At 73.6% G+C, this 53,451-nt stretch carries 58 protein-coding genes (2 of these 58 only partly in view); 33 read left to right on the top strand and 25 right to left on the bottom strand.

The window, feature by feature from the left end; all coding sequences use genetic code 11:
• On the top strand, positions 1-707 hold the 3' portion of the coding sequence (locus ACZ6Z8_RS03475; RefSeq protein ID WP_465605888.1) for an alpha/beta fold hydrolase. 28 nt of this gene lie to the left of the window's left edge; only the last 707 of its 735 coding nucleotides appear in the window; the start codon falls outside the window, past its left edge; it ends in the stop codon at positions 705-707.
• A gap of 67 nt (positions 708-774) precedes the next feature.
• Here the strand turns inward: ACZ6Z8_RS03475 and ACZ6Z8_RS03470 are convergent, their stop codons facing one another.
• Positions 775-1,293 carry a GNAT family N-acetyltransferase gene (locus ACZ6Z8_RS03470; protein WP_465605887.1) on the bottom strand — a complete coding sequence of 173 codons (519 nt, stop codon included), beginning with the start codon at positions 1,291-1,293 and terminating at the stop codon, positions 775-777.
• Between the two features lie 51 nt (positions 1,294-1,344).
• On the opposite strand from ACZ6Z8_RS03470, the gene ACZ6Z8_RS03465 reads away from it, so the two are divergent.
• The 6 genes from ACZ6Z8_RS03465 to ACZ6Z8_RS03440 all read left to right on the top strand — a co-directional run bounded on the left by ACZ6Z8_RS03465 (position 1,345) and on the right by ACZ6Z8_RS03440 (position 7,261).
• Positions 1,345-1,926 (top strand): TetR/AcrR family transcriptional regulator, encoded by a 582-nt coding sequence (locus tag ACZ6Z8_RS03465; protein WP_465605885.1) that lies wholly within the window; start codon positions 1,345-1,347, stop codon positions 1,924-1,926.
• Between the two features lie 356 nt (positions 1,927-2,282).
• A complete protein-coding gene (locus ACZ6Z8_RS03460) occupies positions 2,283-2,414 on the top strand; it encodes a hypothetical protein (RefSeq protein ID WP_465605883.1) in 132 nt (43 codons plus the stop codon).
• A 108-nt stretch (positions 2,415-2,522) separates the two neighbouring features.
• On the top strand, positions 2,523-3,221 hold the full coding sequence (locus tag ACZ6Z8_RS03455) for a type III effector protein (RefSeq protein ID WP_465605881.1): 699 nt from the start codon (positions 2,523-2,525) through the stop codon (positions 3,219-3,221).
• Positions 3,222-3,235: 14 nt separating this feature from the next.
• Positions 3,236-5,212, top strand: a complete 1,977-nt coding sequence (gene htpG, locus ACZ6Z8_RS03450; RefSeq protein ID WP_465605879.1) for a molecular chaperone HtpG — start codon at positions 3,236-3,238, stop codon at positions 5,210-5,212.
• Between the two features lie 130 nt (positions 5,213-5,342).
• Positions 5,343-6,926 (top strand): PP2C family protein-serine/threonine phosphatase, encoded by a 1,584-nt coding sequence (locus ACZ6Z8_RS03445; protein WP_465605878.1) that lies wholly within the window; start codon positions 5,343-5,345, stop codon positions 6,924-6,926.
• Between the two features lie 113 nt (positions 6,927-7,039).
• The gene (locus ACZ6Z8_RS03440) at positions 7,040-7,261 is read left to right on the top strand and encodes a DUF6458 family protein (RefSeq protein WP_465605876.1); all 222 of its coding nucleotides are present in this window, start codon (positions 7,040-7,042) and stop codon (positions 7,259-7,261) included.
• On the opposite strand, the gene ACZ6Z8_RS03435 is transcribed toward ACZ6Z8_RS03440, so the two are convergent.
• From ACZ6Z8_RS03435 to ACZ6Z8_RS03425, 3 genes are all read right to left on the bottom strand, one after another.
• Positions 7,258-7,902, bottom strand: a complete 645-nt coding sequence (locus tag ACZ6Z8_RS03435) for an L-threonylcarbamoyladenylate synthase (protein WP_465605874.1) — start codon at positions 7,900-7,902, stop codon at positions 7,258-7,260. The two genes, ACZ6Z8_RS03440 and ACZ6Z8_RS03435, sit on opposite strands and share 4 nt — an antisense overlap.
• A 163-nt stretch (positions 7,903-8,065) precedes the next feature.
• Positions 8,066-10,609 (bottom strand): SpoIIE family protein phosphatase, encoded by a 2,544-nt coding sequence (locus ACZ6Z8_RS03430; protein WP_465605872.1) that lies wholly within the window; start codon positions 10,607-10,609, stop codon positions 8,066-8,068.
• 43 nt (positions 10,610-10,652) lie between these two features.
• Positions 10,653-14,108: a HAMP domain-containing protein gene (locus ACZ6Z8_RS03425; RefSeq protein WP_465605870.1), complete on the bottom strand. Its 3,456-nt coding sequence runs from the start codon at positions 14,106-14,108 to the stop codon at positions 10,653-10,655.
• Between the two features lie 288 nt (positions 14,109-14,396).
• Between ACZ6Z8_RS03425 and ACZ6Z8_RS03420 the strand changes: the two genes are divergently transcribed.
• From ACZ6Z8_RS03420 to ACZ6Z8_RS03395, 6 genes are all read left to right on the top strand, one after another.
• Positions 14,397-15,344 carry an RNA polymerase sigma factor SigF gene (locus ACZ6Z8_RS03420; protein WP_465605868.1) on the top strand — a complete coding sequence of 316 codons (948 nt, stop codon included), beginning with the start codon at positions 14,397-14,399 and terminating at the stop codon, positions 15,342-15,344.
• A gap of 80 nt (positions 15,345-15,424) precedes the next feature.
• Positions 15,425-15,814 carry an STAS domain-containing protein gene (locus ACZ6Z8_RS03415; protein WP_465605866.1) on the top strand — a complete coding sequence of 130 codons (390 nt, stop codon included), beginning with the start codon at positions 15,425-15,427 and terminating at the stop codon, positions 15,812-15,814.
• Between the two features lie 153 nt (positions 15,815-15,967).
• A complete protein-coding gene (locus ACZ6Z8_RS03410; RefSeq protein ID WP_465605864.1) occupies positions 15,968-16,447 on the top strand; it encodes an ATP-binding protein in 480 nt (159 codons plus the stop codon).
• 410 nt (positions 16,448-16,857) lie between these two features.
• Positions 16,858-17,682: a 2,3,4,5-tetrahydropyridine-2,6-dicarboxylate N-succinyltransferase gene (locus ACZ6Z8_RS03405; protein ID WP_465605862.1), complete on the top strand. Its 825-nt coding sequence runs from the start codon at positions 16,858-16,860 to the stop codon at positions 17,680-17,682.
• A gap of 51 nt (positions 17,683-17,733) precedes the next feature.
• Positions 17,734-18,996: an acyl-CoA dehydrogenase family protein gene (locus ACZ6Z8_RS03400; protein WP_465605860.1), complete on the top strand. Its 1,263-nt coding sequence runs from the start codon at positions 17,734-17,736 to the stop codon at positions 18,994-18,996.
• Positions 18,997-19,044: 48 nt separating this feature from the next.
• The gene (locus ACZ6Z8_RS03395; protein WP_465605858.1) at positions 19,045-20,577 is read left to right on the top strand and encodes an AMP-binding protein; all 1,533 of its coding nucleotides are present in this window, start codon (positions 19,045-19,047) and stop codon (positions 20,575-20,577) included.
• 21 nt (positions 20,578-20,598) lie between these two features.
• Here the strand turns inward: ACZ6Z8_RS03395 and ACZ6Z8_RS03390 are convergent, their stop codons facing one another.
• Both ACZ6Z8_RS03390 and ACZ6Z8_RS03385 read right to left on the bottom strand, forming a co-directional pair.
• Entirely contained in the window at positions 20,599-23,379 is a 2,781-nt protein-coding gene (locus ACZ6Z8_RS03390) for a molybdopterin-dependent oxidoreductase (protein ID WP_465605857.1), read from the bottom strand.
• The gene (locus ACZ6Z8_RS03385) at positions 23,376-24,203 is read right to left on the bottom strand and encodes an FAD binding domain-containing protein (RefSeq protein ID WP_465605855.1); all 828 of its coding nucleotides are present in this window, start codon (positions 24,201-24,203) and stop codon (positions 23,376-23,378) included. Before ACZ6Z8_RS03385 ends, ACZ6Z8_RS03390 begins: the two co-directional genes overlap by 4 nt.
• Before the next feature lie 447 nt (positions 24,204-24,650).
• Here ACZ6Z8_RS03385 and ACZ6Z8_RS03380 point away from each other — a divergent pair, with 447 nt between their 5' ends.
• Complete coding sequence (locus tag ACZ6Z8_RS03380) at positions 24,651-25,076, top strand: hypothetical protein (protein ID WP_465605854.1); 426 nt, start codon at positions 24,651-24,653, stop codon at positions 25,074-25,076.
• A 106-nt stretch (positions 25,077-25,182) separates the two neighbouring features.
• Here ACZ6Z8_RS03380 and ACZ6Z8_RS03375 read toward each other — a convergent pair whose 3' ends face one another.
• Positions 25,183-25,410 (bottom strand): hypothetical protein, encoded by a 228-nt coding sequence (locus ACZ6Z8_RS03375; protein ID WP_465605852.1) that lies wholly within the window; start codon positions 25,408-25,410, stop codon positions 25,183-25,185.
• Between ACZ6Z8_RS03375 and ACZ6Z8_RS03370 the strand changes: the two genes are divergently transcribed.
• Entirely contained in the window at positions 25,409-26,158 is a 750-nt protein-coding gene (locus ACZ6Z8_RS03370) for a hypothetical protein (protein WP_465605851.1), read from the top strand. The genes ACZ6Z8_RS03375 and ACZ6Z8_RS03370 overlap by 2 nt on opposite strands.
• A 149-nt stretch (positions 26,159-26,307) precedes the next feature.
• Here ACZ6Z8_RS03370 and ACZ6Z8_RS03365 read toward each other — a convergent pair whose 3' ends face one another.
• The 3 genes from ACZ6Z8_RS03365 to ACZ6Z8_RS03355 all read right to left on the bottom strand — a co-directional run bounded on the left by ACZ6Z8_RS03365 (position 26,308) and on the right by ACZ6Z8_RS03355 (position 27,911).
• Positions 26,308-26,478 (bottom strand): hydrophobic protein, encoded by a 171-nt coding sequence (locus tag ACZ6Z8_RS03365; protein ID WP_465605850.1) that lies wholly within the window; start codon positions 26,476-26,478, stop codon positions 26,308-26,310.
• Between the two features lie 102 nt (positions 26,479-26,580).
• Entirely contained in the window at positions 26,581-27,549 is a 969-nt protein-coding gene (locus ACZ6Z8_RS03360; protein ID WP_465605848.1) for an LLM class F420-dependent oxidoreductase, read from the bottom strand.
• Positions 27,550-27,653: 104 nt separating this feature from the next.
• Entirely contained in the window at positions 27,654-27,911 is a 258-nt protein-coding gene (locus tag ACZ6Z8_RS03355; RefSeq protein ID WP_465605846.1) for a DUF6479 family protein, read from the bottom strand.
• Positions 27,912-28,279: 368 nt separating this feature from the next.
• On the opposite strand from ACZ6Z8_RS03355, the gene ACZ6Z8_RS03350 reads away from it, so the two are divergent.
• Positions 28,280-28,756, top strand: a complete 477-nt coding sequence (locus ACZ6Z8_RS03350; protein WP_465605844.1) for a Dps family protein — start codon at positions 28,280-28,282, stop codon at positions 28,754-28,756.
• A gap of 54 nt (positions 28,757-28,810) precedes the next feature.
• Here the strand turns inward: ACZ6Z8_RS03350 and ACZ6Z8_RS03345 are convergent, their stop codons facing one another.
• Complete coding sequence (locus ACZ6Z8_RS03345) at positions 28,811-29,293, bottom strand: flavin reductase family protein (protein ID WP_465605842.1); 483 nt, start codon at positions 29,291-29,293, stop codon at positions 28,811-28,813.
• A gap of 3 nt (positions 29,294-29,296) precedes the next feature.
• On the bottom strand, positions 29,297-30,784 hold the full coding sequence (locus tag ACZ6Z8_RS03340) for an MFS transporter (RefSeq protein WP_465605840.1): 1,488 nt from the start codon (positions 30,782-30,784) through the stop codon (positions 29,297-29,299).
• On the opposite strand from ACZ6Z8_RS03340, the gene ACZ6Z8_RS03335 reads away from it, so the two are divergent.
• Positions 30,783-30,986 (top strand): hypothetical protein, encoded by a 204-nt coding sequence (locus tag ACZ6Z8_RS03335; RefSeq protein WP_465605838.1) that lies wholly within the window; start codon positions 30,783-30,785, stop codon positions 30,984-30,986. The two genes, ACZ6Z8_RS03340 and ACZ6Z8_RS03335, sit on opposite strands and share 2 nt — an antisense overlap.
• A 121-nt stretch (positions 30,987-31,107) precedes the next feature.
• Here the strand turns inward: ACZ6Z8_RS03335 and ACZ6Z8_RS03330 are convergent, their stop codons facing one another.
• On the bottom strand, positions 31,108-31,581 hold the full coding sequence (locus ACZ6Z8_RS03330) for a hypothetical protein (protein WP_465605836.1): 474 nt from the start codon (positions 31,579-31,581) through the stop codon (positions 31,108-31,110).
• A gap of 350 nt (positions 31,582-31,931) precedes the next feature.
• Between ACZ6Z8_RS03330 and ACZ6Z8_RS03325 the strand changes: the two genes are divergently transcribed.
• The 5 genes from ACZ6Z8_RS03325 (at position 31,932) to ACZ6Z8_RS03305 (ending at position 37,431) form a co-directional block, all read left to right on the top strand.
• The gene (locus tag ACZ6Z8_RS03325; RefSeq protein WP_465605834.1) at positions 31,932-32,420 is read left to right on the top strand and encodes a hypothetical protein; all 489 of its coding nucleotides are present in this window, start codon (positions 31,932-31,934) and stop codon (positions 32,418-32,420) included.
• A gap of 248 nt (positions 32,421-32,668) precedes the next feature.
• Complete coding sequence (locus ACZ6Z8_RS03320) at positions 32,669-33,610, top strand: MerR family transcriptional regulator (RefSeq protein WP_465605832.1); 942 nt, start codon at positions 32,669-32,671, stop codon at positions 33,608-33,610.
• A 52-nt stretch (positions 33,611-33,662) separates the two neighbouring features.
• Positions 33,663-35,210, top strand: a complete 1,548-nt coding sequence (locus ACZ6Z8_RS03315) for an SDR family oxidoreductase (RefSeq protein WP_465605830.1) — start codon at positions 33,663-33,665, stop codon at positions 35,208-35,210.
• Entirely contained in the window at positions 35,207-36,526 is a 1,320-nt protein-coding gene (locus tag ACZ6Z8_RS03310; protein WP_465605828.1) for a cryptochrome/photolyase family protein, read from the top strand. The genes ACZ6Z8_RS03315 and ACZ6Z8_RS03310 overlap by 4 nt, the downstream gene beginning before the upstream one ends.
• A gap of 119 nt (positions 36,527-36,645) precedes the next feature.
• Entirely contained in the window at positions 36,646-37,431 is a 786-nt protein-coding gene (locus ACZ6Z8_RS03305) for a HalD/BesD family halogenase (protein ID WP_465605826.1), read from the top strand.
• 348 nt (positions 37,432-37,779) lie between these two features.
• On the opposite strand, the gene ACZ6Z8_RS03300 is transcribed toward ACZ6Z8_RS03305, so the two are convergent.
• Positions 37,780-38,181 carry a hypothetical protein gene (locus tag ACZ6Z8_RS03300; RefSeq protein WP_465605824.1) on the bottom strand — a complete coding sequence of 134 codons (402 nt, stop codon included), beginning with the start codon at positions 38,179-38,181 and terminating at the stop codon, positions 37,780-37,782.
• 205 nt (positions 38,182-38,386) lie between these two features.
• On the opposite strand from ACZ6Z8_RS03300, the gene ACZ6Z8_RS03295 reads away from it, so the two are divergent.
• Positions 38,387-38,680 (top strand): WhiB family transcriptional regulator, encoded by a 294-nt coding sequence (locus ACZ6Z8_RS03295; protein ID WP_465605822.1) that lies wholly within the window; start codon positions 38,387-38,389, stop codon positions 38,678-38,680.
• A gap of 24 nt (positions 38,681-38,704) precedes the next feature.
• Here ACZ6Z8_RS03295 and ACZ6Z8_RS03290 read toward each other — a convergent pair whose 3' ends face one another.
• Positions 38,705-39,199 carry a hypothetical protein gene (locus ACZ6Z8_RS03290; RefSeq protein WP_465605820.1) on the bottom strand — a complete coding sequence of 165 codons (495 nt, stop codon included), beginning with the start codon at positions 39,197-39,199 and terminating at the stop codon, positions 38,705-38,707.
• A 382-nt stretch (positions 39,200-39,581) separates the two neighbouring features.
• Between ACZ6Z8_RS03290 and ACZ6Z8_RS03285 the strand changes: the two genes are divergently transcribed.
• Positions 39,582-40,238, top strand: coding sequence for a hypothetical protein (locus tag ACZ6Z8_RS03285; protein ID WP_465605819.1), 657 nt, complete (start codon positions 39,582-39,584; stop codon positions 40,236-40,238).
• Between the two features lie 126 nt (positions 40,239-40,364).
• Here the strand turns inward: ACZ6Z8_RS03285 and ACZ6Z8_RS03280 are convergent, their stop codons facing one another.
• Positions 40,365-40,916 (bottom strand): hemerythrin domain-containing protein, encoded by a 552-nt coding sequence (locus ACZ6Z8_RS03280; protein ID WP_465605817.1) that lies wholly within the window; start codon positions 40,914-40,916, stop codon positions 40,365-40,367.
• A 170-nt stretch (positions 40,917-41,086) separates the two neighbouring features.
• On the bottom strand, positions 41,087-41,977 hold the full coding sequence (locus ACZ6Z8_RS03275) for a universal stress protein (RefSeq protein ID WP_465605815.1): 891 nt from the start codon (positions 41,975-41,977) through the stop codon (positions 41,087-41,089).
• Positions 41,978-42,410: 433 nt separating this feature from the next.
• Here ACZ6Z8_RS03275 and ACZ6Z8_RS03270 point away from each other — a divergent pair, with 433 nt between their 5' ends.
• Complete coding sequence (locus ACZ6Z8_RS03270; protein WP_465606327.1) at positions 42,411-42,872, top strand: carboxymuconolactone decarboxylase family protein; 462 nt, start codon at positions 42,411-42,413, stop codon at positions 42,870-42,872.
• Between the two features lie 87 nt (positions 42,873-42,959).
• Here ACZ6Z8_RS03270 and ACZ6Z8_RS03265 read toward each other — a convergent pair whose 3' ends face one another.
• Entirely contained in the window at positions 42,960-43,613 is a 654-nt protein-coding gene (locus ACZ6Z8_RS03265; protein ID WP_465605813.1) for a TetR/AcrR family transcriptional regulator, read from the bottom strand.
• A gap of 155 nt (positions 43,614-43,768) precedes the next feature.
• Between ACZ6Z8_RS03265 and ACZ6Z8_RS03260 the strand changes: the two genes are divergently transcribed.
• Positions 43,769-44,728, top strand: a complete 960-nt coding sequence (locus ACZ6Z8_RS03260; protein WP_465605812.1) for an alpha/beta hydrolase — start codon at positions 43,769-43,771, stop codon at positions 44,726-44,728.
• Positions 44,729-44,762: 34 nt separating this feature from the next.
• Here ACZ6Z8_RS03260 and ACZ6Z8_RS03255 read toward each other — a convergent pair whose 3' ends face one another.
• The 4 genes from ACZ6Z8_RS03255 to ACZ6Z8_RS03240 form a co-directional block, all read right to left on the bottom strand.
• Positions 44,763-45,164 (bottom strand): DUF2267 domain-containing protein, encoded by a 402-nt coding sequence (locus ACZ6Z8_RS03255; protein WP_465605810.1) that lies wholly within the window; start codon positions 45,162-45,164, stop codon positions 44,763-44,765.
• A 91-nt stretch (positions 45,165-45,255) separates the two neighbouring features.
• On the bottom strand, positions 45,256-45,660 hold the full coding sequence (locus ACZ6Z8_RS03250; protein WP_465605808.1) for a DUF2267 domain-containing protein: 405 nt from the start codon (positions 45,658-45,660) through the stop codon (positions 45,256-45,258).
• A complete protein-coding gene (locus tag ACZ6Z8_RS03245) occupies positions 45,657-46,004 on the bottom strand; it encodes an STAS domain-containing protein (protein ID WP_465605806.1) in 348 nt (115 codons plus the stop codon). Before ACZ6Z8_RS03245 ends, ACZ6Z8_RS03250 begins: the two co-directional genes overlap by 4 nt.
• Positions 46,005-46,160: 156 nt before the next feature.
• A complete protein-coding gene (locus ACZ6Z8_RS03240; protein ID WP_465605804.1) occupies positions 46,161-46,595 on the bottom strand; it encodes an Hsp20/alpha crystallin family protein in 435 nt (144 codons plus the stop codon).
• Positions 46,596-46,705: 110 nt separating this feature from the next.
• Between ACZ6Z8_RS03240 and ACZ6Z8_RS03235 the strand changes: the two genes are divergently transcribed.
• Complete coding sequence (locus ACZ6Z8_RS03235; RefSeq protein WP_465605802.1) at positions 46,706-47,377, top strand: type III effector protein; 672 nt, start codon at positions 46,706-46,708, stop codon at positions 47,375-47,377.
• Positions 47,352-47,597, top strand: coding sequence for a hypothetical protein (locus tag ACZ6Z8_RS03230; RefSeq protein WP_465605800.1), 246 nt, complete (start codon positions 47,352-47,354; stop codon positions 47,595-47,597). The genes ACZ6Z8_RS03235 and ACZ6Z8_RS03230 overlap by 26 nt, the downstream gene beginning before the upstream one ends.
• A gap of 73 nt (positions 47,598-47,670) precedes the next feature.
• Here ACZ6Z8_RS03230 and ACZ6Z8_RS03225 read toward each other — a convergent pair whose 3' ends face one another.
• Positions 47,671-48,342 (bottom strand): TetR/AcrR family transcriptional regulator, encoded by a 672-nt coding sequence (locus ACZ6Z8_RS03225; RefSeq protein WP_465605798.1) that lies wholly within the window; start codon positions 48,340-48,342, stop codon positions 47,671-47,673.
• 68 nt (positions 48,343-48,410) lie between these two features.
• Here ACZ6Z8_RS03225 and ACZ6Z8_RS03220 point away from each other — a divergent pair, with 68 nt between their 5' ends.
• Complete coding sequence (locus tag ACZ6Z8_RS03220) at positions 48,411-49,859, top strand: MFS transporter (RefSeq protein WP_465605797.1); 1,449 nt, start codon at positions 48,411-48,413, stop codon at positions 49,857-49,859.
• Positions 49,856-50,260 (top strand): cupin domain-containing protein, encoded by a 405-nt coding sequence (locus ACZ6Z8_RS03215; protein WP_465605795.1) that lies wholly within the window; start codon positions 49,856-49,858, stop codon positions 50,258-50,260. Before ACZ6Z8_RS03220 ends, ACZ6Z8_RS03215 begins: the two co-directional genes overlap by 4 nt.
• A gap of 82 nt (positions 50,261-50,342) precedes the next feature.
• Here the strand turns inward: ACZ6Z8_RS03215 and ACZ6Z8_RS03210 are convergent, their stop codons facing one another.
• A complete protein-coding gene (locus ACZ6Z8_RS03210; protein ID WP_465605793.1) occupies positions 50,343-51,041 on the bottom strand; it encodes a hypothetical protein in 699 nt (232 codons plus the stop codon).
• 223 nt (positions 51,042-51,264) lie between these two features.
• Here ACZ6Z8_RS03210 and ACZ6Z8_RS03205 point away from each other — a divergent pair, with 223 nt between their 5' ends.
• Positions 51,265-51,882, top strand: a complete 618-nt coding sequence (locus ACZ6Z8_RS03205) for a TMEM175 family protein (RefSeq protein ID WP_465605791.1) — start codon at positions 51,265-51,267, stop codon at positions 51,880-51,882.
• Positions 51,883-51,936: 54 nt separating this feature from the next.
• Positions 51,937-52,296 (top strand): nuclear transport factor 2 family protein, encoded by a 360-nt coding sequence (locus ACZ6Z8_RS03200; RefSeq protein ID WP_465605789.1) that lies wholly within the window; start codon positions 51,937-51,939, stop codon positions 52,294-52,296.
• 54 nt (positions 52,297-52,350) lie between these two features.
• Here the strand turns inward: ACZ6Z8_RS03200 and ACZ6Z8_RS03195 are convergent, their stop codons facing one another.
• Positions 52,351-52,575, bottom strand: coding sequence for a hypothetical protein (locus ACZ6Z8_RS03195; protein ID WP_465605787.1), 225 nt, complete (start codon positions 52,573-52,575; stop codon positions 52,351-52,353).
• 231 nt (positions 52,576-52,806) lie between these two features.
• Between ACZ6Z8_RS03195 and ACZ6Z8_RS03190 the strand changes: the two genes are divergently transcribed.
• Positions 52,807-53,451: the 5' portion of a serine hydrolase gene (locus ACZ6Z8_RS03190; RefSeq protein WP_465605785.1), read on the top strand. 1,050 nt of this gene lie beyond the right edge of the window; 645 of the gene's 1,695 nt are visible here — the first part of the coding sequence; the start codon lies at positions 52,807-52,809; its stop codon lies beyond the right edge, outside the window.

Below are 53,451 nucleotides of genomic sequence, written 5' to 3'. Positions count from 1 at the left end.
CGTTCCGGGGCGGCTGGTGGTACGAGCCGCTCGCCGCCGAACTGCGCCTGTACGGCCATCAGGTGCACCCGCTGACCCTGACCGGGCTCGGTGCGAGACGCCACCTGTCGACCGCCCCCGTGAACCTGGACACCCACATCCAGGACGTGCTCTCGCTCCTGGAGGCGGAACGGATCCAGGACGCCGTGCTGGTCGGACACGGCTACGGCGGGATGCCCGTCACCGGGGCGGCCGACCGGGCACCGGAACGGGTCGACACCCTGGTCTACCTGGACGCCCTGGTGCCCGCCGACGGGGACTCGGCCTGGAGCCTCAGCCCCGAGAGCCGACAGCGGCGGACCCTCGCCGGAGTCGGAGCGGACGGCCACACGCTGATCCCGCCGTCCACGCTCCGGGACGACCCCAGGGTCGCCCCCCACCCGCTGGCCTCCCACCTCCAACGCATCAGCCTCACCGGCGCCCTGGACCGGGTACGGCGGCGGGACTACATCCACCTCTCCGAGGCACCGGAATCGCCGTTCCCCGCACTCCGCGAGCGGCTCTCCCGTGACCGGAGATGGACGGTGCACGACCTGCCCGCTGGACACGACGTCATGGCCGAGGCCCCGGACGAGCTGCTGGAGATCCTTCTCACCATCGGCGAGCCGCCCCGCCCCGCGGGCCGCCGCTGCGAACGGTGGACCCGCACCCGCGCCTCGGCCCGGTAGAGCGGCAGGCCCGCTCGCCGGGCCGCGGGGCGGGCGATGGGCGGGCGATGGGTGGGCGGCGGGCCGCTCAGAAGCGCAGGTCCATCCGCTGCTCGACGGTGTCGAGGCCGAACTTGTGGGCCGGGCGGGAGACGGTGAGCTCGAAACCGGCCTTCGCGTAGAGGTGGTGGGCGGCGTCCAGACCGGTGACCGTCCACAGCAGTACGCCTTCGTACGAGCGGGCGCGGGCCTCGTCCAGCGCGATCTCCAGCAGTCGCCGGCCCAGCCCCCGGCCCCGGGCGACCGGGTCGAGGACCACCCACCGCAACTGGCCCCAGCCCGGGCGCTCCTCGGCTCGGACCAGGCCCGCGGCACCGACCACCCGGCCGTCGAGCTCGGCGACCCAGAGTCGGCCGGGCGCCGCGCTGCCCTCGGCGGTGCGGGCCAGGACCAACTCGGCCATGCCCGCGGCGACGTAGGCCTCCATCGTCGCGTCCATGCCGTACTCGCGGGTGTAGAGGATGCCGTGCAGGGCGGCGACGGCACCGAGGTCTCCGGGCCGGTCGGCCTCGCGGATGGTCACGACTCCGGGCGCGCTGGTGGCCATGGCGGCATCCCCTTCCAGTGAAACACTCGTTTCAGTGGAACGATAGACCACGTGTCCTTCCCAGCCAACGCACCTTCCCGTCCGTCACCGCGCCGCCCCTCGATGCGTCGCGAGGACCTCCTCGCCGCGACCCTGCGCTACGTCGCCGAACACAACGTGTCCGACCTGTCACTCCGCCCGCTGGCGGCGGAGATCGGCTCCAGCCCCCGCGTGCTGCTCTACCTGTTCGGCTCGAAGGAGGGACTGGTCCGCGAGGTCCTGGCGGTCGGCCGGACGGAACAGCTCGCGCTGCTGGAACGCTCGGCGGCCGAGGGCGGCAGCGCCCGCGAGACCCTCGAACTGCTCTGGGAATGGCTGACGGACCCCGGGCACCGGGGCGCGCTGCGCCTGTTCTTCGAGGGGTACGTCCGGGCCTTCGACCGCAGCGAACCCTGGCTCGACTTCGGCACCGCCTCACTGGAGGAGTGGCTGCCGCCGCTGGACCGGGTGCTGGAGGGGACCGGAGCCAACGCCACGGTGGTCCTCGCCGTCCTGCGCGGCCTGCTCCTGGACCTCCTGGCGGGCGAGGGCGACAGCCATGCCGAGCGCGTCCGCACGGCCTGGCGCGCGTTCCTCGACGCCACCCTCGGCTGAGATCGGCGGCGCGTCCGTCCTCCGGTGTGTCAACGGTCGGTCCGGTCATGGCAGGTGTCCTCTTCTCGCGGCGCACGGCGCACGGCGCACGGCGGCTGGCGGATGGCGGTCGAGCGGCGGGCGCACCCCGTGCGGATGCGCTGCCGACTACAGCTTCGTCGCGCGGCCGCGAGATGACCATGTGCCGATCGGCAGGTCTTCGGGGCCCCGCAGACCCCGGAGACCTGCCGATCGGCACATGATCCGCAGCGCCCCGCACCGCAGCGCCCGCACCGCGGCGGCCCAGGACCGAAGCCCCCGGCCGCGTCCGGACTCGAACCCGGCCCCGGACCCGGGCTCAGGCCATCCGCGCCGTCGTGGACCGCGAGCTCGCGCTCGACCTGCTCGCCGGCCCGCTCTACTGGCGCCTCGCGGTCGTCCACACCCCGACCGCCCCCGACCACCTCGACCGCCTCACCGACAAGCTGCTCGCGGCCTTCCGCGCCTGACATCCGCCGCCCACCGGGGCGGGAAAGGACCCGGCGGCCCCGCCCGGAATCGTTGTACTCTGTCATCCGCCCGATGACAGCAGGATCAGTCAGCGAAAGAGTGACGGAATGGATCCGCAGCACACCGGCACCCCCGGGGCGGGGCCGGTCCCGTTCCTGGCCGCCGCCGCCGCGCTGGGCGTGATGGACGCCGCCACCCGCACCGCCCGCCACGCACCGCCGGACGCCACCGGCCCGGACGACCCGGGGCAGGCCCTGGCCGCGCTCCTGATGCTGCGCCGGCTCCGCGAGGAACTCGCCGGCTGGGAGACCGGCCTGATCGAGAGCGCCCGCGACGCCGGCGCCACCTGGGGCGACCTCGCCGAACCACTGGGCGTCCAGAGCCGCCAGGCCGCCGAACGCCGCTACCTGCGGCTGCGCCCCGACCGCGACGCCGGCACCGAGGCCGGCAGCACCGGCGAGCAGCGCGTCCGTGCCGCCCGCGACCGGCGCGCCGGAGAGCGGGCGGTCACCACCTGGGCCCGCGCCAACGCCGCCGACCTGCGCCGGCTCGCCGGGCAGATCGGCGCCCTGGACGGCCTCGGCCCCTCGGCGGCCCCCGCCCTGGAACGCCTGGTGGAGGCGCTCGGCCACAACGACCCCACCCTGCTGCTCGGCCCGCTCGCCGAGACCCGGCCGCTCGTGGCCGCGGACCATCCGGCGATCGCCGATCGCCTCGACCAGATCGCCGCCCGGGCCGAACAGTTGCGCGTCGACAGCAGCCGTCGGCGCCGGGCGACCAGTACCGACCCGACCCCTTTCCACTGAAGGAGACACGGCCCGTGGCCACCCCGACCGAGACGCTGGAGTTCCAGGCGGAGACCCGCCAGCTGCTGCAGCTGGTGATCCACTCGATCTACTCGAACAAGGACATCTTCCTGCGCGAGCTGATCTCCAACGCCTCCGACGCCCTCGACAAGCTCCGCCTGGAATCCCTCACCGACAGCGACCTCGCCGTCGACACCTCCGATCTGCACATCACGCTGGAGGTCGACCGGGAGGCCCGCACCCTGACGGTCCGGGACAACGGCATCGGCATGACGCGCGACGACGTGGTCGACCTGATCGGCACCATCGCCAAGTCCGGCACCGCCGGCCTGCTGGCCAAGATCAAGGAGGCCAAGGACGCGGAGGCGGCGCAGAGCCTGATCGGCCAGTTCGGCGTCGGCTTCTACTCGGCGTTCATGGTCGCCGACAAGGTCACCCTGCGCACCCGCCGCGCCGGGACGGACCAGGGCACCGTGTGGGAGTCCGACGGCGAGGGCACCTACACCATCGCGCCGGCCGACGGCCTGCCGGTGGGCACCTCGGTCACGCTGCACCTCAAGCCGGCGGACGGCGAGGACGGGCTCGGCGACTACCTGGCCGGCTGGAAGATCCGCCAGATCGTCAAGCAGTACTCGGACTTCATCCGCTGGCCCATCCGCATGGCCGCCGAGCCCGTCGGCACGGAGGCCGGAACCGGTACCGGGGACGCCGCCGAGGACGGGTCGAAGGACGGGAGCGGGAACGGGGCCACGAGCGTCCCGGAGACGCTGAACTCGATGAAGGCCCTGTGGGCCCGCCCGCGCAGCGAGGTCACCCAGGCCGAGTACAACGAGTTCTACCAGCAGATCAGCCACGACTGGCAGGACCCGGCCGAGACCATCCACATGCGGGCCGAGGGCACCTTCGAGTACGAGGCGCTGCTGTTCATCCCCTCCCACGCCCCGTTCGACCTGTTCTCCCGCGACACCAAGCGGGGCGTGCAGCTGTACGTCAAGCGCGTGTTCATCATGGACGACTGCGACGCGCTCATGCCGAACTACCTGCGCTTCGTCAAGGGCGTCGTCGACGCCCACGACCTCTCGCTCAACGTCTCCCGCGAGATCCTGCAGCACGACCGCCAGATCACCGCCGTGCGCCGACGCCTCGTCAAGAAGGTCCTCGCCGCCCTCAAGGACCTGCGGACCAAGGACGCTGAGGCCTACGGCAAGCTGTGGGACCAGTTCGGCCGGGTCCTCAAGGAAGGCCTGATCGAGGACCGCGACAACGCCGACACCCTGCTGGAGCTGGTCTCGGCCGCCTCCACTCACGACGCGCAGCAGCCGACCACCCTGCGCGAGTACGTCGAGCGGATGAAGGACGGCCAGGACACCATCTACTACCTGACCGGCGAGAACCGCCAGATGGTGGAGAACTCCCCGCACATGGAGGCCTTCACCGCCAAGGGCTACGAGGTGCTGATCCTCACCGACCCCGTCGACGAGGTCTGGACCGACCAGATCCCGGCGTTCGACGGCCACCGCTTCCAGTCCATCGCCAAGGGCCAGGTCGACCTCGACGGCCACGCCGACGGCGACGACAGCGAGGAGGCGAAGGCGGAGAAGGCCCAACGCGAGGAGGACTTCGCCGCCCTCCTCGGCTGGCTCCGGACCACCCTCGCCGAGCACGTCAAGGAGGTCCGCCTCTCCACCCGGCTCACCACCTCCGCCGCGTGCCTCGTCGGTGACGCCCACGACCTGACCCCGACCCTGGAGAAGATGTACCGGGCCATGGGCCAGGAACTCCCCCCGGTCAAGCGCATCCTGGAACTCAACCCCACCCACCCCCTGGTCACCGCCCTGCACCAGGCCCACAAGGCAGGGCCGGAGGCCCCGGCGCTCACCGACATCGCCGAACTCGTCCATGGCAGCGCCCTGTTGGCCGAAGGCGGTGACCTGCCCGACCCGGCCCACTTCACCCGCCTGCTGACCGACCGCCTCACCCACACCCTGTAACCCCTGTCGGGTGCGGCCCGCCGGCGATGCCCGGCGGGCCGCGCCGGAACCTGTCGACCACCGCGAGGGCGGGACCGACCGGGCGGGGGCGTGCCCGTCCGCCGCCCTCGCGACGTGACATGCTCCTCGCATGACTGACCGCAACCGACAGGTGGAGCCGGGGTTGAGCGCTGAGGGCGGATCGACGACAGCGGGCGTTCCGCAGGAGTCCGTGATCCAGGACGTACTGGATGCCTCCTTGGAGTCGATGGCCCTGCTCGAACCGGTTCTCGGGGCGCACGACGAGGTGGTCGACTTCCGCTTCGCCGCGGCTTCGCCCTACGCCGTCGACATCGCCGGGCGCCGCGGCCGGGAGCTGCTCGGGCGCAGCATCCTGGAGACGTATCCCGGCGTGGCCGGAACGGACCTCTGGCACGGCTACCTCGGCGCGTACGTGTCCGGCGTCCACTACGAGGGCGAGCTGGACTACGAGGAAGTCGCCGCCGGCATCCCGCGGTTGTCCCGCTACAAGGTGCGGGCGGTGCCCTCCCGAGGAGGACTGGTCGTCTCCTGGGCCCGCCTCGACACCCACGAACGCAAGCAGCGCAGGCAGGCGCTGATCCAGCGCCTGGGCAGGACCGGTTGGATGGACCACGACCTGGTCCGCGACGAGATCGTCTGGTCGCGGGAGGTCTACGAGATTTTCGGCCGGGCCCGGTCACTGGGGCCGGTGGCACTGCGGGACCTGTTCGTCCAGGCCGCGGCGAACGACCGCCGGACGCTGGAGGAGGAGCTCTTCCAGCTGATGGGGCGGGGTGTGCGGATGGACCGCACCGTCCGCCTGTTCCTCCCCGGGGGAGAGGTCCGGCACGTGCGGGTCGTCGCCGAGGCCCAGACCGACGCGCACGGCGACCCGGTCGAGCTCCACGTGCTCTTCCAGGACCTCACCGCCACCAAGCAGCACGAACAGCAGCTGCTGGAACACCGGCAGACCGTGCTCGCGCACCAGGGCCTGCTGGCGGCCGAGCGGGACCTCGCCGCCCGGCTCCAGAACACGCTCCTCCCGGTGTCGCAGAAGGTGCTCCACCTGGCCGGACTCGTCATCGACGTCGCCTACCAACCCGTTCAGGAGGGGCTGAACCTCGGCGGCGACTGGTACAGCGCCCTCGAACTGCCGGACGGCAGCGCCCTGCTGGTGGTCGGCGACGTCGCGGGCCACGGGCTCGACGCGGTGGCCACGATGGCCCTGCTGCGCTTCACGGCGAAGGGCATGGCCATCACCGGGACGCCGCTGCCGGAGATCCTCCACCGCCTCAACACGCTGCTGCTGCACACGCCCGACCGGCCGTACAGCACCGCCACCATGATCATGGCCTGCTACCGGCCCGAGACCTCCCGGCTCACCTGGGTGCAGGCCGGCCACCTTCCGCCGCTGCTCGTCCGCCGGGGCGAGGCACGCTATCTGCCCACCCCGGCGGGCATCCTGCTCGGAGCGACCGACACCCCGCACTACGAGGAGTCGACCGTCGACCTGCTGCCCGGCGACGAACTCCTGCTCTACACCGACGGCTTGATCGAGAACCCGGGCGAGCCCCTCGACACGGCCCTGGCGCGGCTGGCCTCCGCCGTACCGGAACACGGCGGAGACCTGCCGTTCCTGGACGGGCTCGTCCAGGCGCTGGTCGGACCGGCCGACCGCCGCGACGACATCTGCGCCCTGCACGTTCGCCGTTGACCCGCCGGAGCCGGTGGGCACCGCCCGAAACCGTCGGATCTCGTCGCCGACGACATTCAAGCCCGGATTCAGGGCACCCGAGGAGCAGACCGACCGACGAGGAGTGAGACGACATGGGTATCGGTGGCTGCATCCTCCTGTTCGCCCTCGGCGCCATCATGGTCTTCGCGACCGACTGGCACGTGAAGGGAATCAACCTGCACACGGTGGGCTGGATCCTGATGGCCGCGGGCCTGCTGGGGCTGATCACCTACGTGAACGTGTTCCGCCGCCGACGCCTGGTCCGCAGGGTCGAGGCCGAAGAACCGGTCGAGGAGGACCGCTACTACGACTAGCGTTCCCGCAGGTCGGGTACGACCTCGCGGAGCCGCTCGGTGCTGATCGCGCCCGCGCGCACCAGGACCGGGGCCGGGCCGGTGAGGTCCACGATCGAGGACGGTACGGCGGCCGGGGTGGGCCCGGCGTCGAGGTAGACCGCCGCCGCGTCGCCGAGCATCTCCCGGGCGGCGCGGCAGTCCTGCGGGGACGGCCTGCCGGTGAGGTTGGCGCTGGACACGGCCAGCGGGCCGGTCAGGCGCAGGAGTTCGAGGGCCACGGGGTGGTCGGGCATGCGCACGGCCACCGTTCCCCCGGTGTCCCCGAGGTCCCACGTCACGGAGGGCTTGTGCCGGGCGACCAGGGTCAGACCGCCGGGCCAGAACGCCGCCATCAACTCGTCCGCGTACCGGGGCAGACCGTCGACCAGGTCGTCGAGGTCGCCGGGGGAGCCGACCAGGACCGGCGAGGGCATGTTCCGGCCGCGTCCCTTGGCCCCGAGGAGCCGGGCGACCGCCTCGGGGTCGAAGGCGTCCGCGCCGACGCCGTACACGGTGTCGGTGGGCAGGACGACGAGTTCACCGCGCCGCAGCGCGGCGGCGGCCTCGCGCAGTCCGGTGGCACGTTCCACCGGGTCGGAACAGTCGTGAAGAGGGGACATCGTTCTCCATCCGAGCGGGCTCGACCCGCGGCCTTCGTCGATCGGGCGGGTGGCCGCCCGACGGTCCTGCCAGGCTATCCGGCACTGCCCGTGAGCTGGGAACCGAGGCCCCTGCGAGGGCCCCGGAGCGCGCCCCCGCACGCGCGCCGCAACCCCGTCGGGCTCAGCTGCCCGGTCGGCGGACCGACACGCCGACCAGGCAGGTGTCGTCGTCGGTGTCGGCGCTGCTGTACTGCAGCAGGTGGTCCAGGAGCCCTTCGAGGCCGTTGGCGCTGACGGCCGCGTCGCGGTGGGCCCGTTCGGCGAGCGCCGTCAGATTGGTCAGGGAGGCCTGGAGGGACTCGTCGCGGCGCTCGATCAGACCGTCGGTGTACATCACCAGCGTGTCGCCTGCCTCCAGCACGAACTCGTCCTCCTCGTAGTCCGCCTGGTCCAGTGCGCCGAGCAGGATGCCGCCCACCTGCGGGAGGGTCCTCGCCCGGCCGTCGCGCAGCAGCACGGGCGGCGGGTGGCCGGCCCGGGCCCAGCGGAGCCGGCGGGTCGCCGGTTCGTACAGTCCGCAGACCGCGGTGGCCGTGACGTTGTCGGTCAGGTGGTGGGTGACGCTGTTGAGCCAGCTGAGCAGCTGGCCCGGTCCGGCACCGGTGGCGGCCAGACCGCGCAGCGCGTTGCGCAGCGCGACCATGCCGGTCGCTGCCTCGATGCCGTGTCCGGCGACGTCGCCGACGCACAGCAGGACGTCGCCGGTCGGCAGCGCGAGCGCGTCGTACCAGTCGCCGCCGACCAGGTGGTCCTTCTCGGCCGGGCGGTAGCGCACGGCCACGTGCAGGTCGTCCAGGTCCAGCGGGCCCCGGGCGGGCGGCATGATGGCGTGCTGGAGCTGGAGGGCGAGGCGGCTGCGCTCGGCGGCCTGCTGCTCGCTCTGGGCCAACTGGTCGCGGGTGGCGGCCAGCGCGACCTCCGTCCAGTGCTGGGCGGAGATGTCCTGGTAGGCGCCGCGCACCAGGCGCAGGCCGCTGTCCGGATCGCGCACCGGCTCCGCCACGACGCGGATGTGCCGGGTGACGCCGTCGGGGCGCTGCAGCCGGAAGGCGGTGGAGGCCGGCCGCTGGTGGTGCAGCAGGGTGCGCAGGAACCGGCCGATGGTGTGCAGGTCGTCCGGGTGGGCGTGCTCGGCCAGCTGGTCGATGGAGATCGGCTGCGCGGTGGGCGGCAGCCCGTGCAGCTCGAACAGGCTGTCGTTCCAGATGATCTGGCGGGTGCGCAGGTTCTCCTCGAACCCGCCGATCCGGCCGAGGCGCTGCGCGTGCTGGAGCAGCCGGGCGACCCGCGGCGTGCCGGCGTCCAGCCGCCAGACGACCACCAGGTGCGGTCCGTGCCGGCTGATGCTCACCTGCGCCCGGGTGGTCAGCGGCACCCCGTCGACCAGGGCGGCGAGCCGCATGTCCGGGGTCCGGAACGGCTCCCCGGTGGCGAAGACGTGCTCGACCTTCTCGGCGAGGCCCCCCGGTTCGGCCGCGAGCGGGTACGCCTCCAGCAGCCGGGTGCCCACGATCGCGCCCGTGGGCCGGCCGGCGAAGTCGACGAAGGACGGGTTCACGTGCCGCACCAGGAACCGCGGCGGCACCTCGCCGTCCTCCGGCGCCACCCGGAGCACCAGGCAGGGGTCGAAGAGCCCGTCGGCGAGCTGCCGCAGCTCGTCGAACCGGGTGTCGGCCGGGTCGGCCGCGGGGAGCTCCCGGGGCTCCCAGGTCTCCAGGGTGGCGGCGGCCACCTCCGCCAGGGCCTCGAACTGCCGTTGCAGCGGTTGGGACTGCTCCGGCAGCGCCTCGCGCCAGCAGATCTCCAGCACGCCTATCAGCCGGCCGCCGACACCGGCCGGTACCGCCAACCGCCCGCCGCGGACCTCGTGCTGGCCGATGGAGGGGAGCGAGGCGTCGGCGAGCACGTGGTAGGCGACCGCCGTGCGTTCGTCCAGCGCCCGGCGGGCCGGCGTCGGGACCCCGGGCGGGACGTGGCGCCAGCGGCGGGCCTCCTCCGACTGGAAGCCGGCGCTGCCCGCGAGGGACAGCGAGAGGTCGGGGTGGGCGGCCCAGATGGCCACCGCGGCCACGCCGAGCGGGCGCAGGGCGTGCTCCAGCATGGAGCGGGCCGCCGTCGCGGCGTCGCCGCCCGCGATCGTGTCCGCCTCGGTGCTGCGCAGCCGCAGGGCGACCGGATCCGCGCTCCTGGCCGCCGCACCGGCGCCGACCCCGGCCCGCCCACTCCCGGCCGCCTCGTCGGAGCGGGCCGCGGCCCCGGCGACGAACTCCCGGGCGAGCGCCGAGATCTGGTCCGCCGCGGCCTGGTTGAGCAGGTCGGCGGCCAGCGCCAGCGTCGTCACCCCCGCCTGCGCGGCGAGCCCCTCCAACTGCCGGGCGGCCTCGGTGGGACCGCACCGCAGGCGCTCCACCAGCACGCCGACGGCCATCTCCAGCACGCCGCGCCCCGCCGAGTCCGCCTGCGCCTGGTCCAGCTCCCGGCGCAGGCGCTCCACCGTACTGGCGAGCCGGCCCATCGCCGTGGCCGTGCCGTCCGGCTCCGGCTCCTGGACGGCGGGCGCCTGCGGACCGGCCGCGCCGCGCTGCGCCCCGACCCTGGGGGCGCCGACGGCCGGTCCGGCCGCGGACGGACGACCCTTGTCGAGTTGCTCGTCGGGGTGCTGCACGGTGTTGGCTCCTGAGGTTCTGGGCTGTTGCTCCGGTCCGCGGCTACCGCGTGAGGTGGCGGGTGATCCGGCTGATCACCTCGTCGGCGTCGACCGGTTTGGTGATGTAGTCGCTCGCGCCCGCGGCCAGGCTCTTCTCCCGGTCGCCGATCATCGCCTTGGCGGTCACCGCGATGATCGGCAGGCCCGCGTGCTCGGGCATCGCGCGGATCGCCGCAGTGGCCGTGTACCCGTCCATCTCGGGCATCATCACATCCATCAGGATGACGTCGATGCCGGGGTGGGCGGTGAGCGACTCCAGCGCGGCGCGTCCGTTCTCGGCCTGGAGGACCCGCATGCCGTGGAGCTCCAGGATGCTGGTGATCGCGTACAGGTTCCGGTCGTCGTCGTCGACCACGAGGGCCGTGCGGCCGGCGAGCGCCGGTTCGGCGTCGGGGCTCCACGAGGGCACCCGCTCCGCGCCGCGCCCCGTCGGGAGCGCCCCGCCGGGGCGGGCGGCGCTCATGTGCAGGGCGATCCGCTCGCGCAACTCGTCGAGACTGGCGATGAGTTCCAGCGGCCGTTCGCCCGGCCGGGAGACCGAGTCCGCCCGTTCGCCGGTGACGCCCCGGTTGTTGTGCGCCAGCACGGGGACGGTGTGCAGGGCCGGGTCGCCCTCCATGTCGGCCAGGAGCGTGCCGGCGGCGCCGTCCGGCAGGTCGAGTTCCAGGACGACGCAGTGGCACGGAGCGGTGGCGAGTGCGGTGGCGGCCTCCTGGGCGCCGACGGCGGTGACGATCTCGACCTGCCGGTGCCCGGCGGAGTAGCGGGCGAGGTCGGCGACGGCGTTCTCCGCGACGAGGGTCAGCAGTCCGTTGGGCCGGCTCTCGACGACGAGGAGTCGCCGTGGCCGTTCGGCGGAGGTGTGGTCGGCGGGACCGGCCTGCTGCTCCGCGGCGGGCCCGGCGGCGGTTCCGGCCGGTGCCTCGGCCGCGGGCGGCAGTTCGCCGCCGGTGACCTCGGAGTGCTCCACGGGGAGGTAGAGGGTGAAGACGGTGCCCCGGCCGAGGGTGCTCTCGACCGTGATGGCGCCACCGAGGAGGAAGGCGATCTCGCGGCTGATGGACAGTCCGAGGCCGGTGCCGCCGTACTTGCGGCTGGTGGTGCCGTCGGCCTGCTGGAAGGCGCCGAAGACGGTCTCCAGGTGCTGGGGCGCGATCCCGATGCCGGTGTCGGTCACGCGGAAGGCGAGCACCGGGCCGCCGCGCCGTACGCCGTCGGGCAGTTCGGCCTCGGTGGCGGGCTCGATGCGCAGCTCGACCTTGCCGTGTTCGGTGAACTTGACGGCGTTGGACAGCAGGTTGCGCAGCACCTGGCGCAGGCGGTAGTCGTCGGTGAGGAGTTCGCCGGGGACGCCGGGCGCCGTGTGGACGGCGAAGGCGAGGTTCTTCTGCCCGGTCATCGGGCGGAAGGTGGCTTCGACGTAGTCGAGCAGCGCGCGCAGCGGCACCGCGTCGACGTTCAGGTCCATCTTGCCGGCCTCGACCTTGGACAGGTCGAGGATGTCGTTGATGAGCTGGAGCAGGTCGGAGCCGGCGGAGTGGATGATGCCGGCGTACTCGACCTGCTTGGCGGTCAGGTTCCTGGTGGGGTTCTGGGCGAGCAACTGGGCCAGGATGAGCAGGCTGTTGAGCGGCGTGCGCAGCTCGTGGCTCATGTTGGCCAGGAACTCCGACTTGTACTTCGAGGCCAGCGACAGCTGGTGGGCGCGGTCCTCCAGTTCCTGGCGGGCCTGCTCGATCTCCAGGTTCTTGGTCTCGATGTCGCGGTTCTGCGTGGCCAGCAGTTCCGCCTTGTGCTCCAACTCGGCGTTGGAGAACTGGAGTTCCTCCTGCCGGGCCTGGAGTTCCTCGGAGCGGGCCTGGAGTTCGGCGGCGAGTCGCTGCGATTCGCCGAGCAGCTCGTCGGTGCGCGCGTTGGCGATGATGGTGTTGACGTTGACGCCGATGGTCTCCATCAGCTGGTCCAGGAAGTCCCGGTGGACCTGGGTGAACGGCTGGACGGAGGCCAGCTCGATGACGCCGAGGACCTGGTCCTCGACGACGATCGGCAGCACCAGCAGGGACAGCGAGTCGGTGCGGCCGAGCCCGGAGGAGGCAGGGAGGTAGCCGGGCGGCAGGGCGTCGACGGCGATGGTGCGGCGACTGCGCGCGGCCTGGCCGACGAAGGACTCGCCCAGGCGGAAGCGGGTGGGGCGCTCGCCGTCGGGGAACGCGTAGGAGCCGACGAGTTGGAGCACCGTCCCGTCCCGGCTGTCCTCGGCCAGGTAGAAGGCGCCGCACTGCGCGCCGACCAGCGGGGCGAGTTCGTCCATCACGGACTCGGCGACGACCGCGAGGTCGCGCCGGCCCTGCATCAGGGCGGAGAAGCGGGCCAGGTTGGTCTTCAGCCAGTCCTGTTCCTCGTTGGCGCGGGTCGTCTCGCGCAGCGACTCCACCATGAAGTTGACGTTGTCCTTGAGGTCGGCGACCTCGCCGGAGGCGTCCACGGTGATCGAGCGGGTGAGGTCGCCGGCCGCGACGGCGCTGGTGACCTCGGCGATCGCCCGGACCTGCCGGGTCAGGTTGCCGGCCAGTTCGTTGACGTTCTCGGTCAGCCGCTTCCAGGTGCCGGACACGCCCTCGACCTTGGCCTGGCCGCCGAGGCGCCCCTCGGTGCCGACCTCGCGGGCGACCCGGGTCACCTCGTCCGCGAACGAGGAGAGCTGGTCGACCATCGTGTTGATGGTCTCCTTCAGCTCCAGGATCTCGCCGCGCGCGGTGACGGTGATCTTCTGCGACAGGTCGCCCTCGGCGACCGCGGTGGCCACCTGGGCGATCGCGCGGACCTGGCCGGTGAGGTTCCCGGCCATGGAGTTGACGGAGTCGGTCAGGTCGCGCCAGGTCCCCGAGACGCCGACGACCCGCGCCTGGCCGCCGAGGATGCCCTCGGTCCCGACCTCGCGGGCCACCCGGGTCACCTCCCCGGCGAACGAGGACAGTTGGTCGACCATCGTGTTGACGGTGTTCTTGAGCTCCAGGATCTCGCCCCGGGCGTCGACCTCGATCTTCTGGGTGAGGTCGCCGCGCGCCACCGCCGTGGTGACCTGGGCGATCCCGCGAACCTGCCAGGTCAGGTTGCCGGCCATCGCGTTGACCGAGTCGGTGAGGTCCGCCCAGGTGCCGGACACCCCGGGTACCTGGGCCTGGCCGCCGAGCCGGCCGTCGGTGCCGACCTCCCGCGCGACGCGCGTCACCTCGGAGGTGAAGTGCGACAGCTGGTCGACCATCCCGTTGAACACCGAGGCGATCTCGCCGAGCAACCCGTGCGCGTCGTCGGGCAGTTTGGTGCTGAAGTCGCCGTCCCGGACGGCCGTCAGGCCGGCCAGCAGTTGCCGCAGCTCGGTCTCGTTGCCCAACGCTGCGGCCGGGCCGATCGCCGGGCGGTGTTGCGAGCCGTTGGACGTGGTCGGGCCAGCCATCGAACGTCGCCTCCGTAGAACGCCGGGGCCGGAGCCCGCATGCGGGTCGTGCGCACCGCCGGGCCCGGCCGGGTGGATCCGGTCGTCGGTCGGGTGCGGTGGGTACCGTGACGGAGGCTACCGCAGCGTCCGCACCACCGGAAACGGCTCTCGGCAGGTCAGCGGGAGCGCGGGGACGGTGGACACGGCGCGGGGCGGGTTTCACGAAAACTTCACGATCCGCGGGCGCATCGATCTTCCGAGCCGGGGTAGCAGGGCCTCGTCGCGCCACCACGGGAAAGGATTCGGATGCCCACGCCCACCGGTGAACTGCTCATCCCCGCCACCACCCCGGACGGGAGGACGCGGGAGCCGCTCCCGGCGGATCCGCCTCAGGCCGGTCCGCACCAGGTCGATCCGCCCCGGCCCGATCTGCACGGGGCCGACCTGCTCCCGGCCGACCTGCCCCGGGGCGCGGACCTGCGGGAGATGGCGCCGGCCGACGCACGGGAACTGACCGGCGTGCTGCTGCGCCGCCTCGCAGGCCTGGAGGAGGGCACGAGGGAGTACTCGTACGTCCGCAACAGCCTGGTGGAGATGAACCTCTCGCTCGTGAGGTTCGCGATCCGCCGCTTCACCTCGCACCGCGAGCCGAAGGAGGACCTCCTCCAGGTGGGCGCGGTCGGTCTGGTGAAGGCCATCGACCGGTTCGACCCGGACCTCGGCGTGGAGTTCAGCACCTTCGCCATGCCGACCGTCCTCGGCGAACTGCGGCGCCACTTCCGCGACACCACCTGGGCCGTGCACGTACCCCGCCGGCTCCAGGAGCTGCGCATCGTGCTGGCCAGGGCCACGGAGAAACTCGCGCAGGACCTCGACCGCGCCCCCACCCCGGCCGAACTCGCCGAGCACCTCTCGCTCCCCGTCGAGGAGGTCGTCGAGGGGCTGACCGCCGCCAACGGGCACACCGCCGGCTCATTGGACCTCGGTGGCGCGGAGGACGAGGACGGCCCCGGCGCGCTGGCCGACCGCCTCGGCGAGGAGGACCGGCGCCTGTCCCGGGTCGAGGACCTGGTGGCGCTCAAGCCGCTGATCGCCGCGCTGCCGGAGCGGGAGCGGCTCATCCTCTCCATGCGCTTCTGCGAGGACATGACGCAGTCCCAGATCGGCGCCCGCCTCGGGCTCTCCCAGATGCACGTCTCCCGGCTGCTGAGCCGCACACTGCGCAAGCTCCGCGAGGGCCTGGACGGCGACTGACTGAGGTGCCGAGGGGCGGTGTTTGGCGCAGCGGCCCCGCCTACGTATGGTCGGAAGGCACGGACATGGAGGGACGGACGATGATGCCATCCGACAACGGCCAGGGCGAAGCGACCCTGGTGACCGCCAGGCCCGGACTCGAAGTGCGCAGCCGCGCCACGGAAACCGGGGCGATGGTGTGCGCGCTGGCCGGGGACCTCGACATCGAGACGCTGGCCTCGGCCGCCGAGAAGCTCACCGAACTGGTCGCGAGGCGCCCGTCCGCGCTGGTCATCGACCTGCGGGAGGTCGACTTCTGCGACTCCTCCGGGCTGAACCTGCTGCTGAGGACGCGCATCGCGGCAGAGAAGGAGGGGCTGCACCTGCGGCTCGCGGCGGTCGCGCCGACGGTGCTGCGGGTGCTGGAACTGACCGGCGCGCGGACGGTGTTCACGATCCACGAATCGGTCGAGGAGGCCCTGAACGCCTGACCGGCCGCCCGACCGTCCGAGGGGCGGGGCGGCGGGCCGGGCGGCGTGGCGGGAGCCCGCCCGGCTACCGGGCGGCGCCGGGGGAGAGGCATAATCCCGGAGCTGCCGGGAAACCGAGCTGCGAGAGTCGTCGATGCGGAAGGGTGCCCTTAGATGACGATGAGCTGGGGAACCCTGGACGGCGACCCGTATCCGGGCGAGCTCGTCCTGCCCGTCGGCGGTCAGCGCAGACGGCTGCCCCTCGCCGGGCTCACCACGCCGGTCGCCCGCGCCAGGGCCCACACCCTCCAGGCGCTCGGCGACTGGTGCGCGTCGTTCCGGGGCCCCGGTGTGGCGGAGGGGATCACCGAGGACGTCGTCCTGGTGGTGGCCGAAATCGTCGGCAACGCGATGCTGCACGGCGGCGGCCCGCTGGAACTGGTCCTCGACCTCTCCCCGGTCCGGCTGCGGATCGAGGTCAGCGACCGCAGCACGGAACTGCCCGCCCCCCGGCAACCGCACCACCCCGCCCTGCCCGGCGGCCACGGACTGTTCATCGTGCAGCGGATCGCCGACCGCTGGGGCGCCGAGCCGCACGCCCAGGGCAAGACCATCTGGGCCGAGTTCGACGCCCCGCCGCTCCAGCTCGACTGACCGGCAGGATCGCCGGCCGCCCATGCCGCGTCGCGGACCCGATCCGTCACCGGCCCAAGGGCCGGGCCGTTCCCTTCTGCGCCTCAATCCCAAAGCGCCCCTTTGATGGCGCCAAAAATTTACTTTTCAACCTTAATATCAATGCCATATCAAGGATTTGATCTACGAATCGCAGGTATGGAAGGCTGCAGTCGGCGCGCCGTTACCGGCAGGTAACTCGGCGTGCCGCTCTCGCGTGTGCGCCCGGGGGGAGCACCGGCGTCACGCGACACGGTCGGAGACCGCACCCGGGGGCATCGCGTGCGGACCGTCCTCCGACCCGGAAGCCCGGAAGGCCGGGAAAACCCGGAAAGCCGGGAAAGCCCGGAAGACTTGGAAAGCGGGGAAGCGCCATGGGCAATGGTGTCGATGTGGCGAGCTTGCAGAGCGAGCTCGAAGACCTCTGGAAGCGCCGGGACGAGGTCCCGCTGCTGTCCGCCGAGGCGGTGGCCGCCGTGGACGCGGCGATCGGCCTGCTGGACACCGGCCGAGTGCGGGTGGCCGAACTGCTGGACGGCGAGGTCGTGGTGCACGAGTGGCTGAAGAACGCGATCCTGCTGCTCTACAAGCAGGCCACGCCGCAGCCGTCGCAGTTCGGCCCCTTCCGGTGCGCCGACAAGATCCCGCTGAAGGGCACGATCGACGGCGTCCAGGTGTCGCCGGGCGCGGTCATCCGGCGGGGCAGCTACCAGGAGCCCGGCGCCGTGGTGATGCCGAGTCACATCGGCATCGGCTCGTACGTCGGCGAGGGCACCCTGGTGGACTCCTGGGTCGGCATCGGCTCCTGCGCCCAGATCGGTCGCAACGTCCACCTGTCCGGGGGAGTCGGACTGGGCGGCATGATCGAGCCCCCCATGGCCAAGCCGGTGGTGATCGAGGACGACGCCTTCATCGGCGCCCGCTCGATGGTCTACAGCGGCGCCCGGGTCGGCGAGGGCGCGCTGCTGGGCGCCGGAGCCCTGCTGACCGACACGATCCCGGTGATCGACGCCGCCACCGGCGAGGAACTCAGCCGGGGCGAGGTGCCGCCGTGGACGGTCGCCGTCCCCGCCAGCCGTCCGCGCGAGTTCGCCGGCGGCACCTTCGGACTGCCCTGCCTGCTGGTCATCAAGCACCTGAAGAAGGGCGAGCGCCACGACAAGGCCAAGCTCAACGAGGCCGTGCGGACCCAGCCGCCCGCCACGCTCACGCTCTGACGGACCCGGCCCGCACCTCCCCGACCGCCCCTTCACGGAAAGCCCACCCCATTGCCCGCCACCGGCATCAGCCCGCTCCTCGACCGTCACCCCGAACTCTCCGGCCTCGCGGCCAAGTTGACGGCCTTCCTGGACACCCACCTGCCCGAACCCGTCCGCGAGGGCGACCCCCGCCCCGACTGGCTCGCCCTGCGCGCCCGGGCCGCCGCCGCCGGGCTCACCGGCATCGACGACACCTTCTCCGCCGGATCGCCCGCCGAGTTCCCCGCCGGGCAGGGCGGGCCCGGCGAACCGCGCGGACGCGTGGCCCAGGGGATGGCCATGTTCCTCGCCGGGCGGCGCGACTGCGACGCCCGCGAGATCTTCAGCACCGGCCACGCCGCGATGCCACTGCGTCACGGCTCGCCCGAGCTCGTCCGCCACACCCGTGAAAAGGTCGTCGGCGCAGGCGGGTTGGCGGGCATCGCGGCCAGCGAGCCGCACTCGGGCTCGGACCTGCGGGGCTTTCGCACCGTCCTGGTCGACCACGGCGACCACTTCACCCTCTCCGGGTCCAAGGGCCTGATCAGTCGGGTCGAGGAGGCCTACGGCTTCGTCGTCTTCTGCAAGCTCGTCGACCGCGCCGACGCCGACCGCACCGACCTGCGCGACGTGCCGCTGTCCGCGGTGTGGGTGCCGGCCGACGCCGCCGGCGTGCTCACCGAGACCACCGACCCGATGGGGATGCGCGGTTGGAGCTTCGGCCACCTGCACTTCGTCGACACCCGTCTGGACAAGGACCTCCTGCTCGGTGAACCCGGCGACGGCCGCCGGATCTTCGACACGCACTTCTCCGCCTGGCGCCTGATGATGTCGCTGGTCTGCCTCGGTGCCGCCGCCGCGGCGATCCAGGAGTCCGCGGCCCGCACCCGCGCCCGCACCGTCGCCCGGATGCCGCTCGCCGCGATCCCGTCCGTCGCCGCCCGCCTGGGCACCGCCGCCGCCGAGGTCGAGGCCGCCACCGCCTGGTGCTTCGCGCTGCTGGAGCGCATCGACCGGGGCGAGACCGACGTCGCCGCCTGTTCCGCGGCCAAGGCCCTGGCCACCGACACCGCCTACCGCGCCGTCGACCTCGCCCTCCAACTGCACGGCAGCGAGGGCTACACCAAGCACACCCCGATGGAGAAGCGCCTGCGGGACATCCGCGGGTTGCGCATCGCCGACGGGCCCAACGACACGCTCTACAGCGTGCTGGCCCACGCTCTGCTGGCCGAGGACCGCCAGGCCGGGGGTACGCAGGCCGGGGACGCACGGCTCCTGGCCGCCCACCGCTGACTCCCCCCGGCCCAGCACACCATCGAACCGAGGCGCAAGGAACCGCCCATGCCACCCACCTCGCCCTTCCGGACCGAAGTCGTCGACATCCTCGACGAGTTGGGCGTCGATCCCGACCGCCCGGCCCTGGTCCACCAGGGACGCACCACCACCGCCGGGGAGTTGCGGGACCTCGTCCACCGGCTGGCCCGCGCCCTGCGCGCCCGCGGCGTCGACCGCCACCACACGGTCACCCTGCTGACCGGCAACCGGCCCGAGGCCATCGCCGCGCGCTACGCCGCCAATCTGGTCGGCTGCCGGACCAACCAGCTCTACCCCAGGCTGCCGGCCGACACCCAGGCCGCCATGGTCCGGGACGTCGAGACGCACACCCTGATCGTCGACCCCGAACACGCCGCCCGCGCCCGCGAGATCGCCGGGCACACGGACGTCGAGGCCGTCCTCGTCCTCGGTCCCGCCCCGGAGGCCACCGACCTGCTGGCCCTCGCCGCCGCCCTGAGCGCCGATCCCTTCACCAGCCGGGCCCGGCCCGGCGACGTCCGTACCATCCGCCACTCCGGCGGCACCACGGGCCACTCCAAGGGCATCTGCATCAGCTACGGCCAGGTCCGCCGTTTCGGCCCGGAGCTGCCCACTGCCGACCCGGCGGGCCCGCCGCGCCTGCTGGTGTGCACCACCATCGCCCACGCCGCGGGCCAGATGACCGACAAGGTGCTGCGGGCCGGCGGCAGCGCGGTGCTCCTCGACGAGTTCGACCCGGCCGCCGTCCTGACCGCCATCGAGCGGGAACGCATCACCGACGTGTTCCTGATGCCCCCGCTGCTCTACCAACTGCTGGACCACCCGCGGTGCGTGGACACCGACACCAGCAGCCTGCGCCGCCTCACCTACGGCGGCTGCCAGGCCTCACCGGCCCGTCTCACCGACGCGCTCCGCCGCTTCGGCCCGGTCCTCGTCCAGCTCTACGGACAGCACGAGGCGGGCATCGTCAGCGTCCTCGACACCGGCGACCACGACCCGGCCCGCCCGCACCTGCTGCGCTCGGTCGGCCGGATCGCCCCCGGCTACCGGATCGCGATCCGCGACGAGCAGGGCCGCGACCTGCCCACCGGCCGGCCCGGCGAGGTGTGCATCGCCTCGGACAGCCTGATGCAGGGCTACTGGAAGCAGCCGGAACTGACCGCGGCCACCCTCAGGGACGGCTGGCTGCGCAGCGGAGACGTCGGGTACCTCGACGACGAGGGCTACCTCTACATCGTCGACCGGCTGAAGGACCTGATCAACACCGGCGCCGGCCACGTCTACACCTCCGAGGTCGAGGACCTGCTCAACTCCCACCCCCAGGTGCACCAGAGCGCGGTCTTCGGCGTCCCCGACGCCAACCGGGTCGAACGCGTCCACGCCGTCGTCGTCCCCGTCCCCGGCACCCGCCCCGACCCGCAGGAGCTGCGCACCCTGGTCCGCACCCGGCGCGGCCCGCTGCACGAGCCCGTCCACGTCGCCTTCCTCGCGGAACTGCCGCTCACCGACGCGGGAAAGCCCGACAAGAAGCTCCTGCGCCACCAGGCGGCCGCGCGGTGACGCGAGGGCGTGTCCTGCGGATCACGCCGGGCGGTCGCCGCCGGTGACGCCGGCCTGCCGGGCCGCCGGGCCCTCGAAGGTGCCCAGAGCTTCGACACCCCGTCGGATCCCGGCGAGCCGGCGGTAGATCCGTTCCGGCGTCAGCGGCAGCGCGCGGAAGCGGACGCCCGTGGCGTCGTGGACGGCGTTCGCCAGCGCCGGGGCCACCGGGTTGATGCAGCTCTCCGCCATCCCCTTCGACCGCAGCGGCCCGAGGGAGTCCGCCGACTCCACCAGGAGCACGTCGGTGCGGGGAACGTCCGCGTAGGCGGGGATGCGGTAGTCGCGGAAGCCGGGGTTGACCATGACGCCGTTCGCGTCGACCTGGTGGTTCTCGGTGAGCACGAAGCCGATGCCCTGGGCGACCCCGCCCTCCACCTGTCCCCGGACCTGGGCGGGGTTGATGACGGTGCCGGCGTCCGTCGCCTGGACGCTGTGGAGGATGCGGACCTCGCCCGTCACGGGGTGGACGGCGACGCGGAACCCCTGGGCGTTGGAGACGACGCTGCGGGGGGAGCCGTACGCCTTGCGGGCGGCGGTGAAGCGGATCCCGCGCGCCCGGGCCAGGGCGACCAGCTCGGCCAGCGACAGGCGCCGGTCGCCGCACACGACGGCGTCGTCGTCCATCGAGCAGAGCACGAGGTGGACGCCGGTGTGGGCGGAGGCGAACTCCAGGATCCGGTCACGCACGGCTCCGGCCGCCCGGAGCACCGCGTTGCCTGCCACGAAGAGGCCCGTGCTCGCGAAGGCGCCGGTGTCGAACCCCGTGCGGTCGGTGTCGGACTGCACCAGCCGGATCCGCGACGGCGTCGTGCCCAGCTGCCCGGCCGCGATCTGGACGTGGGCGGTGCTGGTGCCCTCGCCGAACTCGACCGTGCCCACGGCCAGTTCGTACCGGATGTCGTCGCCGAGGGTGACCCAGGCCTCCGAACTGTGCTCGGTCGTGGGCGCGGTCTCGTGCAGGGAGCCCGCCACGCCGACCCCGACGAGCCATTCCGGGCCGGGTGCGGGCCGGTCGGCCGTACCGGCCAGGGCCTCCGCCACCCGGTCGAGGCACGCGGCGAGCCCGTCCTCGGTGAACTGCACGTCGTCGGGGCCGTCGTGCAGGGCGACCAGCGGATCGCCCGGCCGCACGATGTTGCGCCGTCGCAGTTCGAGCGGATCGAGGTGCAGGGCGCGGGCCAGTTCGTCCATCGCCGACTCCACGGCGAAGGCCGGCTGCGTCATCCCGTAACCGCGCAGTGCCCCACTCGGAACGGTGTTCGTGTAGACGGAGTAGGCGTCGTACCTCTTGTTGGGGCAGCGGTAGAGCATGACGGCGGCGCCGCCCGTGTACAGCGTCTCGCCGCCGTGGTTGCCGTAGGCGCCGGTGTTCGACACGTTGCGGACCTGGAGCGCCGTCAGCGTGCCGTCCGCCTTCGCGCCGAGCCTGACCGTGAGCGTCATCGGATGCCGGGTCGGGGCCGTGGTGAACTCCTCCTCACGGGTGTACTCGAAGCAGACGGGCCGCCCGGTGTCCAGGGCCGCGAGCGCGGCCAGGTCCTCCGAGATCAGCTCCTGCTTGCCGCCGAAGCCGCCGCCCACGCGCTTGCAGAACACCCGCAACCGGTCCGGGCGCAGCGCGAACAGGTGGGCCAGCTTGGTCCTGGCGATCGACGGCGACTGCGAACTGGTGCGGACGTTCAGGCGGCCGTCCTCCAGCCACGCGATCGAACCGTGGGTTTCGAGGTGGGCGTGCTGCACGCGCGGCGAGGAGTACGTGCCCTCGTGGACGACGTCGGCCTCGGCGAAGCCCGCGTCGACGTCGCCGATGCGGGCATGGAGCTCCAGCAGGACGTTGCGCTCGGGGGCGTGGGCGAAGGTGACGTCCGGGCCGTGCAGCCGCGGGGCCCCCTCCGCCATCGCCCGCTCGGGGTCGAACACCGCGGGCAGCACCTCGTACTCGACGGCGACCCGCCGGCAGCCCTCCTCGGCCGCCCCCGGGGTGTCGGCCAGCACCGCGACGACCCGCTGGCCGACGAAACGGACCGTGTCGTCGAGGATGAGGGTGTCGTCCGGGTCGACGAGGTGGTCACCGTGGAGCGCGGTGCTGAAACGCCGGCGCGGCACGTCCTGCCAGCCGTAGACGCGCCGCACGCCCGGGACCGCGAGTGCGGCGCTCCGGTCGATCGAGACGATCCTCGCGTGCGCGTGCGGCGAGCGCAGCACCTTGAGGTGCAGCATGCCGTCGAGACGGGTGTCCATGGTGAACTCGGCGCGGCCGGTGACCACCTCCTCCGCGGCGGGCGCGCCGGCGTTCGTCCCCACGGCCCTTCCCGGCGCGGCCGCCTCGACGCCGACGACGCCCTTCACGGCGTCCTCGATCGCCCGGTATCCGGTGCAACGGCACAGGTTGCCCTTCAACGCCTGCGGCAGGTCCGCCTTCTGGGCCTCGGTGAACGCCGCCGACGTCATGATCATCCCGGCGGTGCAGAAACCGCACTGGAACCCCGGGGCGTCGCGGAAGCGCCGCTGCAGCGGATGCAGGTCGCCGGGTGATCCGAGCCCCTCGATCGTCGTCACCGCACGGTCCTGGGCGCGGAACGCGGGGGTGATGCAGCTGTGGATCGGAGCGCCGTCCAGCCACACCGTGCACGCTCCGCAGTCGCCCGTGTCGCAGCCCTTCTTGACGCCGTGGTGGCCGAGCGAGCGCAGGAAGGTGCGCAGGCACTGGCCGGGGGCCGGCTCGGCGTCGAACCGCCTGCCGTTGACGGTGCAGCTCATACCGGGTTCCCTGCCGTGAGCTCGCGGCGGATCTCCTCGGCGAAGTGGTGCGTCAGGTGCCGGCGGTGGTCGGGCGTCCCGTTAGGGTCCGCGAACCAGAGGCCTCCGGCGGCGGCGTTGATGCTCCGCGCCAGGGTGCGGGCGTCGGGCACGGTGTCGAAGGCGAGCCGCACCGGCCGCGTGGTGCCGGCCGTGACGGTGAGCAGCAGGTCGTCCGTGCCGGGCGTCTGCGTACCGATGAGGAACACCGTCGAACGGCCGAGCCGGGTCGGCGTGAAGTGGCGGTGCGCGGTGCGCTTCCTCAGCGCGCACAGCGGAACGGTGACGCGCCGCAGGATCTCCCCGGGGGCCAGCGCGTTCCGGCGGTCGCCGGTGACGAAGTCGAGCGCGTCGACCACCCGCGCGGACCCGTCCGGAGCCCACAGCTCGTACCTCGCCTCCAGGGCGACCGTCAGGGTGATCATCGGGCCGGCCGGCAGGGACAGGCAGATGTTGCCGCCGACGGTCGCCGCGTTCCACACCTTGAACGAGGACAGGAACGCCTCGCAGCTGCTCGCGAGGAGCCCGCCCGCGGCCCAGTCCGCGGGCGGCACGACGGCGTACAGGTCACGGATCGTGCACGTGGCGCCGATCTCAAGGCCCGCGTCACCGGGTACGAGCGCGTCCCAGCGCAGCGCCGTCAGATCGATCAGGCGGCGCAGGCCCGGCTGCTCCTCGGAGAACAGCCAGGTGCCCCCGGCGAGCCAGGCGTCGCCCTCGCGCCAGAGCGCACCCGGCCGATCGGGCGGGCGCCGCACGACCTCGGTGACGGTGTTGAGATCCACGGGAACCGCTCTCCCTCACGACGGCCGGCGCGCGGCGGACGTCTTCCAACCCTAGGCGGAAGCCGCCCGTCCCCGCCTCCCGGGCCGCCGCGGCGCACGCCCCGGCCGCGGCTGGGCGGCGCCGGTGGTGGACGGGTTGCGCGGTCAGCTGGGGGTGTCGGCCGGAGGGAATTCGATCTCCGGTCGGAGATCGGCGTTCATGAAATCCGTAATTCGATCACCGGTCGAGCGCGGTAAGGAAAAGGTAAGGGGGGCTGGCTCGCTGTCCGGAAGATTAGCTTTTACAGGATTTGTGCGCTGGGCAAAGGGGATGAATGACACGCTCTCGCTCCATGCAGACAGTGTTGACGGGCCCTTGAAAGCGGGCGCAGACTCCTTTTCGCGGCCTGCGCCGCAGCAAATCTCCTAAAGGCGAGAGAAATTCTCCAGAAGGGGGAGGGGATTCCCTTGTCCATTCGCAGGAAGATCGCCACCGCCACCGTCGGGGTCGCCGCGCTCGGCCTCGCAGCGGTCGGACTGGGGGCGGCGCCGGCCTCGGCGAGCCCCGGCGGGTGCGTCTGGGGTACCGACGCGTGCCTCTACTACCACTCGAACTTCTCCGGCGGCTACAACGGCGACGGTGGCAACGACAACTACTTCTCGGCGTGGACCTTCGCGGGCTGCTCCGGCAGTCCCGTCAACTGTGACGGCGACAACCAGCAGGTCGCCAACAACACCGGCGCGGTGTGGAACATGACCGGGCGGACCGTCACCATCTACCAGTGGTGGAACTGCTGGTCGAACGGGCCGTACCTGCCCATCCCGGCCTACACGCAGCGGACCCTCTACGGCACCGCGGTCTACAACAGCGACCAGTCGCAGTGCTTCTCGTGAGGCCCTAGCGGTTTCGGGCGTCCGGCCGCGCCCCGGTCGCACGGCCGGACGCCCGAAACCCCCCGTCCACGTCAGGCCCGTTCCCGCAAAGGATCCTGCGCATGGCTCACGTCCGGCCCATCAGGCGCTGGCGCTTGGCGGCTCTGCTCCCGGCGGTGGGTGCGGCGGTGATCGCGGGCTGCACGCAGTCCCCCGCGACCTCGGCCGAGTCCGGGCAGGGGCGAACGCAGGCGCAGTCCCCGGCCGCTTCCGCAGGGGCCGGCTCGTCGTCGCCCCTGCCGCCCCCGGCCGTCGGAGTGATCCCCGCGATCAGCAGTACGGTCGGCAGGTCCATGCCGATCGAGGAGTACCTCTACTCGGCGGACCAGCTCGGCCAGGTGGCCGCCGCCCGGGACAAGCTGACCGCGCAGTGCATGCAGCGCTACGGCCTGCAGTTCACGCCGACCTCCGGACCACAGCCCCGGGCGGGTGGTCAGGCGACGCACCGGTACGACGTGGTCGACCCCGCGAGGGGCTACCGGCTGCCAGGACCGGCCCCGGCCGCACCGACCCCGCCGCCGATGACGGCCGAGCAGATCACCGTGCTGGCGGGGAACGTCCCCGGCAACTCCAAGCCCATCACCACCTACCACGGCCTGCCCGTTCCCAAGGGCGGCTGCCTCGGCGAGGCCGACGGAAAACTCACCGCCCAGGGTGGCTCGGTGACGGACGACCAGCTCGCCGTCGGCATCAACTTCGACGACTACCAGCGGTCGATGACGGACGGCACGTTGCAGGAGGTCTTCCGCCGGTGGTCGGACTGCATGAAGGCCAGGGGCTACTCCTACGCGGCTCCGGCCGACGCGATGGGCGACAAGCGCTGGAAGGGAGCGGTCACCCCGTCGCCCGAGGAGATCGCGACCGCCACGGCGGACGCGGCCTGCCGGCAGCAGACCAACGTCGTCGGCACCTGGTACACCGTGGAATCGGCCTACGAGGACCAGGCGATCCAGGCGAACGCCGACAGGCTGGACCAGGTCAGGCGAGGCATCGCGGCGGTGGTCAGGAACGCCGCCACCGTCAACGGCGGCGGCGTTCTCTGACGGGATCGGCGGGGGAGCCATCGGTCGGGAAGAAGCCGGCGAGTCGCCAGAGGCGGACCCGGGCGCGCGGACAACGCGGTGGGGCCGCCCGATCCGGGCGGCCCCACCGCTTGTCGTGTGCCGGCCGGGCCGGCGCGTTGTCCGAGTGGTTACCAGCGGTACCAGCGGCCGCGTCCGCCTGCCGACGTCGTGCCACGGGCGATGAAGCCGAGCAGCCACACGACGAGCACGATGACGGCTGCCCACCAGAGCACCTTCAGTGCGAACCCGGCGCCGAACAGGATCAGGGCGAGCAGAAGGACCAGCAGAAGCGGGGCCATGGGTCAACCTCCTCGACTCGGTGATGTGTTCGTCCTTGTGCCCCGGGATCGCAAAGGTATGTACCGGTTTACGGCGTTGCGTCCGACTTGGGTGACGTTCCGTCAGAAGGCTTTGCGCAGAGCTGGCAGCAGGGTCTCCTCGGACCAGTCCAGGAAGGCGGGCTGGCTGTCCCCGCCCACCTGCACGAGGGCGACCTCACCGAACCCGGCGTCGACGAAGGGCCGTACGGCCTCGACGAAGTCCTCGACCCGGTCGCCGCAGGGGATCGCCTCGGCGACGTCCTCGGGGCGCACGAACTGGGCGGCCGCCGCGAACCCGGCGGTGCCCGGCAGTTCGGCGTTGACCTTCCAGCCGCCGCCGAACCAGCGGAACTGCTCGTGGGCGCGACGCACGGCCGCGTCCCGGTCGCGGTCCCAGCACACCGGCAGCTGGCCCACCGCGGGCTTGCCGGCGCCGCCGTGCTCCGCGAAGCCCGAGACCAGCCCCGCGTCGGGCTCGACGGCGATCGCGAGGTCGGCGAGCCGCCCGGCCAGGGCGCACGAGACCGGGCCCGACACCGCCATCCCGATCGGCGGCGGGCGGTCCGGGAGGTCCCACAGCCGGGCGCCGACCACGTCGAAGTGCTTCCCGTGCCGGGTCACGTACCCGCCCTCGAACAGCGCGCGGATGATCTCCACGGCCTCGGCGAACATCTTCAGTCGCACCGACGCCGCCGGCCAACCTCGGCCCACCACGTGCTCGTTGAGATTCTCCCCGCTGCCGAGCCCCAGCCGGAAGCGCCCCTCGGACAGCAGTTGGACCGTCGCCGCCTTCTGCGCCACCACCGCGGGGTGGTAGCGGAAGGTCGGGCAGGTCACGTACGTCATCAGCGGGATGCGGGAGGTGGCCTGTGCGGCCGCTCCCAACACCGCCCACGCGTACGGAGCGTGACCCTGCTCGTCCAGCCACGGGAAGTAGTGGTCGGAGACCACCGAGAAGTCGAAGCCCGCCCGTTCGGCGCGCACCACGTCGCAGACCAGGCCCCGCGGGGCCCGCTGCTCCGTCATCATCGTGTATCCGATCTTCACCATGACCCGCGTCTGCCCCGCGGAGGCCGACGTCCACCCCCTCAGCCGGTCTTCGTTCGATCACACGAACACCCGACCGGGAGCGGAGCGGTGGCGCTACCCGGACCTCAGCCGCCGGAGCCGGGGCCGGGGCCGGTGGGCGGCTCCTCGTGCGAGCGGGGGCCCGCGCCGTCGGGGGTGCGCCAGGAGTCGGCGCGCTCGGCGGCCGCGCCCTCGGCGGGCTTCGGCGGCCGACGGCGGAGCAGGCGGTGGCTGCCCCAAGCGAAGGCGCCGATGAGCAGTACGGCGATGACCAGTGCGGGCACCAGGACGCCCGCCGCCGAGGGGCCGGCGGCCGCCGTGGCGGGGAGCGAGTGCGTGATCAAGGTTCGGGTTCCTTTCCTGTCTCCGGGGTTCGTCCGGTTGCCGTTCCACGGCGCGGCGGTCCCGGGGAGGGGGGCAAGCCAGGCCGGGGCCGCCGCGTGCGTCCGTCTACCCCGCAGGTGCGGGCGCAATCACCGACCGTGAGCGCCACCCGGGCCCGCCGACGGGCCGGGGGTTTTCCGCGACGGAGCGGGGGAAGCCGCCGGAACGTACGCCGCCCGGCCGGTCGTTCGTGTCCGCCCCGGACGCCTCGGGGGCCGTCCGCCTGCGTGCGGGCACGGCCTCCCGGCGAGGCCGGACCGCCGGGCGGCGGCTGCCATCACCCCACGGATGCCGGACGACGGCTCCTCGACCCGGAAGGAACTCAGCGATGGGTATCGTCATCAGCAGCCCTCTGCCGGACAACGACCGCAAGACGACCGGCGAGGCCCTGCAGGGAGCCCTGGTCGACCTGCTGGACCTCTCCCTGGTGGCCAAGCAGGCGCACTGGAACGTCTACGGACCCCGGTTCCGCTCCATTCACCTGCAACTCGACGAAGTGGTCACCACCGCGCGCAACTTCGCCGACGACGTGGCCGAACGCGCCGCCGCGATCGGGGTCAGCCCGGACGGCCGCGCCGCCACGGTGGCCTCCTCCAGCGGCCTGCCCGAGTTCCCCGAGGGCTGGACGGCCGACACGGCGGTGGTCGACCACCTGGTGAAGGCGTTCGGGGCAGTGATCGAGCGGATGCGGACCCGCATCGACGAGACCGAATCGGCGGACCCGGTCACCCAGGACCTCCTGATCGGACTCACGGCCGCGCTGGAGAAGCACAGTTGGATGTTCCAGGCGGAGAGCCGGGGCTGACGCCCACGGGCCGGGTGCCGGCCCGTCGAGGACATCGACGCCGTGGCAGCCGGCTCAGGCCGGGTGCCCGGCGTCGATGTCCGCCACGTCGCGGAACGACAGTACGGGCGTCGCCGACCCCCGGACACGGACGTGGAGCGGCTCCAGCAGGAAGCCGGTGTGGTCGCCCCAGTCGACCCGGTCCAGCACGCCGCCGACGAACCAGGCCGGTGCCGCGTCCAGGACCGGGACGCCCTCCGGCCCGCGGTGCCAGGCCGTCCCGGCGAACTTGTCGCACTCGTCACCGGTCCGGCCGCCGAACAGCTCGGCCAGCCGGTGGTCGGGCGGCAGCAGGTGCACCCCGAGCGCTGGCGCGCGCAGCGCGACGGCGTGGGTGTGGTTCGCCTTCGACAACCACACCGTGAACCGCGCCGGATCGATCGAACACTGCCCGGCGAAGCCCACCAGGCAGCCGGCCGGCTCCGGCGCGGCCGCGGTCACGACGTACACCGGATAGTCCAGCAGGCCCGTGAACGCGTCGAAGCCGGTCACCGTCATCGTTCAGGCCTCCGTCCGTACGGCGCTCAGCGGCGCGGCCAGCGACTCCAGGCTGCGCCGCTCGGCCTTGACCCCGATGGCGGCCTCGACCAGGCCGGCGGCCGTCATCAGCGCGGCGCCGATGCAGAAGGCGAGGGTGGTGTCCGAGACCTTGCCGCTGCTCACCAGGCCGTTGAAGAGCAGCGGGCCGCTGATGCCGCCGACGGCGGTGCCGACGGCGTAGAAGAAGGCGATGCACAGCGCCCTGGTCTCCAGCGGGAAGATCTCGCTGACCGTGAGGTAGGCCGCGCTGGCCCCGGCCGAGGCGAGGAAGAGGACGGCCGTCCAGCAGCCGGTCATGGTGGTGGCGGAGAGTGAGCCGCGCTGGAAGAGGGCGGCGGTGGCGAAGAGCAGGATGCCGGAGCCGATGTAGGTGCCGGCGATCATCGGCTTGCGGCCGATCGAGTCGAAGAGGTGGCCGAGCAGCAGCGGGCCGAGGAAGTTGCCGACCGCGATCACCGCGAAGTAGTAGCCGGTGTCGCCCTCGGGGACGGCGAAGTACGTGGTCAGGATGGTGGCGTAGCCGAAGGTCACCGCGTTGTAGAGGAAGGCCTGGCCGATGAACAGCGCGAAGCCCAGCGCGGTGCGGCGCGGGTAGCGGGAGACGACGGTACGGGCGATGGTGACGAACCCCAGCGGTTGGCGCTCGCGGATCCGGATCGGCTTCTCCTCGACGGGCGGCAGGGGTTCGCCGGTCTCCCGTTCCACCGTCCGCTCCGCCTCCGCCACGATCTGCTCGGCCTCGTCGGCCCGGCCGTGGGTGAACAGCCAGCGCGGGCTCTCCGGGACGTGCCGCCGCACGAGCAGGATGACCAGGCCGAGGACGACACCGATCCCGAAGGCGAGCCGCCAGCCCACGGCGGTGGCGAAGAGCGAGGTGTTGAGCAGCGCGATCGAGGCGAACGCGCCGAGGGCGGCGCCGACCCAGAAGCTGCCGTTGATGACCAGGTCGATCCGGCCGCGCACCCGGGCCGGGATCAGCTCGTCGATGGCCGAATTGATCGCCGCGTACTCGCCGCCGATGCCGAAGCCGGTGAAGAAACGGCAGAGGAAGAAGAACCACGCCGTCCAGGAGACGGCGGTGACGGCCGTCGCCGCGAGGTAGACGGCGAGGGTGAGCATGAAGAGCTTCTTGCGGCCGAGCCGGTCGGTCAGCCAGCCGAAGAACAGCGCACCGCTGCACGCGCCGGCCACGTAGACGGCCGCGGCGATGGTGGTCACCTGGGCGGTGCTGATGCTGATGCCGCTGCCGTGCTGGGCGAGGCGTCCGGCCATGTTGCCGACGATGGTCACCTCCAGGCCGTCCAGGATCCAGACGGTGCCCAGTCCGATGACGATCCGCCAGTGCCAGCGTGACCAGGGCAGCCGGTCGAGGCGGGCGGGGACGTCGGTGGTGATCACGTCGCGTTCCGGTTCCCGTGTCTGTCCGGACGGCTTCGCCAGGTCGGCCATGGGGGTCCTCCTCGTCCTCGGGTCGGTGATCGGTCCGCGTCTGCCCGGTTCTGCGGAGCCCAAGCCCGTCGGCGGGCCGATGGAGCGGGTGGTCGGAGCGGGCCGAGGGCGGGTAGGCGCGGGCGTCGAGACGGCGGTGCCGTGGGGCACCGTTCGTGACCCGGTGGAGGAGGACGAGCAGGAACTCGACGACGCACGGTGACGCCGAACGGGGTGGGGGCGATCGCCCGCCGTACCGCCGGAAGGCCCGGTGCGGCCGCCGACGGGCAGCAGGGCGGCTGAAGAGCTCCTGATCAGGCCCTGGAACCGTCCGTCCCGGCGGATCAGGCGGCGGTGTCCGCCTCCGTGCCCGGCGCCCGGCGGGGCCCGTCCGCCGGCGGGCCGACGGCGACCGCCCCGAGACGGACCAGGAGGATGCGCAGCTGACGTGAGGCCTCTTCGGCGTCGGCCAGTTCGCCGGGGGTCGGCACGGTCGTGCCGAAGGACCGCCGCGGGTCCGCGGGCAGGGACCGCCAGTGCAGGACGGGCGCGAGGACGGTGCTCGCCCGCGCGAGGAACCACGCCAACTGCCCGTGGGTGCGGGCGATGCCGATGGCGAGGACGGCCAGGACCTCGCGGAGGTGCTCCAGGCGGTCGAGGACCGGCAGCCGCTCCTGTGCGGGCGCGGCGCCGACCGAATCCGCGATGCCCTTGGCGGCGCGTCCGGCAAGCACCGCGTCCTGCGGAGTGAACTCCCATACGCCGTCGAGGAGTTGCACTTCGACCTCGGCGGCGAGCCGCTCAACTCGCGTGCACATCAGGGAACACGGGCCGGCTGCCGGGGCGGGCGGATTCGGGTGCGAGGTCATGCGGTCCCTTCCGGTGGAGAACAGCGCTCTGGGACACGGCAACGGGGACGCGGTGTTGCTCCAGCGTGGTGCGGCGCGCCGCCCGCCCGCAGCGACCGGGACGAACAACCCGGCCCCTGGCAGTCAGCTGAGCGAAACCAGGAGCCCCTCCCGGACGCGAAGCCGCCCGTTCTGCGGGAGCCACCCGTACGGGAACCGGCGCATGGACGGTCCCGATCCGGTAAGACGCCCGGGCGGCGGCCGACCGACCGTCGCGCAGGAACAGCCCGCACCGGACGGCCGGGCGGGAAGGAGCCATCATGACCGTGCGCACCCGCGCGCTGGAGGGCCTCGCCGCCGGGGCGGTCGGCACCACCGCGCTCAACGCCGTCACCTACCTCGACATGGCCGTCCGCGGCAGGCCCGCCAGCGAGGCCCCGCAGGACGCCGTCGAGACCCTGGCCGACCGGACGGGAGTGTCCGTCCCCGGCGGCGACGAGGAACGCGGCAACCGGATCGCCGGGCTGGGCCCGCTGCTCGGACTGGGCACCGGACTGGCCGTGGGCCTGGGCATCGGCGTCCTGACCGCCGCGGTCAAGGCCCCCACCAGCAGGGCCGGCGCCTGCATCGTCGCCCTCGGCGCCGCGGCGGCGGCACTGGCCGCCTCCGACGCGCCGATGGCCGCGCTCGGCATCAGCGACCCCAAGGAGTGGGAGCCCGCCGACTGGGCCGCCGACATCGTCCCGCACCTCGCCTACGGCGCGGCCACCGCCGCCGTCCTGCTCACCCTCCGCCGCGCCCGGCGCTGACCCGCCCCTCGCCGGCGCCGGTCCTCCCCTCGCCCGGCGCGGCGAAGGCGCGGAACGCCAAAACGATGCGCAAACGATGCGGCTCGCGACACCGCCCGCCGCTGCGTGAGAGTCGAACCGTGCAGGCAATCACCGAGCGGTCGCCGGTCCACCGGCCGGCCCCCAGGCCCGTCGCCCCCGGCGGACCGCTTCCCGCCGCGCGCGCGTCGGCCGACCGGGCCCCGGCAGCCCGTCGTAGGCTCACCGGCGTGACCGCCCCGCCCGTTCCCGCCCCGGCCGGACTGACCACCGGAGCCCTCGGTCGGCGGCTCGGCGTCTCGCCCACCACCATCCGGTCCTGGGAGCGCCGCTACGGCATCGGCCCCGCCCACCGCGACCCCGGGCGGCACCGGCGGTGGGAGCCGGCCGACGTGGCCGTCCTGGAGGAGATGTGTCGGCTCATGGCGCGGGGAGTCACCCCCGCCGAAGCCGCGCGCGTCGCCCTGGCGGGCGCCGGATCCACCCTCTCGACGGCCCGGACCGGAACGGCCTCCGGCGGCAACACCCTGCGCGTGGGCACCGTACGGCCCGAGTGCCGGGGCCTGGGCCGTGCCGCCGTACGGCTCGACGCCCCCGAGATGGCCCTCATCCTGCGCCGCAACGTCGACGAACTCGGCCCGGTCACCGCCTGGACGGAGGTGATGACCCCGGCGCTGCGGGCGGTCGGGCGCAAGTGGGCCACCGAGGGCGAACGCTACGTCGAGGTGGAGCACCTGCTGTCCTGGCACGTCTCCGCCGCCCTGCGCCGGGCCGCCGAACAGGTGCGGCCGCAGGCCGGCCCGGCCGTGCTGCTCGCCGGCATGCCGACGGAACTGCACACCCTGGCGCTGGAGGCGCTCGCCGCCGCCCTGTCCGAGCGCGGCCTCCCGTTCCGGATGTTCGGCGCGGCCCTGCCGCCCGACGCCCTGCTCGAAGCCGTCCGCCGGACGGGCCCGCCCGCGGTGCTGCTCTGGTCGCAGGTCACCGGGACAGCCGACCGGGCGCTGGTCGAGCGGGTCGTCCGCACCGCCTGGGGCCCGCAGGGCGCCCGCACCCGCCCCGTGGTGCTGGTCGCCGGACCGGGCTGGGCCGGCCCCCGCCGCCCTCCCGGCACCCTGCGCCCCCGGGACCTCACCACCGCGCTCCACCAGCTGGAGGGGCTGCTGCGCTGATCCGCCGCAGGGCAGGCCCTCGGCACCCGACCCCCGGAAGGAGCGGAACACCGTGGACGAGCGAACCCGGACCGGAGAACTCTGCCTGGTCACCGGCGCCACCGGCTACATCGGCGGACGGCTGGTCCCCGAACTGCTCTCCGCCGGGCACCGGGTGCGCTGCCTGGTCCGGGACCAGCGACGGCTGCGCGACCAGCCGTGGCGCGGCCGGGTGACGGCCGCCACCGGCGACGTCACCCGGCCCGCGACCCTGGACGGCGCCTTCGACGGCGTCGACGTCGCCTACTACCTGGTGCACTCCCTCGGCACCGGGCCGGACTTCGAGGACACCGACCGCCGCGCCGCCCAGGCCTTCGCCCGCGCGGCGGCCCGGGCCGGGGTCCGCCGGATCGTCTACCTCAGCGGGCTGCTGCCCACCGGAGTGCCCGCGGCCGAGCTCTCGCCGCACCTGCGCTCGCGCGCCGAGGTCGGCCGGGTCCTGCGCTCCACCGGCGTACCGACCGCCGAACTGCGGGCCGCCGTCATCATCGGCTCCGGCTCCGCCTCCTTCGAGATGCTCCGCTACCTGACCGAACGCCTGCCCGCCATGGTCACCCCGCGCTGGGTCAACACCCGGATCCAGCCGATCGCCGTCCGCGACGTGCTCCGCTACCTGGTCGCCGCCGCCTCGCTGCCGCCGGAGGTCGACCGGGCCTTCGACATCGGCGGACCGGACGTGCTGACCTACCGGCTGATGATGCAGCGCTACGCGAAGGTGGCCGACCTGCCCCGGCGGCTGATCGTGCCGGTGCCCGTCCTGACCCCGGCGCTGTCCAGCTACTGGGTCGCCCTGGTCACCCCGGTGCCCGGTCCGCTCGCCCGCCCGCTGGTGGAGTCGCTGCGGCACGAGGTGGTCTGCGGCGAGCACGACATCGCCCACTGGATCCCCGACCCGCCGCAGGGACTGACCGGCTTCGACCGCGCCGTCGAACTCGCCCTGCGCCGCATCCGCGAAGCCCGGGTCACCACCCGCTGGTCCTCCGCCTCGCTCCCCGGCGCCCCCAGCGACCCGCTGCCCACCGACCCGGACTGGGCGGGCGGCAGCCTCTACCAGGACCTACGGGAACGGCGGGTGGCGGCGGACCCGGCCGCCGTGTGGCGGGTCGTCGAGGGCGTCGGCGGTGAGAACGGCTGGTACTCCCTGCCGTTCGCCTGGGCGCTGCGCGGCACCCTCGACCGGCTGGCCGGCGGCGTCGGGCTGCGCCGCGGCCGACGCGACCGGGACCACCTCCGGGTCGGCGACGCCCTGGACTTCTGGCGGGTGGAGGAGATCGAGCCCGGACGGCTGCTGCGGCTACGGGCCGAGATGCGCCTGCCGGGCCTGGCCTGGCTGGAACTGCGGGTCGCCCCCGACGGAACCGGCGGGACGTGCTACCGCCAGCGCGCACTGTTCCACCCGCACGGACTGGCCGGCCACGCCTACTGGTGGTCGGTGGCGCCGTTCCACTCCCTGGTGTTCGGCGCGATGGCGCGCAACATCACGGAACGCGCCCGAGCGGCCGCCGTGCCCCGCAGCACCCCGACCACCCCCACCGCATCCGCTCCGAGGGCCCATCCATGACCGTCTCGATCGCCCTGTTCACCCAGGACCTGCGCCTGCACGACAACCCCGTGCTGCACGCCGCCCGCGACGCCGCCGACCAGGTGGTGCCGCTGTTCGTCGTCGACCCGGCCGTGGAGGCGGCCGGGTTCACGGCCCCGAACCGGACGGCCTTCCTGGCCGACTGCCTCGTCGACCTGGACGCCGGGCTGCGCGGCACCGGCTCGCGCCTGATCGTGCGCCGCGGCGCGACCGCCGAACAGACGGCCCGGGTCGCCGCCGAGAGCGGCGCCGCCACCGTGCACGTCGCCGCCGGGGTCAGCGCCTTCGCCCGCCGGCGCGAGGCGGCGCTGCGCGACCTGTTCGGGGAGCGCCTGCACGTCCACGACGCCTCGGTGACGGTGGTCCCGGCCGGTCGGGTCGCCCCGGCGGGCCGGGACCACTACGCGGTCTTCACCCCGTACCACCGGGCCTGGCAGCAGGTGCCCCACCGCACGGTGCTCGGCGCGCCGAGGGCGATCCGCACGCCGGAGGGCATCGGCAGCGAGAACCTCGTGGTCACGGGCCCGCTCTCGCCGGCCCTGCCCCGCGGCGGGGAGAGCGCGGCCCGGGAGCGCTGGCGGCGCTGGGACCTGGACGGCTACGCCGAGGGGCACGACGACCTCGCGGGCGACTCCACCTCCCGGCTCTCCCCGTACCTGCACTTCGGCTGCCTGTCACCCACCGAACTGACCGCCCGCGCCCTGCGGCACGGCGGCGACGGCGCGCAGGCCTTCGTCCGCCAGCTGGCCTGGCGCGACTTCCACCACCAGGTCCTCGCCGCCCGCCCCGACGCCGCCCACCGCGACTACCGCCCCAGGCACGACCGCTGGCACCACGACGAACGCGAGGCCGAGGCCTGGCGCCAGGGCCGCACCGGCTACCCGATCGTGGACGCCGGGATGCGCCAACTCGCCCACCAGGGCTGGATGCACAACCGCGCCCGGCTGCTGACGGCGAGCTTCCTCGCCAAGTCCCTCTACCTGGACTGGCGGATCGGCGCCGCCCACTTCCTCACCCTGCTGGTCGACGGCGACATCGCGAACAACCAGCTCAACTGGCAGTGGGTCGCCGGCACCGGCACCGACACCCGCCCCAACCGGGTCCTCAACCCGCTGCGCCAGGCCGAGCGCTACGACCCCGACGGGAACTACGTACGCCGCTGGGTGCCGGAACTCGCCCACCTGCCCGGGCGCGCCGTCCACCGCCCCTGGGCACTCGCCCCCGACTACCCGGAGCCGCTCATCGACCCCGACACCCTCTCCGCCCGCCTGCGCCGGGCCCGCGGCCTGGACTGAGGACGCCCGTGCCAGGCCGGGCCGCAGAACGGCCGTGCCACGGCCGAAAACGCCCGTTTCGACGCACCTGCCGGTGTTCAGCCTAGGGACAGACGCAGGCGACCGAGGGGAGAAGCCGGATGGACACCGGGATCGCGGCGCTGGCAGACCTGGAACGCTACCCGCTGCACGACCTCGCCGGAGAGCGCGGACGCGACCTGCTCGACCGGGCACGCAAAGCCTTCGACGACACCAGCTTCGTCGCCCTGCCCGGCTTTCTGCGCCCCGACGCCGCCCGCACGGTGGCCCGGCAGTCACTGGACGACGAGCACACCGGCGTCCGGTTCGACGGAACCAGCGACGTCTTCCTGAACACCGAGACCGACGTCCACGGGCACACCGGCACCACCTACACCAAGACCACCCTGCCCTACGACCGGATCAGGCCCGACTCACCCCTGCACACCCTCTACGCCTGGGAGCCCCTGCGGGCCTTCGTCGCGGCCGTCGTAGGCCTGCCCGTCCACCGCTCCGCCGACCCCGCCGGCGCCGTCGCCGTCCAGATCCAGCACGAAGGCGACCTCCAGGACTGGCACTTCGACGTCTCCGAATACACCGTCCTCCTCCACGCCCAGGCTCCCGTTGACGGCGGCACCCTCCAGTACGCCATCCGCTCACGTACCCAGCTCCGGCACAGCCCCGACCTGCTGCGCCGCATCACCACCGGCGACCCCGACATTCCGGTCACCGAGGTCCCCACGGTCGCCGGAACGGTCGCCATCCACGCCGGCAGCATCTCCATGCACCGGGTGACCCCCGTCGTGGGCGACACCGCCCGCGTCAGCGCCGTCCTCACCTACAACTCCCGGCCCGGGCAGACCCTCAACCCCTACACCCGGCAGATCCACTACGGCCGCCACCACTGACCGGCGCCGCGCCCCTGACCCGGACCCGAGGCTCCTGACACGGACCCGAGAGCCGGCCTTGGTGGTGGCCCCGCCCAGCGGGCGGCGCCACCACAGCCGTCGGTCCCGAGAGGCCGAGGACCACTGGTGGGTCAGGCGCCCGGGTCGGTGGTGAGGAGGGCGGTGATCTCCTTTGGCGAGCTGGGGGCCGAGTTCGCCCCAGCCGTCCTTGTAGCCGTAGTCGCCGACGAGGGTGCGGGCCTCGTAGTCGCCGTTCATGATCTCGCCGCGCCGGTGCCGCCCTCGCCGCCGTCGTGGGTCACGAAGTCGACGCCGCGGTCGCCGCGCGCCATGACGTCTGCCGTCGGCTCAGCGGCCCTTCGCCCCCCGCGGCTCCGGCGGATCACCGGGCAGGGGCGTCGACGGGGGCACCCCCAACCCCAGCGCCCTTTCGAGCTCCTCGATCCGGTCGGCCACCGTGGGCGTCGGCATCACGCTCCGACGCGGAGCGGGCCGGCAGAGCACCGGCCCGGCCACGAGGCGCCTGAGCACCAGGGCCGGGATCGCGACGACCCAGCACAGCCCCGACACCAGGGCCACCGCCTCGGCCTGTGCCCGTTCCTGCTCCTCGAACCGCTCCTCGACCCACTCGGCGGGCCCTCCTCCGCTGCCGGCGACGAACCCGGCCCGTGATCGTGTGAAGACCGTCCGAGCCGTCAGTCCCGCGACGACTCCGTACGCTGTGAGCGTGACGAGGAACAGCCACGGCATCACCGGTCACCCCCTCCATCGCCGTCCGTGTCGTTGACGCGTCACCCCGCCTGCCCGGAACGGGCCGGTTGCTAACAAATCGGGCACCGCCGCCGTCGCCGATCCGGGGATCCGGCCTCGACGGGCACCGGCGTGAATGGGACTCCGGAATCCGGCTACACGGACCAGCGACATGTTTCCGGCCGATCGAAGGAAGGTCATTCCGATGGCGGACGTATCGCGCTTGCCCGGAGCCTACGACCACTACTGGGACTGGCAGTTGGAAGCGGCCTGCCGCCGGGCGGAGAACAGCCTCTTCTTCCACCCCGCCGGTGAGCGGGGCGCCGCGCACAAGGCGCGCGACGAAGCGGCGAAGGCGGTCTGCGCCAGGTGCCCGGTCCGTACGGAGTGCCGGCGGCACGCGCTCGAAACACGCGAACCCTACGGGGTGTGGGGCGGGTTGAGCGAGGAGGAGCGGGAACTGATGCTCAAGCCCGTCCGCCACCGGCACGTGGCCTGACCCGCCCAGGGCGGCACGGGCTCGTTACCCGGCCCTGAGGCGCCGGTGGGTGCTCCGGACGATCTCGTGCCAGAACGGCGCGGCGGACAGGTAGCCCCCGAGCGCGGCGAGCACGCCGAACGAGACGTCGACGCTCACCCGGCCCTGCTTGGCCCAGTAGACGTCCTGCAGGTCCAGCAGCAGTGCGAACTCGTCGGTGATCAGGGCCGCGCCCGCGCCGTAGACGGCGGCCACCGCCGGATGGCCGACGGCCGGCTCGTCGCCGCGGACGGCCACCAGGCCGACCCCGGCCAGCGCCGCGATGCCGATGTTGTAGTGGTGCAGGTGCTTCCCGCCGGCCGAGACGTTGCCCCAGGGCAGCCAGCCGCCCCTGATCCCGTGGGTGATGAGGCGGACCGTGCCGAAGGTGGTGCCGAACGCCGCCCACATCACCACCAGGGACCGCTTGGTCGGCGTCAGGTGCTGATCCGCCGCCCGCCGCCAGTCCTCCGCCAGCCGCGCGATCGTCGCTGTTGCCATGCCGTCGACCTCCTGAGCACCGTCCGGCCCCCACGGGCGACGCTAGCCGAAGTGCCGGCCGCCCACCCGGTGGACCACCCCAGGCGTGCCCTCCGGACAGCCGGGTATCCGAACACGCATGGGAGTCTTTCGCAGAGCGGGCCGCCGCTCCGAGCGACCGCGGCCTCCGGAGCCCGGAGCTCCGAGTACGAGCCCCAGCACACCCGCACCCGCATCCGCTGCACCCGCACCCGCATCCGCCGCAGCCGTACCCGCGAAGCCGGAGCCGGGCCTGGCCGACAGCGTCGCCGAGCTGGTCGAGCGGGCCGAGCGGCCGGTCGGGGCCTGGCCGGCCGCGGAGCAGCAGGTCGAGCGGGGTCGCGCCCGGGCACTGACGGCGAAGGTGACCAGGCTGCTGGGCAGCGGCGGCCGGGGCGCGGTCCTCGGAGGCAAGGCCCTCACCGAGCAGCTGTTGCGCGCCGCCCCGAGGATCCCGATCCGCGACCTCGCCACCCTGCGCGCCCAGCATCCCGGCGCCGAGGACCCGGAGCGCCTGGCCGACCTGCTGGTCGCCGGCGCCACCCGGGCCTCCGGCGCGCTCGGCGCGGGCGTCGGGGCGGTGGCGATGCTGCCCGTGCCACCCGCGATCCCGGTGGAGATCGCGGCCGAGACGCTCGCCGTGGCGGCCGTGGAGATCAAGCTGATCGCCGAGCTGCACGAGGTCTACGGCGTCCCGGTACGGGGCAGCGGTACCCAGCGGACCGCGGCCTACCTGGCCGCCTGGGCCAACCGCCGGGGGATCGACGCGAATCTGCTGATCCGCCCGGCGGGCTTCGCGGCACTCGCCCTCGGGTCGGAGGTGCGCCGGCAGGTGCGCCGCCGGCTCACCCGCAGCTGGATGCGCCGGCTCCCGTCGACGACCCCGCTGTTCCTCGGCGCGGGCATCGGCGCGACGGTCAACCGGCGCGACACCCGGCGGCTGGCCGACCAGGTCCGCGGCGATCTGCGCAGTCACCGGCCGGCCGACGGGGGCTACTGGACGGCGGCCGGCCGAGGCTGACGGCCGGGCCCGGGCCGAGCGCCAGGCCCGGCGCTCGGCCGATCTCCGGACGCCGAGGCTTCGGAAGGCCGCCGTGGGCCGCCCCGCCGCGAAGGACGGCGGGACGGCCCACGGCGGCCTCCGGCGTTACGAGGACTTGCCACGCCCCGTGACGAGGTCGCGGGCGCGGTCCACCAGGCCGGTACCGGCCTGGAGCAGCTTGTTGTCGGGCGCGTTCGGGTGAGGGCGGGTGGGCGCGAGCTTCTTCGCGCGCCGGATCCGGTCACCGAGCTCGTCCAGCTGCTCGGGCGAGCAGACCTCGGCCAGGGCCGGGAAGAGGTTCTGCTCCTCGTCACGGATGTGCGCCGAGACCTCGTCGATGATCCGGTCGACCAGGATGCCGAACCGGGCGTCGCCGCAGTCCACGTCTTCGAGGTCCTTGAGGAGCTTCTCGACGGTCGCGTGGTCGGCGACCTCCTTGTCGGCGAGCTCCTCGCCGCCGGGCACGTGTTCACGCACCGCCGGGTACAGGTACTGCTCCTCGGCCACCGAGTGGCGCACCAGCTCGATGGTGAACTCGTTCGCCACCTCGCGGCGCCGCTCGTCGCCCGCCGGCAGCGCCTGGACCCGGGCGAACATCTCCTCCACCTCGCGGTGGTCCGTCATCAGCTCGTCGATCACGTTGCCGCCGTGTCCCATTTCTCTGCTCCTTCTCGTCGCGATGGTGAGCTCGAAGGGGGCCCGTCCGGGGACGGGCCGCCCTGGGCCTCTCGTATCCCCGCGATCCGGCGAGGCATGCGCGCGACGTGGCCGAACCACCCGCGCAGGGGCCGCCGGTCCCGAGCGGCCTGCCGGCGGGCGTGGCGTGCTCAGCCGTAGGGGACGACGGCGACCGGGCAGTGGACGTGGTGGATCGCGGCGTGGGCGACCGGGCCGAGGTGGTGGTGGCGGAACGGCAGGTGGCGCAGGCGGCGGCCGAGTACGAGGAGCCGGGCCGACGCGGCCGCGTCGACGAGTTCGACGGCGGGCTTGCCGCGGACCAGGTCGGCGGTCACCTCCACCCCCGGGTACCGGGCCCGCAGGGGCTCCAGCGCCTCGGCGAGGCCCGCCCACTCCACGGACGAGAGCTCGCCCTCCAGCCCGCCGATGGCGCCGTAGGACATGTACTCGCTGCCGGCCGGCGGGGACCAGACGTGGATGACCCGCAGCGGCGCGGCGCGGAGCGCGGCGGCCTGGAAGGCGAAGGCCAGCACGTGGTCGGCGGGGTGGACCAGGTCGATACCGGCCGTCACGGCGCCGTCCGGCTCGTCCTCGTCGGCGCGGACCAGCACCACCGGGCAGGCGGAGCGGCGCAGCACCTCCTGGCTGACCGAGCCGACCAGGAAGCCGCGCAGGGTGCCCAGTCCGCGGGAGCCGAGCACCAGTACGGCGGCGCGGTGCGAGGCCTCCTCCAGGGCCTCCACCGGGTCGGCGGACACCGGGGCGGTGGAGACCGGCACGTCGGGCACCAGGGCGGACAGCGCGGACTCGCGGTCGGCGAGGTGGGCGAGGGCGCGGTGGTAGGTCTGGTCGCTGCCGACCACGTCCCGCTTCGGCCAGGGCCAGGCCTCCAGGACTTCGAGCGGGCGGTCGCGGCGCTGTGCCTCGCGGGCGGCCCACTCGGTGGCGGTGAGGCTCTCGGGCGAGCCGTCGAAACCGACGACGACGGGCCCGGTGGAGGTTCCGGGCGCGGACGGTCCGGTCGGGGGGTGATCGGTCACGGCGCGCTCCTCAGGTTCCGCGGCGCGGCGAGGGCCGTAGCCGGCCGCCGGGGGCCGCCTCGGGTTGCGTCCCCAGTATCGGCGGTGGCCGCGCTCGCCACCTCTCGGGCGCCGGGGCCCTCGACGCGCCGCGCGCCACGACGACCGCGGCGGCAGGAAGCCGTCGGCCGGCGGTTCGCCGGTGAGGGCGGCGACGACGCGGGCGCGGATGTGGGTGAGGGGGGTCGGGTGTGCGAGCGGACGGGCGGGCCGGGCGAGTCGCACGGGCCGAAGAGGATTCTTCGCGGAGCTGTCACACTCCCGCCTCGCGATCCGTCGGGTCAGTACAAGCACCGAACAGCCCGAGAGGAACACGACGTTGACCACCCAGCCGATCACCACCCGCCCGACCACCACCCAGCCCGTCACCGCCGAGATCCCGCTGCGCCCCCGGATGGCCCAGGACCCGGCGCAGCTGATCCCCGAACTCGCCGAGGTCTCGGCCGCGTTGTTCAAGGTCGTCGGTAACCGGTCGATCCCGCGGACCACCATCAGCCTGGTCCAGCTGCGGGCCGGACAGATCGTCGGCAGCACCTACCTGACCGTCCTGCACACCGGATTCCTGCGCAAGGCGGGGGAGTCGGAGGAGCGGATCACCTCGGTGGCCAGCTGGCAGGACTCCCCGTACCTGACCGCTCCCGAGCGTGCGGCCCTCGCCCTGGTCGAGGCCGTGCTCCAGCCCAACCCGTACGGCGAGCGCGTCTCGGACGAGCTGTACGCGCTGGCCGCCGAGCACTACGACGAGAAGGCGCTCGCCACCCTGATGATGGCCATCGGGCAGGTCAACTTCTTCGTGGCGATCGCGCTGATCGCCAAGCCCGTCCCCGGCCGTTCCTTCAGCGAGCCCTGGGCCTGACGACAACCCGTGGTGCCACCCCGGCCCGCCGAGCGTCCCTCGCCCGGCGGGCCGGTCCCGTTGGACGCGCTCGGCGGGCCACTGCCGTCAGGGGATCAGGGCCTCGATGTGGGCGAGGTGGGCGGCGAGGATCTCCTCGAACGCGGCGCGCCGCTCCGCGCCGAGCGGGCGGACGTCGCGGGCGAAGTGGGCGAGGGCGGGGAAGCGTTGGGGGTCGGCGCCCAGGACGGCGACGCGGAACTGCTCCATCCCCTGTTCGTACTCCTCGGGGGCGACGGTGCTGAGGCCGGCCTCGGAGGAGATCAGCGCCGCGAGCAGGATCACGATGCGGTGGTAGCGCGCCGGGATTTCGTGGTCCGGCAGCCCGGACGCGCGCAGGGCCTGCAGCAACTCCTCCATCACCAACCGGGATCCGGTGCCGCCGGACCCGTAGCGCCCCCAGATCCCGGCGAGTTGGGGCTGCTCGCCGAAGGCCTCGCGCAGGCGCACGGCCAGGGCGGTGATGCGCGACTTCCAGTCGCCCTCGGGCCGGTAGCCGTCCATGGCGCCCACCAGGACGCGGTCGGCGACCTCGCGCAGCAGCTCGGTCTTGTTGCGGAAGTGCCGGTAGAGGCTGGAGGAGTCGGTCCCGAGCGCGGCGGCGAGCTTGCGCACGCTGAACGACTCGGGGTCGTCCGTGCGCAGCAGCGCCACCGCCGTGTCCAGGATCTCCCCGGTCGACCATCGCCTGCGGCCCGTCATCTCCGCCCCTTTCGTCCGGCTCAGCCTAGCCGATGCACCGGCCGTCGCGTCGGCGCAGCACTTGGCGTTGCACGCACCGCGTGCATAATGAGGGCAACGCACTGCCTCTGACGCGATGACACCCCGGCGACCGGCCGGGAGGGGGAGCAGGAACGATGAGTCGGACCACCCACATCCGCCCGCCGGAGCCGGACTTCGAGGTGATCACGCCCGAGGAACTGCGCACCTACCGGGAGGCCGAGAACCGCTGGCGCGCGTCCGGCGCGGCCCGGGCGGTCCTGGGGGAACCGGACCCCCGCGCCGCGATCGGCTGGCAGCAGCTGGCGCTGCCCGGCCGCGAACTCCCGGTCCGGGTGTACCGGCCGGCGCCGACGGGGGACGGCGCGGCCGGCACGCGGTCCGACCTACCCCTCGTGGTCCACGTCCACGGCGGCGGCTTCGTGGGCACGGCGGCGCAGTGCGACTGGACCAACAGCCGCCTCGCCGCCCGTCTGCCCGCGCTCGTCGTCTCGGTCGAGCACCGCCTCCTCGCCCCCGGCAGCCCGCTCGCGAACGCCGTCGACGACGGCTGGGAGGTGCTCCGGTACGTGCTGCGGCACGCCGCCCAGTGGGGCGCGGACCCGGCGCGCACGGCTGTGTTCGGCGAGAGCTGCGGGGCGCTGATCGGCGCCCTGGCGGCCATCCGGGCCAGGGAAGCGGGCCTGGAACTCAGGGCGCAGGTGCTGGTCAACCCGGCCACCGACGTGACCGGGACGATGGAGGACCACCCCTCGATGGCCGAGCACGCGTACAGCCCGACCCCGGCGCTGCCCCACCTGCGGTTCCTGCGACGGCTCGCCGTGCCGGAGGGACGCGATGCCCGCGCGCTCTCGCCGCTGTACGCGGACGACCTGAGCGGACTGGCCCCGGCACTCGTGGTGGTGCCCACCCGGGACGCGCTCGCCGACCACGGCCGCCGCTACGCCGAGCGGCTGCGCGCGGCCGGGACGCCCGTGACGCTCTCCGAGTACCGGGGCGCGAGGCACGCGTTCCTCACCCTGCCCGGCCTGGAACCCCAGGCCGAAGCCGCCCAGGCGGAAATCCTCCGTTTCCTCAGCGCGGCCCTGGCGGGGTGACGGACCGACGACCTGTCCCGGGCGAACGGACGGCTCAGGCCGGGACGGGTGTCAGGTCGGCGCGGCCGAAGAGCAGCGCCCAGCCGTGCGGCAGTTGGGCCAGCACACGGTCGGTGAGACGGTCGCCGGCCAGGTCGGCGAGGGCGGCCAGGACGGAGGAGGCGTCCCAGCGGGCCGCGGTGAGGCTGGTGCCCAGGACGTCGGCGAGGGCTTCGACGAACGCGGGCGCGCCGACCGGCGCGGGGAGCGGGATCTGCGAGGAGAAGACGGCGCGGGCGCGCTCGGGAAGCACGGCGGCGAGGTCGCAGCGTTCCTCGCCGGTGAGCTGCGAGCCGAGCAGGGCGAGGACGGCGTCGAGGACGCGTTCGGCCTCCTCGTCACCGGGGTAGCGGCCGTGGGTGCGGACCTGCTGGATCAGGCGGCGGTGCCGGGTCATGGCGGTGGCCTTCCGGGGCGCGGGCCGCCGCGACTGCGCGGCGGCCCGAACGGCGAACAGGGGGCGGCGGGGTCATCGGGGGATCGGCGGGTCAGGGGCCTCGGACGACGGCCGGGCGGCCGAACAGGGCGTCGTAGCCGGGCGGCAGCTGGAGCAGGACCTGCTCCATGAGCCGGTCGTCGGCCGCGTCGGCGACCGTGGACAGGACGGCGCCGATGTCCCACAGGGCGGTGGCTTCGGTGGCGCCCTCTATCCACGCGGCGGTGGCGCGGACGAACCGTTCGGGACTGAGCGGTTCGGCGGCCTGCAGGGGGTTGAGCAGGACCAGGGCGAGGGTTTCGGGCAGGCTGGCCGCGAGACGGGCGCGCACGTCGCCGACCAGGTGGGCGCCGAGCAGGGCCAGGACCACGCGCGCGCAGCGCTCGGCCTCCTCGGGCGTGCTGTACTCGCCGCGTTCCCGGACCTGTTCCAGGAACGCTTCCCAACGCATCGTCACCGTGCTCTCCCTCCTTCGGGGTCAGGGACGAACGGGGTCCGGTCCGTCGGCGGCCGGGCCACGGGGGCCAGGCGGCAGCCGAGGCCGGTGAGCTTGAGGATCCGGGCCACGGGGCGGCCGATGCCGCGCAGGACGAGGCTTCGTCCGGTGCGGTCGGCCTGGTTGCGGGCCCGGACGAGGACGCCCAGGCCCGAGCAGTCCATGAACGTGACCTCCGAGAGGTCGAGCACCACTTCCCGGTGCTCAGCCAGTGCGCGGGACAGTTCGTGGTGCAGGCGCGGGGCGGTGTCGAGGTCGATCTCGCCGTACGCCTGCACCACGAACGGGGTCACCTGGGTGGTCATGGGACTGCTCGCTGTCCGTCCGCCCGCCGTCGCGGGCAGGGGTGGTACGGGGGCCGGATTGTCCCGTGCCGCTCCGCCGGGGGATTCGGGCGGCACGGGACGGCCTGGGGAAGGGGCCGGGCCTGGACGGGACGGCCCAGGCCCGGACGGAAAGGGTCAGGCCTGGATCTGCTTGCGGCCGCCGCTGTGGCTGATGGCGATCTTGCGGGGCTTGGCCTTCTCGGCGACCGGGATCTTCAGGGTCAGCACGCCCGCGTCGTAGTCGGCGCTGATCCCCTCCGGGTCGAGGGTGTCGGAGAGCATGACCTGGCGGGAGAAGACCCCGAGCGGGCGCTCGGACAGCTCCCACTTCACGCCCTCGCCGTCGTGGCGCGGACGGCGCTCGGCCTTGACGGTCAGCATGTTCCGTTCGACGTCGATGTCGATCGCCTCCGGGTCCACGCCCGGCAGGTCGAAGGAGATCACGTACTCGTCATCGGTGCGGTACGCGTCCAGCGGCATCGGGGTCGGCCGCGACCAGGTGCCGGTCGAGTTGAGGAACTGCTGGGTCAGCCGGTCCAGCTCGCGGAACGGATCGGTGCGCATCAGCATCGCGAAACACCTCCACTGATCGATGGGTGCCAGTGCGCTTCACCTGACCACCGTTGTAGCACGTCATCCTTTCGATGACAAACGCTGCGTGTCGTCCGTAGAATGACGTCATGAGTACGAAGCCGTCGAAGCCCGCGCCCGGCTCCGAGCCGGTCTCCTTCCTCGCCGCCGCGTCGGCGCTCGCCGCCATCGACGACGCGGTCCGCTCCGCCCGTGAGGCCTCCGCCGTACCCGAGGACCCCCATGAGGACGGCCCCGAACAGGCGCTGGCCGCCCTGGTGCTGCTGCGCGAGCTGCGCGCCCGGCTCGCGGACTGGGAGGCCCCGCTGGTCGAGGCGGCCCGGGCCGGCGGCGCGACCTGGGCCGACCTCGCCCGCCCCATGGGCGTCGCGAGCCGCCAGGCCGCCGAGAACCGCTACCTGCGGCTGCGCCCCGCCGGCGCCGCTACCGCCGGCGAGACCGGAGCGGAGCGGCTCAAAGCCGTGCGCGACCGCCGGGCCGCCGACCGCGCCGTCAGCGCCTGGGCCCGCGACCACGCCGCCGGACTGCGCGTGCTGGCGGCCCAGATCACCGCCGCCCCGGACCACGCCCCGGCCGCCGGGCCCGCACTGACCGCGCTCACCGCCGCCCTCGGCGCCGCCGACCCGGCCGACCTCATAGCGCCCCTGGCCGGCATGCGCCCGTACCTCGCCGCCGCCCATCCCGACCTCGCCGACCGTCTGGACGACCTCACCCGCCAGACCGACCGCCTCCGCCATGACAGTGATCAACGACGCGCCTGAACCCGCCACCGCCGGGCAGGACCGCTGGCAGCAGATCGAGGAACGGCTCTGCGCCCTGGAACGCCGGATCCGGGAGCACGGCGGCGCGGCCCTGACCACGATCGACGCCTGCCTGGCCCGGCTCGACGCCCTCCGCCACGATCTCGCCACCCGGCCGTGGCCCCCGATGAGCCCCGAACCCCCGGGCGGACCGGCCCACGACGGCTCCGGCCGCCCCTGAGCAACTGCCCCCGGTGCGCCCGTGGCGTCACCCCCCGGCCCGCTGAGCCTCCGCCCGGCGGGCCGGTTCCGTTTCAGCGTGCGGCGAGCAGGCCCGCCACCAGGGCGCGGAGCCCGTCCCGGTAGGTGTCCTGGGCCGTCAGCGGCTCCCAGCGGTCGGCGATCTGCGCCAGGCGCGGGTACTCGTCGGCGTCGAGTCCGGCGAAGACCTGTTCGCGGTAGGTCGGCCGGTCGTCCCCGGCGCGGCGGCGGGCCGCCGTGGCGCGGACCACGATCTCCCCGGCGGTGTAGTACCAGATCGCGCGGTAGCCCTGTACGGCGCGCTCCAACGACAGGCCGCAGCCGACCAGTCCGTCGACGAGCTGCTCGACGAACCACAGGGCGTGGGTGGACATCAGGTCGTCGGCGGTCAGCACCTCGACGATCCAGGGGCAGCCGGAGAGCGCCTCGTGGATCGCGGCGGCCGCGGCGACGACCCGTTCGCGCGGCTCGGACGGCAGCTCGGTCGGGCGCAGCGTCCGGGCGGCGTGGTCGTCCAGCAGAAGGACGAGCAGTTCCTCCTTGCTGCGGACGTGGTGGTAGAGCGCCATCGGCGTGCTACCGATCTCGGAGGCCAGGCGACGCATGGTCAGCCGCTCGACGCCCTCCTCGGTCACGATCCGGCGGGCCGTGTCGACGACCTCCTCCCGGGAGATGCGGGGAGGTCGGCCGGTGGCCCTGCGCGGGGCGGGGGAGGGCTGCTGCATGAGCCCATCATCTCCCGCCCCTCGCCCGGGCCTCGACAGGGCAGGGGTTCCGGCGCTAGTTTTCGTACATGTATAGAAACTCGCGGGGCCGCCCCGGCCCGGTGCTCGCGGCGGTCACCGTCGCGCAGTTCGTCTTCGCCCTGGACATGTCGGTGGTCAACGTCGCCCTGCCCGCTATCCGCGGCGCGCTCGGGTTCGCGCCGCTCGACCTCTCCTGGGTCGTCCACGTCTATGCCCTCACCTTCGGCGGACTCCTGCTGCTCGGCGGCCGCGCCGGAGACCTGTACGGGCGGCGGCGACTGTTCCGGCTGGGCCTGGCCGTCTTCGGACTCTGCTCGCTCGCGGGCGGACTGGCCCAGCAGCCCTGGCAGCTGGTCGCCGCCCGCGCCGGGCAGGGCATCGGCGCCGCGGCGGCCGCCCCGGCGGCGCTCGCGATGCTGACCACCACCTTCGCCGAGGGCCCCCGGCGGGTCCGCGCCCTCGGCGTGTGGAGCGCGGCGAACGCCGCCGGGGGCGCACTGGGCGTACTGACTGGCGGACTGCTGACCGAGTACGCAGGCTGGCGCTGGGTCATGCTGGTCAACCTGCCGATCGTGGCGGCGGCCCTGGTGCTGCTGCCCGCGACCGTGAACTCGAACCCGGACGCGGCGCGGCCCGTACGGCGGGAACGGCTGGACGTGCCCGGCGCGGTGCTGGCGACCGGGGGAGTCGGGCTGCTGGTGTTCGGCGTCGTGCGCACCGACGTCCGAGGCTGGGGTTCCCCGGCCACCCTGGGCACGCTCGCCGCCGCCGTCGCGCTGCTGGCCGCCTTCGTGCTGGTGGAAGTCCGTTCCCCCGCACCGCTGTTGAGGCTGGGCCTGCTGCGCAGCCGCTGGGTCGCCGGGGCCAACCTGCTGGTGTTCCTGGCCGCCGCCGGGCAGTTCGCGGCCTTCTACTTCGTCTCGCTCCACCTCCAACAGGTGCTCGGCCTGGGCGCCGCGGCCACAGGCGCCGCCTTCCTGCCCTTCTCCGCCGGGCTGGTCGCGGGCACCGTCGTGGCGACGAGGATCACCACGCGCCGCAGTCCGCGCGCCGCCCTGGTGCCCGGAGCCGTCCTGGCGGCCGCGGGCCTCGGCTGGTTCGCCCTGATCAGCCCCGACGGCGGCTTCCTCACCGATGTGCTCGGCCCGTCCGTGGTCACCAGCATCGGCACCGGGCTCGTCCTGGCCCCGGTCGCCGCGGCCGCGACCACCGGCATCGCGCCGGGCGAGGCCGGTGCGGCCTCCGGACTGCTCAACAGCTCGCGCCAACTCGGCGGCTGCGTCGGGCTGGCGGTGCTGGCCACCGTCGCCGCCCACGCCACCGGCACGGCCACCGACCCGGCCGCCCTCAGCCACGGCTACGCCCTCGGCCTGGCCGCCGGTGCCGTGCTCTTCGCCCTGGCGGCGGCGGTCGCGGCCACCGTACTGCCCGGTCGGCGCCCGCCCGCGCCGGTCACCACCCGCCCCGAACGCCAACTGGAAGGAACTTCCTCATGACCCCGAACCCGATCGCCGCCGTCGACCTGTTCGCCTCGGCGCTGCACATCCAGCCCGACGGCGACGTCCGGGCCACCGAGCGCCGGATGACCGGCGGCGACCCCGATGCCTGGCAGATCGCGACCTTCCACGTGGAGACCGACGCCGACGTCCACGCCGACCACTGGGAGATGCACCCGGCGGCCGAGGAGGCGGTCTGCTGCCTGGCCGGTGGCGTCCGTGTCCACTTCCGTCCGGTCGAGCCCGGCGCCGCCGGGAAGACGGTGCGGCTGACGGCCGGCAGCGCCGTGGTCGTCCCGCGCGGCCGCTGGCACCGGCTGGAACTCGACGCCCCCAGCGACCTGATGTCGATCACCCTGCGTCACGGGACCCGCCTGGAGCGCCGCACCGAGGAGGGCTGACCGCGCCCGGCGCCGGAGACCGGTGCGCCCGGAGGACGGGGATCCTCCGGGCGCGCGGCCGGGTGGGCTCCGGCGGGGCGGATCAGGCGGCGGGGAGGCTGTTCGCCATGTCCCGGAAGTCGGCGGACGGCCGCATCATCCCGTTGTCACCGACGTTCAGGTTCTCCAGCCAGCCGTTCCGGTACCAGAAGATCGACGAGGTCAGCGGAGCCGGGTCCTTGATCTGGAGCTGTTTCGACAGGTCGATCATGAAGCGGATCGCGTTCAGCGACGAGGCGCTGCGGATCGGTGCCGCGCAGAACGCGTTGCTCGTCGGCAGGGTGACCAGGGAGCCGTACGGCAGTTCCGTTCCGCCCAGGGCGTTCTCCAGGCGCAGGGCCTGGGCGGCGCCGGGCCACGTGCCCATCCCGTTGACGGCGTACAGGACGTCACCGTTCGTGGCGTTGAAGGATTGCCGGTTGAGCCGCTCGGTGGCCAGGTTGGCGAAGGCCCGCTCCCAGAGCTCGGCCCGGTCGATGCCCCACTGGTCGGCGGCGTGCTCGGCTATCGACAGCGCCTCGGTGGCCCCGCCCCGCTTCCCGCCGTTGACGCACAGGACGACCGACAGCTCGTCGTCGATGCGCCGGGCCACGGCGTCGGGGCCCAGGCCCCGGGTCGGGGTGATCAGCAGGCGCAGGCGGTCCCGGACCTCGGCGGCCGGGATCCCGGCCAGGGCCTTGCAGGGGCCGTGCTCGTCACACAGCGGCTTCGGAAGGTTCTTGCGGTTGCCGAACAGTGGCATGGAGGTTCCCCCCGGATCGGTGCAGTGGTGGTCGGACCGAGGACACAGCATCCCACCGGAGTTCGCCGCCGTCCCGGCGATCACCCGATTTTCAGAGTGCGCCCGGACCGGGGAGCGGCGGGGCGGGACGCGGGGGTGGCGCGGGCGCGGGCGCGAAGGCGGGAGCTCGGCCGACCGGCGTTGCGCGGCGGAGCGGTGCTGCCCGGCTGAGATGCTCTGCCGGGTGGAGACGACGGACACCGGGCGGGTCGAGGCGTTCAGCGACGGGGTGTTCGCGATCGCGATCACCCTGCTGGTGCTGGAGATCAAGATCCCGCAGGCCCAGGGCGCGACGGAGCTGTGGCGGGCGCTCGGCGCGCAGTGGCCGTCGTACTTCGCGTACCTGGTGAGCTTCCTGGTGATCGGCGTGGTCTGGGTGAACCACCACACCCTGTTCGCCCACCTCGCTCGGGTCGACCGCACCCTGATGTTCGTCAACCTGCTGCTGCTGATGCTGATCTCGGTGCTGCCGTTCCCGACGGCCGTGGTCGCGCAGAACCTGCGCAACGGCTCGGCCGCGAACGTCGCGGCGGCCGTGTACGGCGTGGTGATGGTCGGCCAGGCGGTGCTGTTCAGCGTGTTCTGGAACTACGCCACCCGCACCGGCCACTGCTTCGACGAGCGGGTGGACGTGCCGGCGGCCCGCGCGGCCCGGTGGCGGTTCGAGGTGGGGCTGGTCGTCTACCCGCTCACCGTGGGCCTGGCCTTCCTGTCCGCCCCGGCGGCCCTCGCCGTGCACGGCCTGCTCGCCGTGTACTACGCCTTCAACCAGGTGAAGGTGCCGCTGCTCGACCGGGGGTGACCAGATGGCGGAAGCACCGGCGCGGGCGGGCCGGTTGTCGTACCGTCCTGGGCCATGGACCACGAATTCGCCACCCGCTTCGCCCAGGCGTGGGCCGCCGACTGGAACTCCCACGACCTGGAGCGCATCCTCGCCCACTACACCGACGACGTCGTCTTCGCCTCGCCCCGGATCGTCGACCTCGTCGGCGACCCGACCGGCGAGGTACGCGGCAAGGAGGCCCTGCGCGTGTACTGGGCCAAGGGCCTGCGGCACCTGCCCGATCTGCACTTCACCGTCGAGGACGTCCGGGCCTCCGTCGACACGATCGTCATCAACTACCGCAACGAGCGCGGCCGGGCCGTCGCCGAGGTGCTCACCTTCCGTGACGGCCTGGTCTGCCGCGGCTTCGGCGCGTACGGGCCGGAGGCCTGAGACACGGCGGAGCGCCCCGGGTGCGGAACCTTCCCGGGGCGCCCGCACACGCGATCAACCCCAGGTGACGTAGCGGTCGTTGAACTCCCCGCCGACGCAGAACCCGCGACGGGTGCGGATGTCGACGGCGACGAAGCCGCCGCCCTCCTCGCACTGCGGGACGGTGACGGGCGGGTCGAGGTGCCGGACGTGCTCGATGGCGAAGGCCGGGACTCCACCCAGCGAGAGCGCGGCGGTGGCCAGGACGGCCACGGCGGTGAGGCGTTTGGCAACGGTCATGCCCCGTCAACGAGGCTGTCCGTACTCGGTCACCGCCGGTCACCTTCCCGGACGCGCCCGCCCGCGTGACGGCGCGGGGGCCGGGCGCGGCGCCGCCGGACGGGTGGAATGCGCGGCGGACGGCGCGCGGCGGCGCTCGGGGGCGCGCCGAGCCGTCCACACTCCCGCCGTATGGCGGACGGCGGCTCCGCCGGTACCGGGGCCGCGCCGCCCGGACGAGGGAGGACCTTGATGCATCGTCACGGCGCAGCCCCGCGGACCGCTCGCGGCCCCGGCCGGACCGTTGCCGGGTTGGGACCGGGGCGGGGGCCGGGGCCGCGGGCCGCCGCGTCGGCGCTGGCGGCCCTGCTGCTGGGCGGCCCGCTGCTCGCCGGGTGCACCTGGGCGGCCGCCACCGATCCGCAGGCCGCCCCCGGCCAGAGCCCCTCGTCGGCCCCGGCCACGGCGCCCCCGGCCCAGCCGGCCCCGCAGCTGACCCAGCAGCAGGTGAACTCCGCCGTGGACCGGATCGACGGCTACGTGCAGGACGCCATGACCAGGACCGGTGTCCCCGGGGTGGCCATCGCCGTCGTCCACCAGGACAAGGTGATCCACGCGAAGGGCTTCGGCGTGCGCCGGCTCGGCGAGCCGGCGCAGGTGGACCTGGACACCGTCTTCCAGCTGGCCTCGGTCTCCAAGCCGATCTCCTCGACCGTGGTCGCCGGGGCGGTCGGCCAGAAGGCGGCGAAGTGGGACGACCCGGTCATCGCCCACGACCCGGGCTTCGCGCTGGGTGATCCGTACGTGACCGCCAACGTGAGCATCGCCGACCTCTTCTCGCACCGCAGCGGCCTGCCGGACCACGCCGGCGACCTGCTGCAGGACCTCGGCTACCAG

Source organism: Kitasatospora sp. NPDC101108, from assembly GCF_055584725.1.
The sequence above is the reverse complement of the archived record's forward strand: the minus strand, read 5'-3'. Positions and strand labels throughout refer to the sequence as shown.

Excerpts from the sequence above, each read along its gene's own strand:
- ACZ6Z8_RS03360 (WP_465605848.1), bottom strand. The coding sequence starts at position 27,549 with ATGGTGAAGATCGGATACACGATGATGACGGAGCAGCGGGCCCCGCGG.
- ACZ6Z8_RS03225 (WP_465605798.1), bottom strand. The coding sequence starts at position 48,342 with ATGCAGCAGCCCTCCCCCGCCCCGCGCAGGGCCACCGGCCGACCTCCC.
- ACZ6Z8_RS03245 (WP_465605806.1), bottom strand. The coding sequence starts at position 46,004 with ATGACCACCCAGGTGACCCCGTTCGTGGTGCAGGCGTACGGCGAGATC.
- ACZ6Z8_RS03440 (WP_465605876.1), top strand. The coding sequence starts at position 7,040 with ATGGGTATCGGTGGCTGCATCCTCCTGTTCGCCCTCGGCGCCATCATG.
- ACZ6Z8_RS03470 (WP_465605887.1), bottom strand. The coding sequence starts at position 1,293 with ATGGCCACCAGCGCGCCCGGAGTCGTGACCATCCGCGAGGCCGACCGG.
- ACZ6Z8_RS03310 (WP_465605828.1), top strand. The coding sequence starts at position 35,207 with ATGACCGTCTCGATCGCCCTGTTCACCCAGGACCTGCGCCTGCACGAC.
- ACZ6Z8_RS03270 (WP_465606327.1), top strand. The coding sequence starts at position 42,411 with ATGGCCCAGGACCCGGCGCAGCTGATCCCCGAACTCGCCGAGGTCTCG.
- ACZ6Z8_RS03300 (WP_465605824.1), bottom strand. The coding sequence starts at position 38,181 with ATGCCGTGGCTGTTCCTCGTCACGCTCACAGCGTACGGAGTCGTCGCG.
- ACZ6Z8_RS03390 (WP_465605857.1), bottom strand. The coding sequence starts at position 23,379 with ATGAGCTGCACCGTCAACGGCAGGCGGTTCGACGCCGAGCCGGCCCCC.
- ACZ6Z8_RS03240 (WP_465605804.1), bottom strand. The coding sequence starts at position 46,595 with ATGCTGATGCGCACCGATCCGTTCCGCGAGCTGGACCGGCTGACCCAG.
- ACZ6Z8_RS03370 (WP_465605851.1), top strand. The coding sequence starts at position 25,409 with ATGCCGATCGAGGAGTACCTCTACTCGGCGGACCAGCTCGGCCAGGTG.
- ACZ6Z8_RS03350 (WP_465605844.1), top strand. The coding sequence starts at position 28,280 with ATGGGTATCGTCATCAGCAGCCCTCTGCCGGACAACGACCGCAAGACG.
- ACZ6Z8_RS03290 (WP_465605820.1), bottom strand. The coding sequence starts at position 39,199 with ATGGCAACAGCGACGATCGCGCGGCTGGCGGAGGACTGGCGGCGGGCG.
- ACZ6Z8_RS03280 (WP_465605817.1), bottom strand. The coding sequence starts at position 40,916 with ATGGGACACGGCGGCAACGTGATCGACGAGCTGATGACGGACCACCGC.
- ACZ6Z8_RS03345 (WP_465605842.1), bottom strand. The coding sequence starts at position 29,293 with ATGACGGTGACCGGCTTCGACGCGTTCACGGGCCTGCTGGACTATCCG.
- ACZ6Z8_RS03220 (WP_465605797.1), top strand. The coding sequence starts at position 48,411 with ATGTATAGAAACTCGCGGGGCCGCCCCGGCCCGGTGCTCGCGGCGGTC.
- ACZ6Z8_RS03395 (WP_465605858.1), top strand. The coding sequence starts at position 19,045 with ATGCCACCCACCTCGCCCTTCCGGACCGAAGTCGTCGACATCCTCGAC.
- ACZ6Z8_RS03325 (WP_465605834.1), top strand. The coding sequence starts at position 31,932 with ATGACCGTGCGCACCCGCGCGCTGGAGGGCCTCGCCGCCGGGGCGGTC.
- ACZ6Z8_RS03340 (WP_465605840.1), bottom strand. The coding sequence starts at position 30,784 with ATGGCCGACCTGGCGAAGCCGTCCGGACAGACACGGGAACCGGAACGC.
- ACZ6Z8_RS03455 (WP_465605881.1), top strand. The coding sequence starts at position 2,523 with ATGGATCCGCAGCACACCGGCACCCCCGGGGCGGGGCCGGTCCCGTTC.
- ACZ6Z8_RS03375 (WP_465605852.1), bottom strand. The coding sequence starts at position 25,410 with ATGGACCTGCCGACCGTACTGCTGATCGCGGGGATCACTCCGACGGCC.
- ACZ6Z8_RS03210 (WP_465605793.1), bottom strand. The coding sequence starts at position 51,041 with ATGCCACTGTTCGGCAACCGCAAGAACCTTCCGAAGCCGCTGTGTGAC.
- ACZ6Z8_RS03200 (WP_465605789.1), top strand. The coding sequence starts at position 51,937 with ATGGACCACGAATTCGCCACCCGCTTCGCCCAGGCGTGGGCCGCCGAC.
- ACZ6Z8_RS03330 (WP_465605836.1), bottom strand. The coding sequence starts at position 31,581 with ATGTGCACGCGAGTTGAGCGGCTCGCCGCCGAGGTCGAAGTGCAACTC.
- ACZ6Z8_RS03335 (WP_465605838.1), top strand. The coding sequence starts at position 30,783 with ATGGGGGTCCTCCTCGTCCTCGGGTCGGTGATCGGTCCGCGTCTGCCC.
- ACZ6Z8_RS03435 (WP_465605874.1), bottom strand. The coding sequence starts at position 7,902 with ATGTCCCCTCTTCACGACTGTTCCGACCCGGTGGAACGTGCCACCGGA.
- ACZ6Z8_RS03420 (WP_465605868.1), top strand. The coding sequence starts at position 14,397 with ATGCCCACGCCCACCGGTGAACTGCTCATCCCCGCCACCACCCCGGAC.
- ACZ6Z8_RS03235 (WP_465605802.1), top strand. The coding sequence starts at position 46,706 with ATGAGTACGAAGCCGTCGAAGCCCGCGCCCGGCTCCGAGCCGGTCTCC.
- ACZ6Z8_RS03295 (WP_465605822.1), top strand. The coding sequence starts at position 38,387 with ATGGCGGACGTATCGCGCTTGCCCGGAGCCTACGACCACTACTGGGAC.
- ACZ6Z8_RS03425 (WP_465605870.1), bottom strand. The coding sequence starts at position 14,108 with ATGGCTGGCCCGACCACGTCCAACGGCTCGCAACACCGCCCGGCGATC.
- ACZ6Z8_RS03255 (WP_465605810.1), bottom strand. The coding sequence starts at position 45,164 with ATGACCCGGCACCGCCGCCTGATCCAGCAGGTCCGCACCCACGGCCGC.
- ACZ6Z8_RS03365 (WP_465605850.1), bottom strand. The coding sequence starts at position 26,478 with ATGGCCCCGCTTCTGCTGGTCCTTCTGCTCGCCCTGATCCTGTTCGGC.
- ACZ6Z8_RS03260 (WP_465605812.1), top strand. The coding sequence starts at position 43,769 with ATGAGTCGGACCACCCACATCCGCCCGCCGGAGCCGGACTTCGAGGTG.
- ACZ6Z8_RS03415 (WP_465605866.1), top strand. The coding sequence starts at position 15,425 with ATGATGCCATCCGACAACGGCCAGGGCGAAGCGACCCTGGTGACCGCC.
- ACZ6Z8_RS03410 (WP_465605864.1), top strand. The coding sequence starts at position 15,968 with ATGACGATGAGCTGGGGAACCCTGGACGGCGACCCGTATCCGGGCGAG.
- ACZ6Z8_RS03230 (WP_465605800.1), top strand. The coding sequence starts at position 47,352 with ATGACAGTGATCAACGACGCGCCTGAACCCGCCACCGCCGGGCAGGAC.
- ACZ6Z8_RS03195 (WP_465605787.1), bottom strand. The coding sequence starts at position 52,575 with ATGACCGTTGCCAAACGCCTCACCGCCGTGGCCGTCCTGGCCACCGCC.
- ACZ6Z8_RS03445 (WP_465605878.1), top strand. The coding sequence starts at position 5,343 with ATGACTGACCGCAACCGACAGGTGGAGCCGGGGTTGAGCGCTGAGGGC.
- ACZ6Z8_RS03305 (WP_465605826.1), top strand. The coding sequence starts at position 36,646 with ATGGACACCGGGATCGCGGCGCTGGCAGACCTGGAACGCTACCCGCTG.
- ACZ6Z8_RS03215 (WP_465605795.1), top strand. The coding sequence starts at position 49,856 with ATGACCCCGAACCCGATCGCCGCCGTCGACCTGTTCGCCTCGGCGCTG.
- ACZ6Z8_RS03265 (WP_465605813.1), bottom strand. The coding sequence starts at position 43,613 with ATGACGGGCCGCAGGCGATGGTCGACCGGGGAGATCCTGGACACGGCG.